Origin of the sequence: Clostridium sp. (assembly GCF_022482905.1) — a bacterium.
GTDB lineage: Bacteria > Bacillota > Clostridia > Clostridiales > Clostridiaceae > Clostridium_B.
Window position 1 is genome coordinate 3,460,290 of record NZ_JAKVOI010000001.1, and the last position, 57,671, is coordinate 3,517,960.

The 57,671-nt window shown below is 35.8% G+C and carries 55 protein-coding genes, 3 pseudogenes and 1 other annotated feature (2 of these 59 cut by a window edge); of the genes and pseudogenes, 44 read left to right on the plus strand and 14 right to left on the minus strand.

The window, feature by feature from the left end:
* The 4 genes from LKE46_RS17130 to LKE46_RS17145 form a co-directional block, all read right to left on the minus strand.
* Nucleotides 1-783, minus strand: the 5' portion of a protein-coding gene (locus LKE46_RS17130) for a ComEC/Rec2 family competence protein (protein WP_291725273.1). It extends 72 nt beyond the left edge of the window; only the first 783 of its 855 coding nucleotides appear in the window; it begins with the start codon at nucleotides 781-783; its stop codon lies off the left edge, out of view.
* Between the two features lie 33 nt (nucleotides 784-816).
* The gene (locus LKE46_RS17135; protein WP_291725276.1) at nucleotides 817-1,668 is read right to left on the minus strand and encodes a CvfB family protein; all 852 of its coding nucleotides are present in this window, start codon (nucleotides 1,666-1,668) and stop codon (nucleotides 817-819) included.
* 76 nt (nucleotides 1,669-1,744) lie between these two features.
* On the minus strand, nucleotides 1,745-2,860 hold the full coding sequence (locus tag LKE46_RS17140) for a Ger(x)C family spore germination protein (RefSeq protein WP_291725278.1): 1,116 nt from the start codon (nucleotides 2,858-2,860) through the stop codon (nucleotides 1,745-1,747).
* Entirely contained in the window at nucleotides 2,857-4,257 is a 1,401-nt protein-coding gene (locus LKE46_RS17145) for a spore germination protein (protein ID WP_291725280.1), read from the minus strand. The genes LKE46_RS17140 and LKE46_RS17145 overlap by 4 nt, the downstream gene beginning before the upstream one ends.
* 106 nt (nucleotides 4,258-4,363) lie before the next feature.
* Between LKE46_RS17145 and LKE46_RS17150 the strand changes: the two genes are divergently transcribed.
* Nucleotides 4,364-5,449, plus strand: a complete 1,086-nt coding sequence (locus LKE46_RS17150) for an endospore germination permease (protein WP_291725283.1) — start codon at nucleotides 4,364-4,366, stop codon at nucleotides 5,447-5,449.
* On the opposite strand, the gene modD is transcribed toward LKE46_RS17150, so the two are convergent.
* Complete coding sequence (gene modD / locus LKE46_RS17155; protein ID WP_291725285.1) at nucleotides 5,439-6,287, minus strand: ModD protein; 849 nt, start codon at nucleotides 6,285-6,287, stop codon at nucleotides 5,439-5,441. The two genes, LKE46_RS17150 and modD, sit on opposite strands and share 11 nt — an antisense overlap.
* 110 nt (nucleotides 6,288-6,397) lie before the next feature.
* Between modD and LKE46_RS17160 the strand changes: the two genes are divergently transcribed.
* From LKE46_RS17160 to LKE46_RS17180, 5 genes are all read left to right on the plus strand, one after another.
* Nucleotides 6,398-8,134 (plus strand): spore germination protein, encoded by a 1,737-nt coding sequence (locus LKE46_RS17160; protein WP_291725286.1) that lies wholly within the window; start codon nucleotides 6,398-6,400, stop codon nucleotides 8,132-8,134.
* The gene (locus tag LKE46_RS17165) at nucleotides 8,131-9,240 is read left to right on the plus strand and encodes a GerAB/ArcD/ProY family transporter (protein WP_291725288.1); all 1,110 of its coding nucleotides are present in this window, start codon (nucleotides 8,131-8,133) and stop codon (nucleotides 9,238-9,240) included. The genes LKE46_RS17160 and LKE46_RS17165 overlap by 4 nt, the downstream gene beginning before the upstream one ends.
* The gene (locus tag LKE46_RS17170; RefSeq protein ID WP_291725290.1) at nucleotides 9,224-10,498 is read left to right on the plus strand and encodes a Ger(x)C family spore germination protein; all 1,275 of its coding nucleotides are present in this window, start codon (nucleotides 9,224-9,226) and stop codon (nucleotides 10,496-10,498) included. The genes LKE46_RS17165 and LKE46_RS17170 overlap by 17 nt, the downstream gene beginning before the upstream one ends.
* The gene (locus tag LKE46_RS17175; protein WP_291725292.1) at nucleotides 10,495-10,662 is read left to right on the plus strand and encodes a hypothetical protein; all 168 of its coding nucleotides are present in this window, start codon (nucleotides 10,495-10,497) and stop codon (nucleotides 10,660-10,662) included. The genes LKE46_RS17170 and LKE46_RS17175 overlap by 4 nt, the downstream gene beginning before the upstream one ends.
* Nucleotides 10,663-10,749: 87 nt before the next feature.
* Nucleotides 10,750-12,675 (plus strand): NAD(+) synthase, encoded by a 1,926-nt coding sequence (locus LKE46_RS17180; RefSeq protein ID WP_291725294.1) that lies wholly within the window; start codon nucleotides 10,750-10,752, stop codon nucleotides 12,673-12,675.
* Nucleotides 12,676-12,720: 45 nt separating this feature from the next.
* Here the strand turns inward: LKE46_RS17180 and LKE46_RS17185 are convergent, their stop codons facing one another.
* Nucleotides 12,721-14,034 (minus strand): chloride channel protein, encoded by a 1,314-nt coding sequence (locus LKE46_RS17185; RefSeq protein WP_291725297.1) that lies wholly within the window; start codon nucleotides 14,032-14,034, stop codon nucleotides 12,721-12,723.
* A gap of 79 nt (nucleotides 14,035-14,113) precedes the next feature.
* On the opposite strand from LKE46_RS17185, the gene LKE46_RS17190 reads away from it, so the two are divergent.
* From LKE46_RS17190 to LKE46_RS17210, 5 genes are all read left to right on the plus strand, one after another.
* On the plus strand, nucleotides 14,114-14,584 hold the full coding sequence (locus tag LKE46_RS17190; protein WP_291725299.1) for an NfeD family protein: 471 nt from the start codon (nucleotides 14,114-14,116) through the stop codon (nucleotides 14,582-14,584).
* A complete protein-coding gene (locus tag LKE46_RS17195; protein ID WP_291725301.1) occupies nucleotides 14,581-15,543 on the plus strand; it encodes an SPFH domain-containing protein in 963 nt (320 codons plus the stop codon). Before LKE46_RS17190 ends, LKE46_RS17195 begins: the two co-directional genes overlap by 4 nt.
* Before the next feature lie 138 nt (nucleotides 15,544-15,681).
* Nucleotides 15,682-15,736, plus strand: a sequence feature (sodium ion sensor (DUF1646 type); this cis-regulatory element may regulate processes involved in with the transportation of sodium ions).
* 50 nt (nucleotides 15,737-15,786) lie between these two features.
* Nucleotides 15,787-16,989, plus strand: a complete 1,203-nt coding sequence (locus LKE46_RS17200) for a cation:proton antiporter (RefSeq protein ID WP_291725303.1) — start codon at nucleotides 15,787-15,789, stop codon at nucleotides 16,987-16,989.
* 24 nt (nucleotides 16,990-17,013) lie between these two features.
* Nucleotides 17,014-18,198, plus strand: coding sequence for a Na+/H+ antiporter NhaA (gene nhaA / locus LKE46_RS17205; protein WP_291725305.1), 1,185 nt, complete (start codon nucleotides 17,014-17,016; stop codon nucleotides 18,196-18,198).
* Nucleotides 18,199-18,308: 110 nt separating this feature from the next.
* The gene (locus LKE46_RS17210; RefSeq protein ID WP_291725307.1) at nucleotides 18,309-19,673 is read left to right on the plus strand and encodes an alanine/glycine:cation symporter family protein; all 1,365 of its coding nucleotides are present in this window, start codon (nucleotides 18,309-18,311) and stop codon (nucleotides 19,671-19,673) included.
* Between the two features lie 57 nt (nucleotides 19,674-19,730).
* Here LKE46_RS17210 and LKE46_RS17215 read toward each other — a convergent pair.
* Both LKE46_RS17215 and LKE46_RS17220 read right to left on the minus strand, forming a co-directional pair.
* Nucleotides 19,731-22,165, minus strand: a pseudogene (locus tag LKE46_RS17215) (CoA-disulfide reductase).
* A gap of 13 nt (nucleotides 22,166-22,178) precedes the next feature.
* The gene (locus LKE46_RS17220) at nucleotides 22,179-22,454 is read right to left on the minus strand and encodes an ArsR/SmtB family transcription factor (protein WP_291725309.1); all 276 of its coding nucleotides are present in this window, start codon (nucleotides 22,452-22,454) and stop codon (nucleotides 22,179-22,181) included.
* 154 nt (nucleotides 22,455-22,608) lie between these two features.
* On the opposite strand from LKE46_RS17220, the gene LKE46_RS17225 reads away from it, so the two are divergent.
* From LKE46_RS17225 to LKE46_RS17325, 20 genes and pseudogenes are all read left to right on the plus strand, one after another.
* Complete coding sequence (locus LKE46_RS17225) at nucleotides 22,609-23,745, plus strand: ROK family protein (protein WP_291725311.1); 1,137 nt, start codon at nucleotides 22,609-22,611, stop codon at nucleotides 23,743-23,745.
* Nucleotides 23,746-23,886: 141 nt separating this feature from the next.
* Nucleotides 23,887-24,408 (plus strand): annotated as a pseudogene (locus LKE46_RS17810) (nitrogenase component 1); the annotation flags it as partial.
* A 154-nt stretch (nucleotides 24,409-24,562) separates the two neighbouring features.
* Nucleotides 24,563-24,736, plus strand: a complete 174-nt coding sequence (locus LKE46_RS17815) for an IS66 family transposase (protein ID WP_434735202.1) — start codon at nucleotides 24,563-24,565, stop codon at nucleotides 24,734-24,736.
* A 439-nt stretch (nucleotides 24,737-25,175) separates the two neighbouring features.
* A complete protein-coding gene (locus LKE46_RS17245) occupies nucleotides 25,176-27,125 on the plus strand; it encodes a BglG family transcription antiterminator (protein WP_291725318.1) in 1,950 nt (649 codons plus the stop codon).
* An 18-nt stretch (nucleotides 27,126-27,143) separates the two neighbouring features.
* Nucleotides 27,144-27,605 carry a PTS sugar transporter subunit IIA gene (locus tag LKE46_RS17250; protein ID WP_291725320.1) on the plus strand — a complete coding sequence of 154 codons (462 nt, stop codon included), beginning with the start codon at nucleotides 27,144-27,146 and terminating at the stop codon, nucleotides 27,603-27,605.
* Nucleotides 27,606-27,639: 34 nt separating this feature from the next.
* Nucleotides 27,640-27,918: a PTS galactitol transporter subunit IIB gene (gene gatB / locus LKE46_RS17255; protein WP_363316061.1), complete on the plus strand. Its 279-nt coding sequence runs from the start codon at nucleotides 27,640-27,642 to the stop codon at nucleotides 27,916-27,918.
* Nucleotides 27,919-27,955: 37 nt separating this feature from the next.
* Nucleotides 27,956-29,326, plus strand: a complete 1,371-nt coding sequence (locus LKE46_RS17260; protein WP_291725323.1) for a PTS galactitol transporter subunit IIC — start codon at nucleotides 27,956-27,958, stop codon at nucleotides 29,324-29,326.
* Nucleotides 29,326-30,366: a galactitol-1-phosphate 5-dehydrogenase gene (locus LKE46_RS17265; RefSeq protein ID WP_291725324.1), complete on the plus strand. Its 1,041-nt coding sequence runs from the start codon at nucleotides 29,326-29,328 to the stop codon at nucleotides 30,364-30,366. The genes LKE46_RS17260 and LKE46_RS17265 overlap by 1 nt, the downstream gene beginning before the upstream one ends.
* A 16-nt stretch (nucleotides 30,367-30,382) precedes the next feature.
* Nucleotides 30,383-31,240 (plus strand): tagatose bisphosphate family class II aldolase, encoded by an 858-nt coding sequence (locus LKE46_RS17270; protein ID WP_291725326.1) that lies wholly within the window; start codon nucleotides 30,383-30,385, stop codon nucleotides 31,238-31,240.
* A 146-nt stretch (nucleotides 31,241-31,386) separates the two neighbouring features.
* The gene (pfkB, locus tag LKE46_RS17275; RefSeq protein WP_291725328.1) at nucleotides 31,387-32,316 is read left to right on the plus strand and encodes a 1-phosphofructokinase; all 930 of its coding nucleotides are present in this window, start codon (nucleotides 31,387-31,389) and stop codon (nucleotides 32,314-32,316) included.
* Nucleotides 32,317-32,327: 11 nt separating this feature from the next.
* The gene (locus LKE46_RS17280) at nucleotides 32,328-32,915 is read left to right on the plus strand and encodes a hypothetical protein (protein ID WP_291725330.1); all 588 of its coding nucleotides are present in this window, start codon (nucleotides 32,328-32,330) and stop codon (nucleotides 32,913-32,915) included.
* A gap of 175 nt (nucleotides 32,916-33,090) precedes the next feature.
* A pseudogene (locus tag LKE46_RS17285) lies at nucleotides 33,091-33,327 on the plus strand (HAD hydrolase family protein); the annotation flags it as partial.
* A 420-nt stretch (nucleotides 33,328-33,747) separates the two neighbouring features.
* Nucleotides 33,748-34,623 (plus strand): Mrp/NBP35 family ATP-binding protein, encoded by an 876-nt coding sequence (locus tag LKE46_RS17290; protein ID WP_291725744.1) that lies wholly within the window; start codon nucleotides 33,748-33,750, stop codon nucleotides 34,621-34,623.
* On the plus strand, nucleotides 34,586-34,945 hold the full coding sequence (locus LKE46_RS17295; RefSeq protein ID WP_291725332.1) for a C-GCAxxG-C-C family (seleno)protein: 360 nt from the start codon (nucleotides 34,586-34,588) through the stop codon (nucleotides 34,943-34,945). Before LKE46_RS17290 ends, LKE46_RS17295 begins: the two co-directional genes overlap by 38 nt.
* A gap of 47 nt (nucleotides 34,946-34,992) precedes the next feature.
* Nucleotides 34,993-35,349 (plus strand): NifB/NifX family molybdenum-iron cluster-binding protein, encoded by a 357-nt coding sequence (locus tag LKE46_RS17300; protein WP_291725334.1) that lies wholly within the window; start codon nucleotides 34,993-34,995, stop codon nucleotides 35,347-35,349.
* A 37-nt stretch (nucleotides 35,350-35,386) separates the two neighbouring features.
* The gene (locus LKE46_RS17305; protein ID WP_291725335.1) at nucleotides 35,387-35,563 is read left to right on the plus strand and encodes a hypothetical protein; all 177 of its coding nucleotides are present in this window, start codon (nucleotides 35,387-35,389) and stop codon (nucleotides 35,561-35,563) included.
* Entirely contained in the window at nucleotides 35,533-35,967 is a 435-nt protein-coding gene (locus tag LKE46_RS17310; RefSeq protein ID WP_291725337.1) for a DUF134 domain-containing protein, read from the plus strand. Before LKE46_RS17305 ends, LKE46_RS17310 begins: the two co-directional genes overlap by 31 nt.
* 146 nt (nucleotides 35,968-36,113) lie before the next feature.
* Nucleotides 36,114-36,557, plus strand: coding sequence for a MarR family winged helix-turn-helix transcriptional regulator (locus LKE46_RS17315; RefSeq protein ID WP_291725339.1), 444 nt, complete (start codon nucleotides 36,114-36,116; stop codon nucleotides 36,555-36,557).
* 15 nt (nucleotides 36,558-36,572) lie between these two features.
* Nucleotides 36,573-38,666: an ABC transporter ATP-binding protein gene (locus LKE46_RS17320; protein ID WP_291725341.1), complete on the plus strand. Its 2,094-nt coding sequence runs from the start codon at nucleotides 36,573-36,575 to the stop codon at nucleotides 38,664-38,666.
* On the plus strand, nucleotides 38,663-40,477 hold the full coding sequence (locus LKE46_RS17325; protein WP_291725343.1) for an ABC transporter ATP-binding protein: 1,815 nt from the start codon (nucleotides 38,663-38,665) through the stop codon (nucleotides 40,475-40,477). The genes LKE46_RS17320 and LKE46_RS17325 overlap by 4 nt, the downstream gene beginning before the upstream one ends.
* On the opposite strand, the gene aspD is transcribed toward LKE46_RS17325, so the two are convergent.
* The gene (gene aspD / locus LKE46_RS17330) at nucleotides 40,474-42,132 is read right to left on the minus strand and encodes an aspartate 4-decarboxylase (protein WP_291725345.1); all 1,659 of its coding nucleotides are present in this window, start codon (nucleotides 42,130-42,132) and stop codon (nucleotides 40,474-40,476) included. The two genes, LKE46_RS17325 and aspD, sit on opposite strands and share 4 nt — an antisense overlap.
* Nucleotides 42,133-42,360: 228 nt before the next feature.
* On the opposite strand from aspD, the gene LKE46_RS17335 reads away from it, so the two are divergent.
* From LKE46_RS17335 to surE, 6 genes are all read left to right on the plus strand, one after another.
* Nucleotides 42,361-43,584 carry an ammonium transporter gene (locus tag LKE46_RS17335; RefSeq protein WP_291725347.1) on the plus strand — a complete coding sequence of 408 codons (1,224 nt, stop codon included), beginning with the start codon at nucleotides 42,361-42,363 and terminating at the stop codon, nucleotides 43,582-43,584.
* Nucleotides 43,585-43,683: 99 nt separating this feature from the next.
* Nucleotides 43,684-44,052 (plus strand): P-II family nitrogen regulator, encoded by a 369-nt coding sequence (locus LKE46_RS17340; protein WP_291725349.1) that lies wholly within the window; start codon nucleotides 43,684-43,686, stop codon nucleotides 44,050-44,052.
* Between the two features lie 109 nt (nucleotides 44,053-44,161).
* Nucleotides 44,162-45,115 carry a 2-hydroxyacid dehydrogenase gene (locus LKE46_RS17345; RefSeq protein ID WP_291725351.1) on the plus strand — a complete coding sequence of 318 codons (954 nt, stop codon included), beginning with the start codon at nucleotides 44,162-44,164 and terminating at the stop codon, nucleotides 45,113-45,115.
* A gap of 81 nt (nucleotides 45,116-45,196) precedes the next feature.
* Nucleotides 45,197-48,631 (plus strand): helicase-exonuclease AddAB subunit AddB, encoded by a 3,435-nt coding sequence (addB, locus tag LKE46_RS17350; protein ID WP_291725353.1) that lies wholly within the window; start codon nucleotides 45,197-45,199, stop codon nucleotides 48,629-48,631.
* 14 nt (nucleotides 48,632-48,645) lie between these two features.
* Nucleotides 48,646-49,308, plus strand: a complete 663-nt coding sequence (locus LKE46_RS17355; RefSeq protein ID WP_291725355.1) for an MgtC/SapB family protein — start codon at nucleotides 48,646-48,648, stop codon at nucleotides 49,306-49,308.
* A gap of 27 nt (nucleotides 49,309-49,335) precedes the next feature.
* Entirely contained in the window at nucleotides 49,336-50,109 is a 774-nt protein-coding gene (surE, locus tag LKE46_RS17360) for a 5'/3'-nucleotidase SurE (protein WP_291725357.1), read from the plus strand.
* 25 nt (nucleotides 50,110-50,134) lie between these two features.
* On the opposite strand, the gene LKE46_RS17365 is transcribed toward surE, so the two are convergent.
* From LKE46_RS17365 to LKE46_RS17375, 3 genes are read right to left on the minus strand one after another with little or no spacing between them, the layout of a single operon-like run.
* Entirely contained in the window at nucleotides 50,135-50,737 is a 603-nt protein-coding gene (locus LKE46_RS17365) for a manganese catalase family protein (protein WP_291725360.1), read from the minus strand.
* 11 nt (nucleotides 50,738-50,748) lie between these two features.
* Entirely contained in the window at nucleotides 50,749-51,054 is a 306-nt protein-coding gene (locus tag LKE46_RS17370; protein WP_291725361.1) for a spore coat protein CotJB, read from the minus strand.
* Nucleotides 51,055-51,069: 15 nt separating this feature from the next.
* Nucleotides 51,070-51,282, minus strand: coding sequence for a spore coat associated protein CotJA (locus tag LKE46_RS17375; RefSeq protein ID WP_291725386.1), 213 nt, complete (start codon nucleotides 51,280-51,282; stop codon nucleotides 51,070-51,072).
* Between the two features lie 425 nt (nucleotides 51,283-51,707).
* Between LKE46_RS17375 and LKE46_RS17380 the strand changes: the two genes are divergently transcribed.
* Nucleotides 51,708-52,199 (plus strand): spore coat protein, encoded by a 492-nt coding sequence (locus LKE46_RS17380; protein WP_291725388.1) that lies wholly within the window; start codon nucleotides 51,708-51,710, stop codon nucleotides 52,197-52,199.
* 77 nt (nucleotides 52,200-52,276) lie between these two features.
* Here LKE46_RS17380 and LKE46_RS17385 read toward each other — a convergent pair whose 3' ends face one another.
* Nucleotides 52,277-53,089, minus strand: coding sequence for a lecithin retinol acyltransferase family protein (locus LKE46_RS17385; protein ID WP_291725390.1), 813 nt, complete (start codon nucleotides 53,087-53,089; stop codon nucleotides 52,277-52,279).
* A gap of 10 nt (nucleotides 53,090-53,099) precedes the next feature.
* On the minus strand, nucleotides 53,100-53,384 hold the full coding sequence (locus LKE46_RS17390) for a DUF4491 family protein (RefSeq protein ID WP_291725392.1): 285 nt from the start codon (nucleotides 53,382-53,384) through the stop codon (nucleotides 53,100-53,102).
* Nucleotides 53,385-53,459: 75 nt separating this feature from the next.
* Here LKE46_RS17390 and LKE46_RS17395 point away from each other — a divergent pair, with 75 nt between their 5' ends.
* The 6 genes from LKE46_RS17395 to LKE46_RS17420 all read left to right on the plus strand — a co-directional run.
* The gene (locus LKE46_RS17395) at nucleotides 53,460-54,089 is read left to right on the plus strand and encodes a DUF2953 domain-containing protein (RefSeq protein ID WP_291725394.1); all 630 of its coding nucleotides are present in this window, start codon (nucleotides 53,460-53,462) and stop codon (nucleotides 54,087-54,089) included.
* Complete coding sequence (locus LKE46_RS17400; RefSeq protein WP_291725396.1) at nucleotides 54,017-54,394, plus strand: GerW family sporulation protein; 378 nt, start codon at nucleotides 54,017-54,019, stop codon at nucleotides 54,392-54,394. The genes LKE46_RS17395 and LKE46_RS17400 overlap by 73 nt, the downstream gene beginning before the upstream one ends.
* A 307-nt stretch (nucleotides 54,395-54,701) precedes the next feature.
* Nucleotides 54,702-55,583: a 4-hydroxy-tetrahydrodipicolinate synthase gene (gene dapA, locus LKE46_RS17405; protein WP_291725398.1), complete on the plus strand. Its 882-nt coding sequence runs from the start codon at nucleotides 54,702-54,704 to the stop codon at nucleotides 55,581-55,583.
* A gap of 5 nt (nucleotides 55,584-55,588) precedes the next feature.
* Nucleotides 55,589-56,566 (plus strand): 2-keto-3-deoxygluconate permease, encoded by a 978-nt coding sequence (locus LKE46_RS17410; RefSeq protein ID WP_291725400.1) that lies wholly within the window; start codon nucleotides 55,589-55,591, stop codon nucleotides 56,564-56,566.
* Between the two features lie 69 nt (nucleotides 56,567-56,635).
* Nucleotides 56,636-56,935, plus strand: a complete 300-nt coding sequence (locus tag LKE46_RS17415; RefSeq protein WP_291725402.1) for a UxaA family hydrolase — start codon at nucleotides 56,636-56,638, stop codon at nucleotides 56,933-56,935.
* A gap of 30 nt (nucleotides 56,936-56,965) precedes the next feature.
* On the plus strand, nucleotides 56,966-57,671 hold the 5' portion of the coding sequence (locus LKE46_RS17420) for a UxaA family hydrolase (protein ID WP_291725404.1). The gene runs 458 nt beyond the window's last position; 706 of the gene's 1,164 nt are visible here — the first part of the coding sequence; the start codon lies at nucleotides 56,966-56,968; the stop codon falls past the right edge of the window.

Sequence of the window (57,671 nt, forward strand, 5' to 3'; positions counted from 1 at the left end):
GTGATCTGTTCTCAAAACTATTACATTGTTTTTCAGCAGCCTTTTTATAACGGATGCATTTGGAGTTCTTCCATTGCTCGTTATAACGGCTGCTTTTGGTTTTATCATGCCTAGAAGCGTGCTGTCCGTGCTTGTATTGATGCCATGGTGTGGAACTTTCAAAATATCACATTCCTTTAATAAACCTGATTCAATCATGTCATTTTCTTCTCTCTTTTCACAGTCCCCTGCAAACAGATAGGATATACCGCCTATTTTGCCCTGAAGAACTATTGAATTGTTATTTTCATCTGAATTGGAATTTGATGTTTTTTTGTTCTTGATTACGGGTGCGATGGCTTTGAGATGCAATTTTGGAGAGTTTATACTCCAGCCCTTGTCTATATATTCCACAGGAATATTCAATTTTGAAAGTGATCTGGATAGAACATGTTTAATATCATTTTTATTGTTCGGAAGGTATATTCTGGATACTTCTACTGATTTGGCAATTTTAATCAGTCCACCATAATGATCATCATGGTAGTGAGTGATTATTATTCCATTTAATCTACCCACCTTGTTTAGATTTAGATACCGCAATATCCTTTTGGTATAATAAGCCTGACCGGTATCTATCAGATAGTTTTTATTACCTGTCTTTACGAGTATGCAGTCACTTTGACCCGTGTACAGGAAATGTACCTCCGGACCTCCAAGATTTGCATATGTTATGTTCCAGTTAAACATACTAATACACATAATTAATATAAAAGTGAATATAAATATTAGTCTGTTTTTCATTTGAAATGCCTCCAGTAATAAAAACTACTATTTTTATTTTATTAGTTTTGTACCTGATTTATCCTGAACTATGAGCTTTCTCTTCATGAGACCTCCGAGGGCATTTTTAAAATAATTTTTACTTTCATGAAATACTTCTTTTATTTCATCAGGTGAACTTTTGTCATTGTATTTCATAAATCCGCCGTTATCCTTCAAATATTTGAGTATAGTATCTTCAAGTGAAAGTCTTTCCCTTGAAGGTCTCTGTCTTGTAGAAAGCACAGGTTTCCCATCATCATAAAACTTCTTGATTCTGAGATTTATTTTTTGTCCTGGAACTAGTTCCGTAAAATATTCATTTTTTAAAATGATTCCCCTGTATTTATTGTCTATTGCAATCATGGCATTTCCATTTTTCTGGAACCCATATATTATACCGGAGATTTCATCGCCAATTTTATAACCACTTTCTGCATCCATGTTGATCAGATATTTGTCAATATTGGTTGTAGCTGCCAGTCTGCCAGTCTTGTCAACATATATATAGAAAAGATAATGAGCCTCAGGAATCAATTTGTATTTCTGTTCTGCCATAGGTACAAATACATCTCTTTCAAGACCTATATCTATAAAACTTCCGAAACTGGCATTGGAAACTACTTTCAAATAGGCTATATCCTCTACTTTTGCAAGCGGAGTTTTCATTGTAGCTATCAATCTGTCCTTTGAATCCCTGTATATAAATGAATGAATTTCATCTCCAATTTTAATTTCATCTTTTAATATACTTCCATTTGGAAGAAGTATATCATCGTCTGTATTTCCTGTATTGGCATCAAGGTAATAGCCAAAGGATGCTTTTCTGACTATCGTTAAATCGTTAAATTCTCCTAATCTTATCAATGTTATTTCTCCTTCAAATTGTATTTTATAATTGTTCTAAAACAATTATATAGCAATAATCAAGGGAATCATATATTTATTTTTCAAAATTGGTCTTTCTAGAGGAACCTTCTATGCTTATATTGACTTCCACCTCGAGGGAACTTTGTTCGAGGGGATTCTGAATTTTGATTCTTGGATATTTTCTTTCAAAGCACTGTTGTATGTGGAATATATCCATTTTCTTCAGCTTGTATTTTTCAAATACATTGTGGCAGCTGTCTCTGATATTTTTTTCAGCTTCCTGCTTCAATTTTGTTACAGTTGCGTCGTCCATGAGAAACTGGTTTTCAGCTTCTGCTACGGATGTTTTGATGTTTATTATCTTTTTTACCAATATGTTTTTATTATTATTGTAGTAAATCTTGGTATGAGTTTTGCTCCTTAGTATTTCAAGGGTTATATAATTGTCAGGTATAGTTGGATTGGTTACTTCCAATGACCCTCCATTTATATCGTCTACAAGAAAATTGTATCCCAGACCATCCTGCTTTTTTAGAATATCTACAAGCTTGCAATCTTTTATTATTGCTCCTCCGTTAAGTGCCAATTTGGGTTCGGGCTGGTCTGATTTCAACTCTATCATGGTCAATACGGAAGTATGCTGTTGTGTGTATATACTGTTTAGAAAATCATTTAATGTAGCTGTTACAGACCTTGAAGATGCAGGTATATTTCTTATTACATCATTTATAAAGACACCTATGTATTCCTGTTCCTTCAACTTTGTATTTATGAATTTTTCGGGATCTCCTTTCAAAATAGCTATATAACTTCTCAGTACAAATTCCTGATCCCTTGAAAATATATCTATAAAATCACACATGTTTTTTTGGGCGGCATTTTCAGTAAATATTATTGCCCTTGTCTGGGTATAGTTCAATTTATAGCTTGATGACAGATCTATATCCCTCAGGGTTTCAAATATTGTCTTTCTCGATCCCCTGAACAATATTCTCTGTCCGCCGCCCACAGTTCCTGAAGGCGTCTTTTCAGGTTTGAAACTTTCTACGTAGACCACTGGATTTCCACAATGGTCTGTGTCGATTACAACGGCAGTCGCAAATAATTGTTTGTCAAGATCATTATAGTTGAAGCATCCAACCAGGAATATATTGCAAACTATGAAAAATAAACAGAGCATTTTTTTCATGTTTTATCATCTCCGTTTAGGTTGTTGTTGGAAATAGTATTCAAATCGTTTCTGTATAAAATATCATTGTACTTTAGCTGCTTGCCTGTTCCAAGAGGAAGAAGGAAAGGATATCCGCAGCTGTCCAGAGAGGCCAGGTGGGATATCAGCATAAACAGACCCATAAAAAATCCCATTATTCCTATAAGTGAAGATGAAAATAGTATGATTACACACCATACGAGCATTCCGCCATACAATTTGGGAACCAGGAATGAGCATATTGAAGCCAGGGCTATTATTATTACTGTAGACTGGGAGGTAAGGCCTGCACTTACAGCTGATTGGCCAAGTATCAATGCTCCGACTATGCTCATGGATTGACCTATTGGCTGAGGCAGACGTATTCCGGCTTCCCTTAGAAGTTGAAAGAAAAACAGCATTATGAATACTTCCAATATTGTGGGAAATGGTACATAAGCTCTGGAAACAGCAAGCCTGAATGTGAATTCTATTGGTATGAGTGAAAAATGATAAGTCGTGAGAGCAACATACAATCCCGGCAGAAGTATACTGATTCCAAAGGCAATAAACCGTATTATCCTTATTATATTGGCATATATTTTATTCAGATAATAGTCATCGGGAACTTGAAAGTTCTCTATGAAAAAATAGGGTGCGGTTATGCAGAAAGGAGTACCGTCTACAAGTATGGCTGCTCTTCCCTGAAGTATCTTTGATGATGTGACGTCGGCCTTTTCACTGTAGTCAACAGTATCAAAAGGTGTTTTTTTGCTTTTTAGTTGCTCTTCTATATAATTTGAATCAAGTACGAAGTTTACATCCATATTCTTAATCGTGGCCTCCAGTCTGGATATAAGACTTTCAGGGGCTTTGTTTTCCATGTATATGAGAGCTGTGATTGTGTTGCTGTCCTTTCCTATATTAAAGAATTTTACTTTGAGTTCCGGGTTCTTTATCCTTCGCCTTATAAGTGAAATATTGTCCATGATGGACTCGTTGAATCCTTCCTTTGGTCCTTTTAATACAGCTTCTGTTATAGGTATCTCTATACCTCGTTTTGAGAATCCCTTTGCTTCACAAAAGAGTGCATTTTCCATATTATCAAATATTATTACCACATCTCCGGACAAAATATGTATGATGGCATCATCCTTTGATTTTACATCTCCTATTGAATTTCCGTATAGAACCTTTTCCTTTATTATATTTGAATTTATGGTTTTTTTATCCATCCTCATAAGGGGAGCAATCAAGTATTCACTTATGAATTTGGAATTGCATAAATTGTCTATGAACAGCAGATATATATTCCCGCATATGGAATTTATGGTACGTTTCTTGAAATCTGAGCTGTTTTTTAATTTGTCGCAGATATAGTTTAAATAATCATTCATAAATAATCACCCATAGTTAGTGTTTCTATTTAATTTGGATAACATTCATCTTTTGGTCAATAATATTATTGTAAACATTAGATATGATTTGGAATGGAGAAATTTTATGGATAAGTTGAATTTTAAGCATATATTCTTTTTGATATGTGCAGTTTCCATAGCCTCCCAGAAGACTTATCCTGAAATATTCATTAATCTTTCAGGAAGGGACAGCTGGGTGGCTGATATAGCAGCCTGTGTAATAATGATCCTATATTTTGATTATATAGTAAATATATGGGTCAAAAACAAATGTAAAAGTATAATTGATGTATTTGACGGGGCATTTGGAAAACTTCTGGGAAGATGTTTGCTGGCAATATTTGTATTGGGAATGTTCCTGTCACTGGTGGAATCGGCATCGGTAGAATCCAGTGTCATGCATACCAACATGTTTATAGAAAGCCCAGTATGGTACATAGCACTATTTGTAGTGCTTCCGGGCCTATATATTGTAAAAAATGGAAAACAGTCTGTAATGATTGTAATAATAATTTCCATGGTGATATCCGTATTTAACGGAATCAATTTATCAATACTCACACAACAGTATAAAGATTACAGGAGGCTGTTTCCAATTTTCCAAAATGGATTGAATATTAACTTTTTTACATCCATAGTAAAGACTGTAGGAATGTATTCATCAATTTCCATTGTTATTCCACTTTTATCCCAGTTAAAAACAGATAAAAAACTGAGAAAGTATGCATTCCTTTCAAATTTATTTATAGCACAGATGGTTATAGTGTCTACAATTGGGCTGCTTGCGACTTTTAATTCCGAAAGAGCCAGTACACTTGTATATGGAAAATTGATTCAGACACAGCTTGTAACCTATTTTGGATTTATTGCCAGCGGAGAATTTTATGTAATATTTCAGACTATAGCCTCCTGGTTTGCAAAATATATAGCATCATTTTTTTCAATCATGGTTATATTGAAGGAACTGAGGCCGGGATATAAACTTCCGTCACTTAAAATTCAAATTGTATTGACTCTCATAGTGTACATAATTTCGTATTTTTCAGCCAGAAAGCTCCTGGTTCTATTTAAACTTCTGAACATATATATTTATATATGCATTGTTCTATTCTTCATACTTCCAATCGCAGCCTTCACCATCTTTAATTTTAAGAACAAAGTCAGGAATTGAAAGGTTCTATTTTACAGCCGATGTCAATGGGTTTTGAATAGTAGACAGAAGTAGTTACAATGGCATCAGCTCCTGATTCAGCATAATCTTCAATGTTGGTTTCATTTATTCCGCCGGCAGCCAGTATGATTACGGATGGATTTATGCTTTTAAGTGCGGCTACATATGTTTTCAAAATTTCTGAAGGAATCTTGTCGAATTGGATTCCATCAATGCCGTTTTTACAGAGTGTAATTGCATTATCAAGCGTTTCAACTTCTGCAAGTATCTTTTTTTCACAGGCTTTGTGCTTTATTTCAGGAAGAAGTTTGATCAGCCCATCTATACCGCTTAGAAAGTTCATATGCTGTTTGAAAATCAGTATGGTTTCCGACAATCCCAGCCTGTGTGGAAATCCTCCCCCTGATATAACTGCCTTTATGGACAGCTCTTTTGTTCCGGGTATATTTTTCCTCGTTGTCAATATGGATATATCAGGATTTACTTTCGAAGCCCTTTGGAGCAGCCTGTTTGTCTTTGTAGCTATTCCGGAGCTGTAGTCGATAATATTCTGACATATCTTCCAGGCTGTATGCAGGTTTTCAGCGCTTCCCCTGCCTTCGAGAAATATTTCATCCTTTTTTATAGGGCTTCCGGAAGGTTTTGCTGCTATTACCTCTATGTTTAACCTGTCGAATATTCGTGTGCATTCTTCAGTACCGCATAATACGGCATCTTCTCTGGAAAAAAACCGTATGGAACCAGTTATATTTCCGATTCCAAGAATCAAGGTAGTCAGGTCCATATAAGGTGAATCTTCTTTAATTAATTTTTCTATTAGTTCATCTGAAATATACATTTTTACATACCTCCATTAAAGCTATTATATTAGATTTATCTGAATTTGATAATGGTAATATTCATAAAAAATATATTTTTTGCAGATAATATGCCAAAGGGGTGGATAATATGAAAAAACGTAAAAATGCATTTGAAAAACTTATGTCACTTATTACATATAAAGAAAAAAAGAAAGTCAGGGAGTTTGTCATACCTGAGGTAAATGAAAAGGATGAAAAGACTGCAGAGAACAATTGCAGTGGTCCGGATTCCGATGTAAATATGAACAGATTTGATGATGAGAATTATGTAAAATTAAGTGATGGAGATAAAATACCGGATGGTATTGAGAAAAATGTGCAGCTTATGGAAAAGATATTATATTGTCCTAAAAACAAGGGCATAAATATAAAAAGAATTAGAATTGGAGATAAATACAATGGAATTATGGTATATCTGAGAGGAATGGTAGACAATACTATGATAGATACCTTTATAATGAGGCCGCTTTTGAGTTATAGAATTGACGATAAAAAAAATTGTCATATTCACAATAATGGCAGTGACAATGAGATAGATTTCATATTTGATCAGGTAATACAAACCAGCAGAAATAAAAAATGCAACAATGTAAAAAATATCGTGGATGAAATCCTGGAGGGAAATACAGCTCTTTACATAGATGGGGCAAGCAATTACCTGATATGTTATACCAAAGGATTTGAAAAGAGAAATGTGGATAAACCTCAGATTGAAGGAGCTGTAAAAGCCTCCCAGGAAGCATTCAATGAAGATCTGGATACCAACATAACCCTAATAAGAAGAATTATAAAGAACAGGAATTTGATAAGTGAAAAATTGAGAATTGGCAAGAACAATAATATTGACTGTGCAGTAATGTATATGGAAGGAATAGTGAATCCTGCCATAGTAGATGAAGTGAAAAGGAGGATCAACAGCATAGACACAGATGCCATACTTGGAAGCGGTATGCTGGAGCAGTATATTGAGGACAACAGCTGGTCTATTGTACCAACTGTACTCTCTACGGAAAGACCGGACAGAACAGCACACTATATTATGGAGGGCAAGGTGGCAATTATAAGTTTTGCCACTCCTTTTGCAATAATTGTACCAAGTACATTTTCACTGATGTTTCATACCGCAGAAGATGATTTTTTGAAATGGCAGTATACCCTGTTCTTGAGAATTATAAGGATAATGGGAATGTTTGTAGCTGTAATGTTTCCAGGGCTTTATATATCCATTGTGAATTTTCATCAGGAAATGATACCTACCTCTATTCTCATTGCCATTGCAACTGCAAGAGAGGACGTACCATTCCCGACTATTCTGGAGATATTTTTTATGGAAGCGGCTTTTGGGCTGATAACGGAAGCAGGGGTCAGAATACCAGGTATCATAGGAAATACAATTGGAATAGTAGGTGCTCTCATACTTGGCCAGGCAGCTGTTGAAGCAAGTATAATAAGTCCCGTGCTCATAATAGTTGTTGCATTTACAATACTGGGCAATTATTCCATACCGGATTTCAGTCTCAGCTATGGAGTCAGGATATTCAGGGTTATTTTTATAGTACTTGGGGCCATGCTTGGTTTTTTGGGTATATCAATTGGAATAGTAGTGACTGCTACAATGCTTGTAAGCCTGAAGTCATTCGGAGTGCCATTTTTATCGATTATGGCACCTAAAACCAGAAAAGCCAGTGATACTGTTTTGAGCAAACCATTGTGGAGGCAGGAAATGAGGCCGGATCCTATAAATCCTTTGAACTTGAGAAAACAACCTAAAATATCTAAAAAATGGACCAAGGAAGATGCAGATTATAATGAGGATAAATTATGATTAGGGAAGGCAATATAGGATTATATGAAACTGTATGTATTGTCATGATTTTTCTTTTGGATAAAATATTCTACACGAGTACGGCTGTAATAGTCTATAAGTTTGGTACAGCTGCATGGTACTGTACGGTTATGTCCTGTATTTTAAGTATTCTGTTTTTCCTGATCATATGTATTCTCATGAGAAAATTTCCCGGGCATAATATTATAGAAATATTTGAGCTGGTATTGGGAAAATTTATCGGGAAAATCACAGGAATTGCATTTTGTATATACTTTACTTTCTATACAAGTGCCAACTTGAGGGAGTTTGTAGACATGATAAAGAGCTATAACCTTCCGCGGACGCCAGCAAGTCTTATAATAATAATTATTCTGATTCTGACAGCTGTAATTGTATGTCTTGGATTTGAAACAATAGGAAGATTATGTGCAGTTGTATTTTTACCGGTAATATTTGGAATTGTAATTATATTCTTGATGGCTTCACCAAATTATAATATGAGCAATCTTGCACCCTATCTGGGATATGGAATATTGAATACATTAAAGGGCGCAGTGGTGAGAAGTTCTGCATACAGTGAAGTAGTAATATTGTTTTTTATTGTAAATTCCATACATGGAATTGATATTGTAAAAAGGGCGGGAATTATAAGTCTTGTCCTGGCTGGAACAATATTTGGGCTTACAACCCTATGTTATTTGATGACATTTACCTATGGTGCGGGGAGTGAAAACATATCGGGATTGTTTGAACTCAGCAGGGTAATTTATTTCAGCCGTTTTATTGAAAGGGTGGAATCCTTATTTCTTGTAACCTGGATTGTTCCAACTATACTGAATACAGCAGTAGGTTTTTACATGGCTGTTAGTATATATTGCCAGGTGTTTGATATAAAGAATCACATACCGCCTACAGTATCATTTCTCATTTTGCTCTTTGTAGGGGCTGTACTCCCTGAAAATTTCTCACAGCTTCTTGAGTTGGAACTTGTGTTTATAAGAGAGTACAGTTTTATATTGAATTATTTGATACCGGTATTTGTCCTAATAGTATCCATTGTCATGAAAAAGGGAGGTAGGAAGTCAGATGTACAGAAAAATTAGTATCTTTACAGTGCTTGTTTTTATGACGGCCTTTTTTTTGACAGGATGCTATGACTCCATGGAAATTGACCATAAAGTATATCCAATATTAATTGGAATAGACAAAGGAGTGAATAATAAACTATTTATAACTTTTCAGTACCCCGGCTATGGAAGGGGAGTGCAAAATGCTGGCCCCAGTCAGGAAAATTCAAGAGGAAATGTGAGTTCAATAGAGGCGCCCAGTATTATAGAAGCTTGTGATTTATTGAATACGGAGGTTTCAAGGGAGGTAACACTACAGCATGTCAAGGCCTTCGTGTTTTCAGAAGATATTGCGGAACAGGGAATAGGTGAATATATTGCCGCTATACAGAGGTACAGGGAGATAAGAAGCACTGTAAGCATAATGGTTACAAGGGGAAAAGCGGAAGATTTTATAAAAGTCAATAGATCCAGCATAGGGCCAAGTATTTCAAAAATGATGGAATTGATATTGTCCCAGTCCCGAAATACCAGCTATTTCCCGGAGGAAAGATTTTTTGAATTCTATAGAAATGCCATTTCAACTTATGAGCAGCCTATAGCAGCTTATGCAGGGGTAAATGATTTTCACCAGGTTCAGGATAGAGGACCCGGGAAAGGTGGTTCTTCAGTGGTACCAGCCAAGGGATTCAAGGCTGGAGATGTACCTATAAAAAATACAAATGGGAGGCAGATTGCGGGTACTGCAGTATTTGACGGTGACAAAATGGTAGGATATCTGGATACTTATGAAACAAGATATTACCTTATGGTAACAGGAAGATTCAAGTCAGGCATTATTACAGTTGATGATCCCAGAAAAAAAAATCATCCAATAGTAACATATGTTGTGATGAACAAGAGACCTGTAGTGAAGGCGGAATTTCAAAATGGTAAACCTGTAATAAATGTGAACTTGGAAATTGAAGCGGATATTGAGTCGATACACAGCAGAATCAACTATGAAAGAATCAATATGGTAGGAGACCTGAACAATTATATAAGTCAGTTTATTCTGGATGGAATCTGCAATACCATAAAGAAAACGCAGATAAAATACAATACGGATATATTTGGATTCGGCCATGCAGTCTCGAAAAATTTTAAAACCATACAGGAGTGGGAGGATTACAATTGGCTTAGTCACTATAAGGAAGCCAAAATAAATGTGAATCTCGACTTCAAAATCAGAAAGATGGGAACCAAGATAGGTTCCAAGGAGATCTGGGATTCGAAGGGAAGGACTACAAAGTGAGATATATAATTTCATTGTTGATTATAGCTGCAAATTACTATACCTTCAGCTATGGTGTATTTATGTACAAAAATGAAGGCAACAGACTTGGAGCCTTTGGGGCATATGCAATTTCCATAATTGTATCAATTATATCAATCATAATTTTATTTGTAAGATGGTAGAAATTTATGAGTTGTTATTCTCATACAATTCTCTATAATGATAATATACGGATGAATTTAATGAAAAAACTTTAGGGAGGAAATTTTATGTCATCAATGGGTTTAATAAGAGTATCGTCTGCATGTCCTGTAACCAATGTTGGAGATGTGGATTTTAATCTGAAAAATATAAAATTTTGTATAGATAAAGCAGTATCTAAAAATGCAAAGCTTGTGGTTTTTCCCGAGTTGTGTGTAACTTCATATACATGTGCGGACCTTTTCCTGCAGAAAATACTTATTGACAAATCAAGAGGTGCATTGAAAAACATATGCAGTTATTCCATGAACAAGGATATATTGATTGCTGTAGGTGCACCTCTCGAGTATAATTACAGCCTGTATAATTGTGCTTTTGTAATATTCAATGGCAGTATACTTGGAGTTGTACCAAAAAGTTATATCCCGAATTATGAAGAATTTTATGAGAGAAGATGGTTCAGCTCTGGAAGGGATATAGTGGATGAAAAGATAGACCTATATTTTCAAGAGGAAATACCCTTCGGGGTGAACATGATCTTTTCCTGCGGGGATTTCAGATTCGGATTTGAAATCTGTGAAGATCTATGGAGTGTGGTTCCTCCAAGCAGTTATCTTTGCCTTATGGGTGCAAATATAATAGGTAATTTGTCTGCCTCAAATGATATAGTAAGTAAATCCGACTACAGGAAGGAACTGGTAAAATCCCAGAGTGCAAGATGTATGTGTTCATACATATATGCATCCTCGGGGGTATTTGAATCCTCTACGGATCTTGTCTTCGGAGGAGAATTGCTGATAGCTGAAAACGGCAGCATGAACAGTTGCAACAACAGGTTTCAGAGAAAAAATGAAATTATAACTTCCATTGTGGACATAGAAAGGCTGAATATGCAGAGATTGAAAAATATAAGCTTCAGGGATGCTGCAAATACTGTACCATGGAAGGTGAGAAATATAAAATTTGAGTTTGAAGACACCTCCTATGGAAAATGTGACAAGATTATTTCCAGATATCCTTTCGTACCTTCTGACAGAATGCAGATGGAGGATAGGTGCAGGGAGATATTCAACATACAGATTTCCGGACTTGGAAAGAGGGTTGAGCATACAGGACTCGAAAAAGCCGTTATAGGTATTTCCGGAGGACTGGACTCTACACTGGCACTTCTAGTTGTAGTAAAAACCTTTGACATGCTCCATATATCCAGAAAAAACATAATAACCGTTACCCTGCCAGGGTTTGGGACTACTGACAGAACTTATAATAATGCAGTTGAACTCTGCAGAAATCTTCACACTGATTTAAGGGAGATAAATATAGTTGATGCCTGCCTTCAGCATTTCAAGGATATAGGCCATGACAGGGAAATACATGATGTAACTTATGAAAATGTACAGGCAAGGGAGAGAACACAGATATTGATGGATATTGCAAACAAGGAGGGTGGACTTGCCATAGGCACCGGGGATCTGTCGGAACTTGCACTTGGATGGTGCACATATAATGGGGATCATATGTCCATGTATGGTGTAAACTGTTCAGTGCCTAAAACACTTGTGAGATATCTTGTAGGGTATGTGGCGCAAAGAGAAGTATCTGATGAAATATCACGTATTTTAACAGATATACTTGAAACTCCTGTAAGTCCGGAACTTCTGCCGAAAGACATCAGTGGAAAGATATCCCAGAAAACAGAAGATATAATTGGTCCCTATGAGCTTCATGATTTCTTTCTCTATTACTTTGTAAGAAATAATTTTGAACCGGATAAGATATTCTTTCTTGCAAAGGAGGCCTTCAGGGAATGTTATTCCGAGGATACCATAAAAAAATGGCTCAAGGTTTTCGTAAGAAGATTTTTTACGCAGCAGTTCAAACGATCTGCCATTCCTGACGGGCCGAAGGTTGGTACAGTAAGCCTGTCACCACGGGGAGACTGGAGAATGCCCTCAGATGCAAGTGTTGAATTGTGGCTCAGAGATATAGAGTAGATGATAAAGTCTATCGGGGTTAATCCTTCGATAGACTTTCTGTACCTAATTCCCGGTGAAAAATCTTCTCACTATATGTTCTTTGATATCACTTATTTCTATATCCTTGTCAACTGATACAGATGGTGTCTTGGAATATATAACGAGTTGAGTTGGATAAATACTTTTATGTCCGACTATTATATAGCTTATTCCTATTGCTATGGCTGAATATATTCCGACCTGGTTCCCAAAAAGTTCCATGGCGATTATAATGGAGGAAATAGGAATATTGGAACAGGCAGCTAAAAATGATGTCATGCCCAATGCAGAATAAAAGGCTGCATTTGAACCAGTAATCTGTGCCCAGGCATTCCCAAAGGAGGACCCAATAAAAAGCATGGGAGTCAGAATTCCGCCACTTCCGCCGGATCCTAATGTTAAAGCAGTTACCAGTGACTTGTTTATAAATAGAGAATTGCTGAATTTTTCACCTGAAACAATTCTGGTTATAATTCCATCACCTATTCCAAGGGACTGAAAGGAATTAAACATATAAGTTATTCCTATTATTAAAATACCCCCTATAATTCCTTTTAATGGAACATATATATTGATTTGTTTAAAGAACTTTTCAACATATTTAACTAAGTTTATAAAAAGTATGGCTAAAAATCCAATTATAATACCAAAGACAAATACTTCTAAAAATGCAGTTATCTGGTTATTGGGCAGATATTTTATAGTAAAAATCAGAGGCTTGTTTCCCATGTATAGTCCAATATAGTAACTTACAAAAGAAGATATGAGGGAAGGAACAAGAGCTATGTAAGAAATTTTCCCTATGTATAAGACTTCGCAGGCAAATATTGCAGCACCTACAGGAGCATTGAATATGGATACAAACCCAGCGCTTATTCCGCATACAACAAGGCGACGTCTGTCTATTATATTCATTTTAGTTATCTGTCCTATGAAAGATGAAATTGCACCGCCTATCTGTGTTGCCGGTCCTTCAAGTCCAACTGAGCCTCCGAAAATTATAGTTATAAATGTAGTTAAAAGTTTTACAGGAACTACATTTATATTCATATTTCCATTATTTTTATTTACACTTTCAATGACTTTTTCTGTACCATGACCCTTTGCATCAGGGGCAAGTTTAAGTATTATAAAACTACTCAAGAATAATGCTAATGGAAGAAATAAGTAATAAAATTTAAACTTTGAGGTAAAATCAACACCGATTACTATAATTTTTATGAACAATGTCATGAAGGACCCTACCAATAAACCTATTATTACAGATAAAAAAGTCCATTTTAATGTACTTGCAATGAAAATTGATTCATTAATGAAAAGTTTTCTGGAAGATTTCATATAAAGTCACCTCTTAATTATATTATATCATTTTCAAATATGATCACATATTTAGTTTAAGTTTAATATGTATGTTATAATGTTTATAGAACAATGGTGGGATGGAGGTGATTTTGTGGCGGTTCTTGTAATGTGGATTGCAATAGGAGTTATAGCCTTGGTAGTAGATATGTTGACAAGTGCCTTCCTATTTGTCTGGTTTACAATAGGTGCGATTTGTGCAATTATAGCCAATGCACTGGGTTATTCTATAGTAATTCAGTTTACGGTATTTATAGTTGTAAGTATAATATTGGTAGCAGTATGTTATCCTATCATCAGAAAAAATATAAAGAAAAGTGTAAAACCGACTCCACTCAGGGAGAAGACCTACAGGGGAAGAAAGATAGTTATAGATGAAGAAATGGAAAAAAACAATGCGGTAAAGCTGGATGGAGTATTGTGGAATATTGAAAATCAAGACATGAAACTGAAAAAAGGTGACATAATAGAAATATTGGGCATGAATGGAACCAGAGTATTAATAAAAAAGGGAGATGATTCCAAATGATCACAGGTATTATTTTATTGGTGATACTCATACTTGTATTGATTGCTGTTGTATCCTCCGTTAAGGTTGTAAATACCGGATATGTAAGTATAATAGAGAGATTCGGACAGTATCACAGAACACTGCAGCCGGGATGGCATTTTATAATTCCATTTGCCGACTATATGAGGAGAAAGGTATCTACAAAACAGCAGATACTTGATATTGAACCACAGGCAGTTATAACAAAGGACAATGTAAAGATATCAATAGACAATGTAATTTTCTTTAGAATATTGAATCCAAAAGATGCCATATACAATATAGAGGATTATAGAGCAGGTATAATATTTTCAACTATAACCAATATGAGAAATATAGTGGGAGATATGACTCTTGATGAAGTGCTGTCGGGAAGAGACAAGATAAATGCGGAGCTTCTCAAAGTGGTGGACGATATAACAGATGCCTACGGAATAAAAATTCTCTCTGTCGAAATAAAAAATATAATACCACCTGCGGAAATACAGCAGGCCATGGAAAAACAGATGAGGGCTGAAAGAGACAAGAGAGCTGTAATACTTCAGGCAGAAGGACAGAAACAGAGTGAAATAGCAAGGGCTGAAGGTGAAAAGCAGGCAAAGATACTTCAGGCGGAAGCCGAAAAAGAGGCAAATATAAGAAGGGCAGAAGGATCAAGGCAGTCCCAGATACTTGAGGCAGAGGGTAAGTCCAATGCTATAAAACAGGTTGCCGAAGCGGAATCCAAGGCTATTGGTCTGGTCAATAGGGCAATAATAGATTCGGGTACGGATGAAAAGGTAATAGCATTGAAGCAGATAGAAGCACTTAAAGAAATGGCAAAGAATCCTGCGAACAAGCTTATATTGCCAAATGAATCCATATCATCTCTTGGTAATATGGCGGCAATTGCAGACATACTCCAGAAAGATTCCCCGGGTAAAGTTGCTGAAAAGTAAGGTTTAATTTTAATGATATTGAATTGTTATAGATTATCGATTTCTTAAGCATAAAAATTGATAAATATTTAAAAATATGCTATAATAATAGTCAATAATTTAATATTGTGCCTAAGTAATTTAAATTATTTAGTTTTCGGTTGAACAAATGATTTTATTTGATTCGAGATTTTGACTTTTAGGGTGGAAAGTCCGACAGGGACTTTCCACCCTTTTTAGTGTTTGTAATTGAGGAGGTTTGGTATGGAAAAAACTTTGCTTGATATAGTGTTGATTCTTGTATTTACAAAAATAGGGGGAATAATCAGCAGAAAGCTGAAGATGCCGGAGGTTTTGGGTGCTTTGATAGCTGGTGTGGTACTGGGGCCAATGCTGTTAAATCTTGTTCAGTATGATGATAATATAAAGCTGCTTTCAAATCTTGGAGTGATTATGCTAATGTTTCTTGCCGGACTTGAAACCAATGTGGAGGAGCTGAAAAAGGCCGGTCTGTCTTCATTTGTTATTGCAGTGTCAGGAATAATAGTTCCTCTTGTTCTTGGAACGCTGAGTGCATATATGTTTTTCAATAATTTCTGGGAAAACATTTTTGTTGGAGTTATTCTTACGGCTACAAGTGTAAGCATTACAGTGGAGACTCTCAAGGAACTGGGTAAACTCAATACAAGATCCGGTATAAATATTCTTGGAGCGGCTGTAATAGATGATATTCTGGGACTTATACTTATATCATTAATTCTTGCAATGGCCCAGACTTCAGATCCTGGAACAGGTGCTGCGGCATCATCTCTTGTATTTGTTTTTATAAAGGTAATCCTGTTTTGTGTATGCTCCATAATTGGAATAGTATATCTGCCAAAGCATATAAATAAATTCACAAGACATGTTAAACCGGGGAGAGAACTCCTTGTATTTTCAATTGCATTTGCGCTGCTGATTGCATTTGCTGCTGAAAGTCTGGGGATAGCTGCTATTACCGGTGCATATATAGGTGGACTTATACTTTCATCACTCGCCTACAGAGAGTATCTGGAGAGAAATGTCAAGGCAATTTCTTCTGGATTTTTATCACTTGTATTTTTCGCAAGTGTCGGTATTGAGGCAAATTTAAAGGGCTTGAATTTGGAAGTGGTACTGATTACCATAGTAATGTTTGTTGTTGCACTGGTAGGAAAGGTACTTGGATGTGGAGGTGCTGCAAGGCTTCTGAAAATGAGCAGGGGTGAATCTCTTCAGATCGGTACAGGTATGATTTCAAGAGGTGAGGTAGCTATAATCACGGCCAATATAGGACTGCAGAAGGGTATAATATCCGGGGAAATATTTGTTCCCACCCTGATTGTTGTCATACTGACTACAATTGTAACGCCTGTACTGCTTAAGATGGCATTTTCACATAAAAATGAAAAACGTATGAAAATGGATAAAATCCGTCGGCTTGTATAAATTAGAATAGAAGGAGGAGTTAATATGAAGAATAAAATTCATAATGGTATCTTTGCTCCTTTTTATAGTTTTTTCAAGAGAGAGTCCGCTGGCGGACTCGTACTGCTAATGTGTTCCATTGTTGCAATTATTTTTGTGAACTGTGGTTTCTCCCAAATCTATGATAGTATACTTCATAAAAATATAACTATTGGATATGGTGAATTTTCTCTGTCCATGTCCGTGCTTCATTGGATAAATGACGGCCTGATGACTGTATTTTTCTTCGTAGTCGGTATGGAGATAAAAAGAGAATTGACGATTGGAGAACTCAAATCCATTAAAAGAACAATACTGCCTGTTTCCGGTGCCATAGGAGGTATGATTTTACCGGCGATTATATATGTAGTATTCAATTATGGCAAACCAACTATTACAGGGTGGGCAATCCCAATGGCGACGGATATTGCATTTGCCCTTGGAATACTTTCCATAGCAGCTAAAAAGGTGCCTAAAGCAATTGTGGTTTTCCTTACAGCCCTGGCTATAGTTGATGATTTGGGAGCTATAGTTGTAATCGCCATATTTTATACTGACCGGATTTCATGGATTGCATTTATTACAGGATTAATTGTCCTTTCTATCTTAATATTGGCTAATAAATTTAAAATTAGAGCTTTATCTTTATTTATTATAGGAGGTCTCGTACTTTGGGTCTGTTTTTTAAAGTCAGGAATACATTCGACAATCTCGGGTGTATTACTTGGAATGATAATGCCTGCTGGTAGGGATGTTGAAGAATTTAAAACGTCAATGTTATATAAGTTTGAATATATTTTGACACCATGGTCTTCTTTTTTGGTAATGCCGATGTTTGCACTTGCCAATTCAGGTATAATTATTGATATCAATAATTTTTCGATGATGATGTTATCACCTGTTAGTTTGGGAATTATGTGCGGGCTTTTTATTGGAAAACCTGTTGGCATATTTGGGGTTTCATATATATTGATAAAATTGGGAATTGTGGAACTTTCACCTCAAGTGACTCAAAAACATTTGTATGGTGCAAGTGTTTTTGGAGGCATTGGATTTACTATGTCTTTGTTTATTTCATCGTTAGCATTTTCGGATCAAATTATGCTTTCTACAGCAAAAATGAGCATTATGATTTCTTCGATTATGGCAGGAATATTTGGCACAATGGTTTTCAAACTAACAAAATATTAAAAAATTTAATAAATTATTGATAAATTATAAATAATCTGATATAATGATTAACATATATTTAAATATATATTAATATTTTTTAAAATTTTATAAGAAGGAGATGAATTTTTATGCAAGGAATCGTTAATGCTTTGAACAGTATAGATAGTGCCCTGTGGGGAGTACCTATGATTGTAGTACTTTTTGGAACACACATTTTTTTTACTTTCAGGACAGGATTTATTCAAAGAAAAATTTTTACCGGAATTAAATTGTCTGTTACCAAGGATTCTGATAGTGAAGGGGATGTATCGCAGTTTGGAGCTCTCAGTACTGCATTGGCTGCTACAGTTGGAACAGGAAATATAATCGGTGTTTCAACGGCAATAACACTTGGAGGACCTGGTGCCGTGCTGTGGATGTGGCTGACAGGTGTTTTGGGGATAGCTACAAAATATGCGGAATCTCTTATATCTGTAAAGTACAGAGTAAAAACAGAAAATGGATCTATGCTTGGAGGAGCTATGTATGCTCTTGAAAGAGGACTTAATATGAAATGGCTGGGAATAATTTTTTGTATTTTTACAACTGTTGCTGCTTTTGGAATAGGATGTTCAACACAGACGAATGCCATTTCATCTACCCTGAAGGACAGCTTCGGAATACCTATGTGGGCTTCAGGAATTATAATTACTGTTTTTATTGGTGTCGTTATCATTGGTGGTGTACAGTCTATTACTAAAGTATGTGAGAGATTGGTACCATTTATGGCTATATTTTATTTGATGGGATGTCTTATTATTTTAATAATGAATGTGGACGTTTTAGGACAAGCAATTACTACCATAGTTGCCGCAGCATTTTCCCCAAGTGCAGCAGGAGGCGGATTTATAGGTTCAACTGTTGCTGTTGCCTGCCGTTATGGAGCTGCAAGAGGTTTATTTTCAAATGAAGCAGGCATGGGGTCCGCTCCTATTGTTGCAGCAGCAGCTAAAACAAGGAATCCTGTTAGGCAGGCTCTTGTATCCATGACAGGCCCTTTCTGGGATACAGTTGTAATCTGTCTGATGACAGGTCTTGTAATTGTAAGCAGTATAATTAAGAATCCAGCTATTGATACGAAGACTTCTTCGCTGCTTACAAGTGCAGCCTGGCATCAGATCCCTGTAGTTGGGTCTGTTATAATAGCAATTGCCCTTACAACATTTGCACTCTCTACAGTACTGGGGTGGTCATACTATGGAGAAAGAGCCGCTGAATATCTTTTTGGCAGGAATATCATCAAGCCTTATAGAGTTTTGTGGGTAATAGTAGCATTTATAGGGACTATTGCAAGTCTGAATCTTGTATGGACAATTGCAGACATATTAAATGCATTGATGGTAATCCCGAATGTCATAGCAATGTTTTTACTTAATGGAGTTATTGTATCTGAAACCAAAAAGTACATTAATAATCTGGATCTGCCTTCTGAGGAGAAGGAAAAAGTTTCCTAAGTTGGGTATTAAAAAGGTACTGTACATTTTGTCTTTAGAAAATGTACAGTACCTTTTTTAGATAAATAAATTTACATTTGAATCTTCAGCTTCTCCTAAATAGTAGCCAACACCGCCTATTTTAACACCATCGATAAGTTCTTCTTTTCTGATTCCCATGACATCCATGGACATCTGGCAGGCGACTATCTGTATTCCACTGTCTACAGCTGATTTTATTAGTTCTTCAAGTGAAGTTATATTTTTATTTTTCATGACTTTCCGTATCATTTTGGCACCAACTCCAAGCATGTTCATATTTGAAAGCTTCAATTTTTTACTGCCCCTTGGCATCATGAAGCCGAACATGGAGTCCATGAAGCCTTTTTTTACCGGTACCTTTTCTGGCTTCCTCAGAATATTCAAACCCCAGAATGTAAAGAACATTGTAACTTTTTTGCCCATTGAGGCAGCTCCATTTGCTATGATGAAAGAAGCTATTGCTTTGTCCAGATCACCGCTGAACACTACGATGGTTTTATCATCTCTATATGGATTTTTTAATTTATTCACTGAGTTTTTTTTTATGAGTGCCGATATAGTTGTACCATTTTTGCTTAAATCAACAAGTCCATTGTTTGTTTTATTGCACCATGATTTTATGTCTTCGTAAAAACCTGGATCTGAGGCTGTTACTTTAAGAATCTGACCATCATCTAATTCATCAATGGATTTTTTAACCTGCATAAGTGGTCCTGGACAGCAAAGTCCGCATGCATCCAGAGCCTTATCGTAAGTTTTATCGCAGGAAGTTGAACCAAGGGCTACTTCCGATTTAATATTTTTACTGTCTGTATAAAATTTATCAGGTTTAAAATTTAAATTCAATATACTTTTGTATCCACCAGTTATGTTCTTTACCTTGTATCCATGCTGTGAAAGTATTCTGGAAGCAATGTATCCTCTTAGACCGACCTGGCAGTATGCAATAATTTCCCTGCTTTTATCCAGTTCGTTCAATCTTTTGCGCAGATCATCTACAGAAATATTTATAGAGCCTTCAATGTGACCATTGTTATATTCCATATCTGAACGGACATCAAGGATTATGGAATCCTTTTTATCATAGTTTACAAATTCTTCAGGGGTAATGATGTCCATTTTACCGGAAATAACATTTTCAGCAACAAAACCTGCCATATTCACGGGATCTTTTGCTGATGAAAATGGTGGTGCATAGGAGAGTTCAAGTTCTGTCAGGTCAGATACTGTACCTCCGAGTCTCATAGTTGAAGCGATGACATCAATTCTCTTGTCAACGCCATTGTAGCCTGTAGCCTGGGCACCTAAAATTTTACCGCTGTTGTTGAATATTAATTTTAAAGACAACGGCGACGATTCTGGATAATAAGATGCTGTGAGGCAGGGTGAATATAGATGACTTTATATGGTATGTTGTATTTTTTTAGAGTTCTCTCATTATTTCCAGTGCTTGCGGCGGTTAGATCAAATACTTTGATTATTGCAGTACCCTGTGTACCTTTGTACTCTGAATCCAGTCCAGCTATGTTGTCGGCAGCTATTCTTCCCTGCTTGTTTGCAGGACCGGCAAGGGCAATTGCAGTATTTTGCTTGTTAACAAAATCCGTTACTTCGATGGCGTCACCTACAGCATATATATTTGGTATATTTGTTTGCAACCTATTATTTACCAGTATGTGGCCTTTAGCTCCAAGTTTTATTCCGCTGTCCTTTATAAAATTGGTGTTAGGTGTTACACCTATTGATAATACAACTAAATCTGCTATAATTTTTGTATCGCTGTTTAGAGTGATTTCGACGGCATTATCAATATCTCTAAAAGATTTTACACCATCACCTAGAATCAGGCCAACACCATTTTGTTCCAGTCCTTTTTCTACTGCAGTTACCATACCGGAGTCAAAGGAAGAAAGAATATGAGGAGCGGTGTCCACTAAAGTAACCTTGAGACCCCTTTGTTTTAAATTTTCAGCCATCTCAACACCTACGTAGCCGCCTCCAATGATTACAGCACTGTTTATATCTTTTCTATCAACCAATGATTTTATATTGTCTGTATCTGGAATATTTCTTAAAGTCAAAATTCTATTGCTGTTTATACCTTCAATTTTTGGACTGACAGCTTTTGCACCGGGTGATAATATTAAATAGTCATAACTTTCTTCATAGGTACCTTTATTTTTACTTTTTACTTTAACTGTTTTTTTATTGGTGTCAATATCTATAACTTCACTGTCAATTCTTACATCTATGTTGAATCTGCTATGCATGCTTTCAGGTGTTTGTACCAGCAGGCGTCCTCTGTCCTTGATTGTCTCACCTATATAATAAGGCAAGCCGCAATTTGCAAAAGAGATGTAGTCATCTTTTTCAAATAACACTATTTCCGAATTTTCATCCAATCTTCTGAGCCTTGCTGCAGCAGATGCACCTCCTGCAACTCCACCGACAATCAATATTTTTTTACTCATAAAAAATCCTCCTTTAAAATAAAACTTCAAGCAGCTTTATAACTACTGGATTGCAAATTCTGTAGTTGATTTCAAGACCATTTCTTGTACCTTCTATAATCCCTGCGGTTCTTAATTTCTGTATGTGTTGGGATAATGTAGACTGAGGTATTTCAAGGCAATGCTGCATATTGCTTACATTGCATGTCCCTTTTTCCAGCAATCCCTTGACAATGCAGAGCCTGACTGGATGTGCCAGTACTTTGAGAATTTCGGCCTTTTCATTGTATTTCATAAAATCCTTATTCATAATTTTACCTCTTTTATAATATAAATATATTGCTATATTTGTATATTACGATATAACGATAAAATAGTCAATAGAAATTAAGAATATTGAACTTATTGTCAGAATAAATAAAAGAGTATATCATATAGATAAATGATGATTAGGAGATAGGACAATGCCAAATACTATAAATAAGATAAGTACACTTAGTAATAGGGATAAAAACCTATTTGATATCATACAAAAAAATGGTCCTGTTACTAAAAATAAATTATTAGATATTACCAAAATGAAATCAAGTACATTAAATCGCAGTATTAAATTTTTACTTAGTGAAAAAATTATTGTTGAGACTGCAATTGGTGAGTCTACTGGTGGTAGAAGACCTATTTTATATGATATAAATCCAGATGATTTTTATGTTATAGGTCTGGATATATCAAGGACATATATTCAAGTTGTTATAACTAACTTGAAAATTCGGGTGGCAAGCGAAAGAACTTTTAATGGTTTTTATAATTCAAGTGATTTAATTGAAATTATTTCTAATTGTATAGAAAATTTAATGCTGAAATTAAAAATTGATAAATCTATGATTTTGGGAATTGGAATTGGAGTAGTTGAAAATAAAGATGTTTACAAGAATATGCTGAAAAAAGAAATTGATGTACCTGTATTTGTGGATAATGGTGCTAATACAGCTGTAATTGGTGAATACTATTTTGGATTGGGAAAACGTAAAAGTAATATCTCATATATCAACTGCGGTGTAGGGATAAGAACAGGTGTGATATCCTCTGGAGTACTCATACGTAAAATAAATAATTCAGAAGATGCTCTGGGTCATATGATTGTGGACATAGATGGAGAACTGTGCTGGTGCGGTAACTATGGTTGTGTGGAAAGTTATGCATCAATAAAAAAAATAACACAAAAATTTATATCTAAAGTAAAGAAGGGAAGGGGAATACATATAGATAAGAATTTGGAAGACATAAATTATATTGATGTATGCAATTTGGCGGAAGATAAAAATGAAATTGCAATGAACATAATATTAGATGCTGCAATTCATTTTGGAACCGGCCTGGCCAATTATATAAAATTATTTAATCCTCAATTGATAATTTTAAGTGGTCCGCTTATTAAACATTCACCTTTATTTTATAAGATTTGCGCAGGAATAGCATTAAAAAAGTGTCATATTGACAAAAATGAAAAAATTGGATTCAGTCGGGGAGGCTATTTTGGAGATAAATCTATGGCTGTGGGAGCAGCGGTAATGGTTGTACAAGAAATGATAAAATTATAAACTTACATGTTAATTTACAAGCAGGAATATTGATGTGTATATTTTTAATTATTGGTTCAATTTTTGGTGCAAAAATAGCTCATATTATACCATTGGCAATTTTAAAGAAGAGTTTTGGACTACTTATGGGGGTCAGTTCAGTTTGAGACACCTTTTTTTAATACAAATTGGCGTGGAGACTATTTGGAAATTGTAAGGATTTTAAAGAATATAGGTTTTGAAGTAAATGTACTCTTTGGATCACAAAGTGGTGGAGCAAAAGAATGGAAGGAAATTCCCAAAGCACAATTTAATCTTGTAATATCACCCTGGGTAGGAGTAAATATTGTGAAACACCTGGGAAAAAATATAATCAGCCTTATTTCATATTCCTGTAATACCTGTTGGTGAGGAAGCTACTACAGCTTTTATAAGACAATTAGTTGAATATACAGGAATCGATGCTGGAAAAGCAGAAGCGTTTATTGCAGAAGCTGATTTCGGTTCAGGAGTTCCATTGATATTGGGTTCAACATGGGAATCCGATGTAGCACGACAAAAAAATGCATTGCTAATAGAAATAAATTCACCTTCTTCCGAGACGGTAGTGCTGAACAGATGTCATATAGAGGTGCTCTGCAGTTGATAGAGAGAATTTATACATCAACTATAGGCGGAAAGTAAGAAATAAATTTTACAAATAATAGATAGATCTTGTTAGGACATATCTATTATTTTGGGGAATTATTATGGAATACTACTGGCAATGAATAATGAAAGCCATATGAGTTAAGAGGTTCATGTACAATTTTGAGAGAGACTTAGAGGCAGATTTCCTTTGTCTACTCACTTTGTAGTTGTATGTAAAAAAGAAGACGAACCTGGAAAAACAATAAATTATGCAGTGGGCAATAAAAGAGGATTTATGAATTATCTTTTAGATGACAGTACTATTTCCAAAAACCTATCGGAAAAGAGCATAAGAGCATTTATAATAGGAAGGAAAAATTGAATCTTCAGTGGAAACCCCAGGAGCTGAATCTAGTGCCGCGGTTTATAGCATAATTGAAACGGTTCAGGCTAATAGATTGGAACCTTATAGATACCTTGAATTTTTGTTTAAAAATCTATCTGGTATTCAGTTTCAGGCACATCTTGAATTCTTAGAAAGATATCCACTTTGGGATCCATGGGTACAATCCTCCTGTAAAAAAGGCAAATAAAAAGTTATGATCATTCTAACGAATGTCCATAACTTTTTTTATTTTTCCAAATGTATACAGTGTAATTCACCGCTTATGTTTAAATAGTTAGGATAAGAAAAAATCGTTGTTAAAAATATAGTTAATAAATTATTATATGGTCAATCTATTTCCTATCAGATAGGAAATAGATTGACTATGTTAAACCATGAAGTGATGATAAAATTTAATCATACCGGAGGGATTCAAATGGTAAACATACAAAATAAAAGACTTGTTAAAATTTTAAAGCTATTACTAAATAGTAAGAGTTTTTTAACCGGAGAGGAAATATCAGGATTGACAGGGGTATCTTCAAGGACAATAAGAACAGATATAAAAAATTTAAATCATCTATTAAAAGAAAATGGAGGGATAATAAATTCAGATAAGTCAAAAGGATATAGTTTAGAAATTAAAGATAAAAAAGCATTTAACAAGTTTGTAATAAACGAGAAGGAAGTCAACTATCTCCTTGAAGTAAAGGTTTCCGCACCAGAAGAACGTATTTCTTATATAATGACAAAATTATTATTTAATGCATTAAATGATGAACAAATAACACAGATGGATTTGGCTGATGAAATGTTTATAAGTTTATCTACATTAAAAAATGATCTTAAAAAGGTTGAAAATAAATTAGCTAAATACGATTTAAAAATAATTAGTTACAAAACAAAAGGAATGATGGTTTACGGTAATGAATCTCAGATAAGGTATTGCATCTCTGAATATATTTTTAATAATACAGAAGATTATAAAATAGAAGATAATAAGTTTTACAGAGATATATTTAAGGAAATAGACTTAAATAAAATTAGAAAAGTTATGCTAAAAATTATCTCTAAGTATTCTATTAAATTGACGGATGCTGCTTTTAAAAATATGTTGATTCACATTGCTATAATGATTGAAAGGTCAAATAATAAAAATTTAATAGTGTATACAATAGATCAAATGAGTGTAATTGAGAAAACAAAAGAATATAGAATAGTAAACGAATTAATGAAAGAAATTTATAAAGAACTAAATATGGATATGATCGAAACAGAAGTATACTACATTACACAACATCTAATAGCAAGTAAGAAATATTCAGAAATAGACCATAATGAAACTGATGAGGAATATAAACACATAATTAAGTTGATTATTAATAAAGTAGATGAAGTCACGAACATTGATTTTAATAATGATAAACAACTCATAGACGGATTAAAAATACATTTAAAAACAGCAATAAATAGAATGAAATTTGGTATGAACATTAGAAATGAAATGTTAGAAGTTATAAAAAACAATTATCAATTAGCGTTTCAAATAGCTGTTATAGCAAGTAAGGTAATAGAGGAAAAAGAGAAGATAGCTATAAATGAAAATGAAATTGGATTTATTGCAATACATTTCGGAGCAGCATTAAGCAGAAAAGGAATAAACAATGAAATTAATTTTAAGACAGCAATCATAGTTTGCTCTACTGGAATTGGAACTGCAATTTTAATTAGAGAAAAAATAAAAGAATATTTCAAAAATAAAATAAAGGTGGTTAGAACAATTTCATTGTATGAGATGGATAAGAAAATTGTAGATAATGTGGATATGATATTAACCACAATTCCTATTAAAAATATAAAGTCAGAAAAGATAATAGAAGTTAGTAATCTATTGAATGCTAATGAAGTAAAAAAAATTGAAAACCTAATAATGGGAAAAGAAGGTAGTAATGAACTAAAATATGAAGCATTTTTTAGAAAAGACTGCTTTTATAAAGAAAAGAGTTTAAAAACTAAAGAAGAAGTAATACAATTTTTGACTAATGAAATGATTAGAAAAGGATTTATGACTGAAGTAACAAAAGATTCAGTTATAGAAAGAGAAAATATGTCATCAACAGAACTCGGACATTTGGTAGCAGTACCTCATCCTATAGTCAATGACATGAATGTATCCTCAATAGCAATTTTAGTTTTGGACAAGGCGATAATGTGGGATGAACATCATGTGCAAGTTGTATTTTTAATAAGCATATCTAAGGATAAATTTAAATTATGGGAAACTATATTTGTGAAATTATTCAAGTATCTGGTAGAGGAGGGGGGAGTAAAAGAATTAATAAAACACAGCGATTATGATAAGTTCATGAATAGTTTTATAGGATAACTTTAAAGGAGTGTAAACATGGATATAAATGATTTAATACAAGATAAATTAATAAATATAGCAAAAAAAGATTTAGATTATAAAGAAGTTATTAAATACTTGGGAAAAACACTTTTAAATAATGAGTATATTAAGAAACAATATATAAATGATGTATTGACTAGAGAAGAAAGTTTCCCAACAGGATTAGAGTTAAAAAATATGGGTATTGCGATACCGCATGCAAATCCTGATAACGTTTTAAAAAATGGTATATCGATTTTAAAGCTCAAAAATCCAGTTAGATTTTCAAATATGGAAACAGGAGATCATGTATATGTAAGTATAGCATTTATGTTAGCATTAAAGGATCCTAACGATCATTTGAAAATGCTCCAAAGCCTGTTCATAATGTTTCAAAAAGAAAAGGTAATGGATGAATTAATAAATGCATCAAATAAAGATGAAATAAAGAGAATTATGTTAAATAATTTAATGTGAAATTAAAAATATTAACTTTTAGGAGGAATAAATTATGAAAAAAGTAATAGTAGCGTGTGGTGGGGCTGTAGCAACTTCAACAGTAGCAGCAAATGCAATAAAAGATCTTTGCGAAAAAAATGGTGTCAAAATAGAAATAATACAAATCAGAATGTCAGAAATAGAAAGTAGATGTGACGGGGTAGACCTAATTGTTACAACAGCTAGAATGAAAAAGAAATTTGATGGAATTCCATATGTAAATGGCATGGCATTTTTGACTGGAATAAATAGAGAAGCTGTAGAAGAAAAGATTTTAAGTTATTTAAAATAACCTAAGATATAAATTTTGAGTAGGGGGAATAATTATTATGCAAACGGTATTAAATGTTATTCAGTTCTTTGTAAACTTAGGACCATCAGTAATGCTTCCAATAGTAATTTTTGTAGTGGCTTTATGTTTAGGGCAAAAACCAGGAAAGGCACTAAAGTCCGGAATTTCAATAGGTATAGGTTTTGTTGGCATAGGTTTAGTTATCGGACTTATGTTAGATAATTTAGCACCAGCAGCTTCAGCTATGGCAAAAAACTTTGGACTTAGCATGAGTGTAATTGATGTAGGTTGGCCAGGTTCATCACCAATGACTTGGGCAAGTAAGATAGCTTTATTTGCAATACCGATAGCTATAGTTACTAATCTAATTATGTTGGTGCTTAGACTTACTAGAGTTGTAAATATTGATATATGGAATATATGGCACTATGCATTTACAGGCGCTTTGTTAAACATAGCAACAGGAAGTTTTTGGATTGGTGTAGTAGGTATTATTATACATGCAGCATTAAGTTACAAATTTGGAGATTGGTTCTCACCTGTTACAGAAGATTATTTTGGTCTTGAAGGTATTGCAATACCTCATGGTTCCTCTGCATGGTTTGGACCAGTGGCAGTTCCAATAGACTGCTTGTTAAATAAAATACCTGGAATAAAAGATATAAACATAAGTACAGATAAAATAGCAAGTAAATTTGGTGCTGTTGGAGACCCGGCAATAATGGGTGGAATTTTAGGAGTATTAATTGGAGCATTAGCAGGATATGATGTTAAAGGAGTTTTAACATTAGGTATACAAATGGCAGCTGTTATAATTCTTATGCCGCAAGTTGTAAAGCATATTATGACAGGTTTACTTCCAATTTCAGAATCAGCTAAGAAAATGTTACAAAAAAGATTTAGTGGAGGAAATTTCTATATTGGATTGGATCCGGCAGTGTTATTAGGAGACTCTACAGTTGTTACAGCATCGCTAATATTTATACCGCTGACTATATTAATAGCTATGATTGTACCAGGAAACCAAGTATTACCATTTGGTGATTTAGCAACTATAGGTTTCTTTGTGGCAATGGCGGTTGGTATTCATAAAGGAAATCTATTTAGAACCTTAATATCAGGAAGTATCATAATGTTTATAGCTATATGGATATCAAATCAAACAATTGGATTCCATACAATATTAGCACAAAATGCAGGTCAACTAAAAAATGGAGTAACTAAAGTAGCATCGTTAGATCAAGGTGGCTCACCAATCACATATATATTAACTCAGGTATTTAATGCAACTAATTTACCAGGATTTATAGTTATTGGGGTAGGGTATGTATTTTGCTTAATATTTACGTACTTCTGGTATAAAGATAAGAAAAAAGAAATGGAAAATAAAGAGGAGATGACAGTATAATGGAATATATGAAAGCACTTGTAATTGAAGATGTAAAAAAGTTAGTATATAAAGATGTAGAAATTCCCAAAGTTGAAGAATGCAAAGTGCTTATTCGCGTTAGAGCATGTGGAATATGTGGTTCAGATATACCTCGTGCGAGAGATGGAGGAGTTCATAGTTTCCCGCAAATAGTAGGACATGAGTTTGCAGGAGATATTGTAAAAATTGGAGAAAAAGTTGGAAACTATAAAGTTGGAGATAGAGTTACAGCAGCACCTTTAGTACCTTGCGGAAAATGTAAAAACTGTCAAAAGGGTCATCCGGCCATGTGCACAAGTTATTCTTTCATAGGTTCAAGAGAACCAGGAGCTATGGCAGAATATGTTGCAGTACCTGGTAAGAATCTTATAAAATTAGCTGATAGTGTAACTTACGAGCAAGGAGCATGTATAGAACCAATAACAGTAGCGCTTCATGGAGTTGAAAGAGTAAATATAACTTCAGGAAAAAAAGCTATAGTTTATGGTTGCGGTACAATAGGGATTTTATTAATGCAATGTTTGAAAGCTAAAGGGTTAGAAAAAGTATATGTAGTAGATATAGACGATTTTAAATTATCTATGGCAAAAGAATTGGGAGCGTATGAAGTAATTAATTCTCTTAAAACAGATGTTATAGAATATTTTAATGAACATGGAAAAGTTGACTATGTTTTTGAAACTGCAGGTGTAAACTTTATACAAAGTCAGGTATTAAATTTAGTGGATAAATTAGGAAGCGTAGTTTATGTTGGAACAGCTAATAAGGATGTAACAATAAATCATAAAACTTTTGAGAATATTTTGAGAGGAGAATTAAATGTAACAGGTTCATGGATGTCATACTCAGCACCATTTCCGGGCAACGAATGGAAAGCTGCAGTGGAGTATTTAGAATCAGGAAAGATAAATGTAGATAAGATAATAACTCATCGATTTAAATTAAAAGATGGTTATAATGCATTTGAAGCTATGCTTAGCAAAGATGAAAATTCAATAAAAGTGATGTATATATTATAAAATATGGAGGTAGGAAATGAAATTATTATCAACAAGGGAAATGCTTTTAAAAGCTCAAAGAGAAAGATATGCAGTACCAGCATTTAATATACACAATCTTGAAACATTGCAAGTTGTAGCAGAGACGTCAATGGAAATGAGATCACCAGTAATAATTGCGGGAACACCATCAACAATAGAAAAGTACGCTGGCCCAGACTATATTAGGGCTATGGCAGAAGTGGCAGCGGAAAGGTATAATATTCCAATAGCCATACATTTAGATCATTTTGAAGATATACAAGCAATAAAAAAAGATATTGATATAGGCTTTAGGTCATGTATGATTGATGCATCAAAACATGAATTTGAAAAAAATATTGAAATTGTTAAAGAAGTAGTAGAATATGCTCATAGATTTGATACAACAGTTGAAGCAGAACTTGGAAAACTTGGTGGAAGGGAAGATGATGTTGCAGTTAATGAAAAAGATGCCATGTATACAAATCCAGACGATGCAGCAGAATTTGTTAGCAGAACTGATGTGGATTCGTTGGCTATAGCAATAGGTACAGCTCATGGATTATACAAAGGTGAACCAAAGCTTGATTTTGAAAGGTTAGGAGAAATAAGAAACAAGGTTACAGTACCATTAGTATTGCATGGGGCATCAGACGTACCGGACGAATTAGTTAAAAAGGCAATTTCGCTTGGAATATGTAAAGTTAATGTTGCTACAGATTTAAAAATCCCATTTTCAGATGCTGTAAAAGAATTCTTTAATACACACCCAAGGGAAAATGATCCGAGAAAATATATGACTCCAGGGAAAGAAGCTATGAAGAAAATAGTACATCATAAAATTGAAGTTTGTGGTAGTGTGAACAGATACTAAACCTAAGATGGCGTAAAATAAAGTATCTTAAAGACTATATTTAGAAAAAAAAAATTTAAGTATAAACCCAGATAGGAATTTTGAATAATTAATATGCTATATCCTATATGAAGCAAGGATTATTAAAAAATAGGGGGAATTATTTTATGATATTGGTTTTGAACCTTAATGCATCTTTGGATAAAAGATACGAAGTAACAGATATGGTTAAAGGAAAAGTTATAAGGGCAAAGCAAGTTCAAAATACCCCTGGTGGTAAGGGGATACATGTAGCAAATGTAATAACAATATTAAATGAGGAATGTATAGCTACAGGCCTACTGGGAGGTAAAGCAGGAGAATTTATCAATGAAAAATTAAATGAATACAAAATAAAACACGATTTTGTAAATATAAATGGAGAAACAAGATCATGCTTAGCTATCATTTCAGATGATCTTGTGCAAACTGAAATACTTGAGCCAGGACCAGAAGTAAGTAAAAATGAACAACAATATTTTTTAGATAAATATATAGATTTAGTTAAAGATGTCGATATAGTTGTAGCATCTGGAAGCGTACCAAGGAATATTCCAAGTAATTTTTATAGAAAATTAATAGAAATGACTAATTCACAAGGGAAAAGATTTTTATTAGATACTAGTGGAGAACTTTTAAAAGAAGGAATTAAAGGAAAGCCATATTTTATTAAACCAAATAGAGATGAAATAGAAGCTTTGACAGGAAGAAAAATTGATACAATAGAAGATGCAGTAGAGGAAATAAAAAGATTTCAATCTCAAGGTGTAGAATTTGTTGTAATATCACTAGGTGTTGATGGTTCTGTTGCAGGAACTAATGGAAAATTCTATAAAGTAAATATTCCAAAAGTAAAAGCGATTAATCCTGTAGGATCAGGAGATTCTTATGTTGCAGGAGTAGCAATATCTATTCAGAGGGGATATACAATTGAAGAAACTTTAAAATTTGCATCAGCTTGCGGGACTGCTAACGCAATGGAAAAAGAAAGTGGTTTTGTAACAAAATTTGTAGTTGATGAATTAACTACAAAAATAAGAGTAGAGGAAATTCAGTAAATTGAATTATTTTGGAAATATCATGCTCCAATTTTATTTCCTATAAGTTTTCTTTATATATAACATATACTCTCCAAGAAAATTGTGTTAAGATAACTTATACTGTATTAAATTTAGATGATAAACAAATATATTTTTCCATCGGTGCACACCCAGCATTCATGTGTCCTATTGAAAAAAATGATTTATTAGAAGACTGCTATTTGGAATTTAATAAGAATGAAACTATTTCTAAATATGGAGTAAATAAAGATGTATATCTTTCAAGAAAACCAGAAGAATTTTTAAATGATGAAAATATACTGCCGTTATCAAAGGGATTATTTAAGGATGGACTTTTGATGTTTGATGAACTTAAATCAAACAAGATAGCTATAAAATCTAAAAATAATAATAAATCTTTGGGAGTTGGGTTTGATGGATTTCCGTATTTATGCTTATGGGCTCCAGAGAAAGGTGCACCATTTTTATGTATAGAGCCATGGTTTGGACATCCAGAGTATGAAGATTTTGCTGGTAAATTTAAAGATAGGGAAGGTACGGTTTCATTAAAAGCTGGTAATAAATTTAATTGTACTTACAAAATATTTGTTGATTAGTAATACAACAAATTATATAGAATTATAGATAATGTTACTTTATTAGAATTTATTTAAGGCTTGTATATATGAGTTATACAAAGTAAATTGTGGAATCAATCCAAAACAATATCTAATTATATAAACTAGAAAAACTAATATTGGAGGCTATTTTAAACTACACCTAATGTAACTGTTAAGCTTTTCAAAGGCATTTGGGATAGAATATGTAATAAACTACTTAGATATTCCACATGAAGATACCTACGCAAGAGGTGACAGCACCAATGATTTACCAATGCTTGAGTATGTAAAAAACAGTATAGCTATGGGAAATGGCAACCCATTATTATTTGATTTAGTTTCATTTGTAACAAAGGACATTGAAGACGATGGAATAGATTATGCTTTAAAACATTATAAAATAATATAAAAGAAGTAGTGCAATGTAAGCGGTAAATTGGTACTTTGACAATCGACAGATTTTTCGAAAACTCTAAAGGTGAGAGAATATAGATAGATTTTGTCAGGGACCATCTACTATTGTTTTTAGAATTATTTATGTTTACTTTGGTATCTGATGATATATCATCAGATACCAAAGTTATTTTATTTTCTATTTTAGTATCTGACCTTTTATCAGACAACGCCACTATACAAATAGCAATGATTGAAAATATATAAGTGGGCAGTGAAACACCGTATGATGTGACCCCAATAAGTAGTCCTTTTTTATTCCTAATTTTTGTAAATTGGGGGCAGACTATTTAATTATAATTGGCATTTGACAATAACTATAAATAGGAGTAACATGAAAGTGGCAAATGCCAATTATAAAAATGGAGATGATTGTATGTCAAATTGTAATTCATGTCCATCAAACGACGGATGTGAAAAGGATAAAGAAAGCTGTATGATTAAAAACAATCCTATGAATAATGTGAAAAAAGTAATAGGTGTAATGAGTGGAAAGGGAGGGGTGGGCAAATCTACAATTTCGGTATTATTGGCAAAAGAACTCAATAAAAAAGGTTTTAAAGTAGGTATACTTGATGCTGATATTACAGGACCAAGTATTCCAAAATTGCTGAATTTGAAAAATAAAAGAGCAGAATCCATAAAAAGGAATATTGTGCCTGTAACTACTAAAGAAGGTATAAAAGTTATATCACTTAACTTATTGATAGAAAATGAGGAAGAACCTGTAATTTGGAGAGGCCCTATAATAGGCAGCGTTGTTGAACAGTTTTGGACAGATGTGTTGTGGGGAGAACTTGATTATTTGGTAATTGACATGCCTCCCGGAACGGGAGATGTAGCTATTACTGTAATGCAGTCAATACCTATTGATGGAATAATAATGGTATCAGTATCTCAAGATTTAGTATCCATGATAGTTTCAAAAGCTGTAAATATGGTAAAGAAAATGGATATTAAAATTTTAGGCATTATTGAAAATATGAGCTATGTAAAATGTCCAAATTGTAATAAAAAGATCAAAATTTTCAATGGGGAAAATACTTATGAATTTTTAGAAAAAATGAATTTAAAACTTCTCGGGGAATTGCCTGTCGTAGACGGTATATGTAACTCATTGCCTTCCAAGAATAAAAATACAGATAATAGTATAGGTTCAATATTCAGTCAAATAGTTGAAAATATAATTAAAAGCTTAGAGAAGGAGATAAAAGATGAAAAAAGTATTGGAATTTCACAAGGAAGGATATAATTGTGCAGAATCTATTGTAAAAGCCATAAATGAAGAAAAAGAAACAAATATTCCAGTCTCTATAGCTAGTCCTTTTGGATCAGGTATGACTGTTGGAACTACCTGTGGAGCTGTTACTGGAGCATTAATGGCTTTAGGTTCAATAAAGGGAAGAGAGACAAGTAAAGAATCAAATGAAACGAGAGAAATCACCAAAGAAGTAATGAATAGAGTAAAAGAAAAATATGGAACCTTTGAGTGCTCAAAGCTGAAGAAAAAAGGCATATCTTGTGATGAAATAATAGAATATACTTATGAAATTTTGAGAGAATGTCTTAAATAAGTCAATATATTAAAATTATTAAAAATAGAATACAGGGAGGAATAAAAATGAAAATTGCAGTAGCAAGTGAAGGAAAACAAATAAGTGGACATTTTGGACATTGTGGAGGATTTGCGATTTATGAAATAGGAGAGGATAAGTCTTTAAAAAAGGACTTTGTGCAAAATCCGGGACATAAGCAAGGATTTTTACCGATATTTTTGAAGGATAAGGATGTAAATGTAATAATATCAGGTGGGATGGGGGAAACTGCAGTTCAATTATTTAAAGATAATAAAATAGAGGTTGTTACAGGTGTTCAAGGTTTGTGTGACGATGCGGTACAGAAATATATAAATGGAGATTTGAGGTCTACTGGAAGTGTATGTACAGAACATCAACATGAAGGAAATTGCAGTAATTAGTTAAATCCAATTTGTGAGGTGGATATTTGGATATGGAATGAGCTATTATGGATTAAAAATATACAGTAAAAAACCTCTTCATATTCATTTTAAATGTACTAATTGCAATGATATAATAGATATAGATGATAGCAAGAATATTGTTTTATTCGGAATATGCAGCAAATGCAGGGAGGTTTTAAAATGCCAAGGCCGACAAAATTTAGAAGAGTAGAATTTTTCCCGGAGGATACCTACTTTGTCCCATGGGGGAAACCTAGATGCAAGATTGAGGAAATGGTTTTGAAGGTAGAGGAGCTTGAAGCAATGAGACTCAAAGATATTGAGGGACTGAATCAGGAAGAGTGTGCAAAAAAAATGCAGGTGTCCAGGCAGACATTCCAAAATATCATCGACAATGCAAGAAAAAAAGTAGCTGTTGCCCTTACAGAAGGTAATGCAATAAGAATAAATGGAGGAAATTATAAGGCTACATTTTGTAAATTTAAATGTCTTAATTGCGGAAATGTGTATGAGATAAAATATGAGAATGACAAATATGCATGTCCTGTGTGTGGTTCAAATAAAGTAGCTTGTAGTAAAAAGGTCGGCTTTTGTAAAAGATGGTGCAAAGATTAAATTAATTTTAGTGGATAAAACCAAGGTGGTTTATCCACTTTTTTAATATAAAAAAGTGTTGACTTGAGGGTATTATAGTATTAAAATATATTTTGCATACGAAATATATTGATGCGAAATATATTCAAGAAGGGGAAAAATATTACATGAATAATGTTCAAGATGCCATGTACCTGCTTAAAATTATAAAAAGGGTTATGAGAAATGTTCACAAAGACGTGGAAAATCATTTCAAGGAGCTTAATATGACCGCACCGCAGGTGTTTGTGGCTATTACGCTAATTCATAACGGTAAAATAAAAATAAGTGATTTAAGCCGGAAAATTGGTCTGTCAAACAGTACTGTATCCGGAATTGTGGACAGAATGGAAAAACAGGGATGGGTAAGCAGAATCAGGAGCAAGGATGACAGGAGAGTTGTATATGTGGATGTGACTCCTGAATTCATGAAAATTGCCAGATCAAAGCACGATGAAGTTTATGGTACGTTCCAATCCATGGTTGACAGTGCAACCGGCGAGGAAATGAATGTAATAAGCAGAGGGCTCATTACACTGGAGAGGGTTATGGACAGACAGGAAATAAAATAAGGAGTAGGTGAAATAATGCTTAAGTTGTTGAAATATTTGAAGCCGTTTATTGCGTTGGTTGCAGGTGCAATAATTTTACTTTTTGTACAGGCGATGTGCGACCTGTCACTTCCGGATTATATGTCCAATATCGTAAATATTGGGATACAGCAAAATGGAATTGAAAATGCGGTGCCCAAGGCACTTAGAAAATCTGAAATGAATAAACTTAAAGTGTCCATGAATGAAGACGATAGACTGGAGATCGTGAAAAATTACAACCTGATTGACAGATCGAGTCCGGATTATGATAAATATGTAAAGGACTATCCGGGACTGCAAAAGGAGCCGGTATATGTTTTGAAAAATATTGAAAAACCTGAAATAGACAGAATGAATCCAATAATGGGAAGGGCGTTTCTTTCTGCATCAGGGGCTGATAAGAAATTCAATCTGTCCGGCGAAGATATGGTGACGCAGGCTTCAGTTGGTTTTGTAAAGGCCGAATACACCATGCTCGGGATGAATACAGATAAGATACAGAGAAATTATATTATCCATACTGGAGTAATAATGCTGCTTTTTTCTCTTATGAGTGTGGTCTGTACCGTGGCGGTGGGATTTCTGGCTGCAAGAACCGCAGCCGGATTCTGCCGCAATCTGCGAAAGGATTTGTTTGAAAAAGTCGAGAGTTTTTCCAGCAGGGAATTTGACAAATTTTCCACAGCCTCTCTTATAACGAGAACTACAAATGACATTACCCAGATACAGCTTGTTATTTTTCTTGCCATAAGGATGATTATATATGCTCCGATTTTGGGAGTTGGAGGAATCATGAGGGCCGTCAGCAACAGCACATCCATGTCATGGATTATCGCCCTGGCAGTTGTGGTCCTGCTTGGCTTGATCGGGTGCATATTTGCAGTTGCATTTCCTAAATTTAAAAAAGTTCAGAAACTGGTTGACAGGCTGAATCTTGTTACACGTGAAAGTCTATCAGGGATGATGGTAATAAGGGCTTTCAACAACCAGAAGTTTGAAGAGAACAGGTTCGATGAGGCAAACAGGGATCTGACAAATACGAATCTGTTTATAAATCGCATAATGTCCATGATGTTTCCCGCAATGATGCTTATAATGAACGGAATTACCATACTTGTAGTATGGGTGGGAGCTCACCAGATTGCAAATTCAAGCATGCAGGTAGGAGATATGATGGCATTTATGCAGTATGCCATGCAGATAATATTTGCATTTCTCATGATGTCATTTATGTTTATTCTGATACCGAGGGCATCGGTATCCGGTCAGAGAATCAGTGAGGTCCTTGAAGTAAAACCGGCTATTCTGGATCCTGAAAGGCCTCTGCACTTTAAAGGAGGGGTAAAGGGAATGGTGGAATTCAAAGATGTCTTCTTCAAATATGAAGGGGCGGAAGAATATGCACTCAAGAATATAAACTTCAGGGCATTTCCAGGACAGACAACTGCCTTTATCGGTTCTACAGGCTCGGGAAAATCAACTCTTGTCAATCTTATTCCGCGTTTTTATGATGTAACTGAAGGGCACATTACGATTGATGGGACTGATATAAGGGATATTACCCAGAATGAATTGAGGGATTCAATAGGTTATGTTCCTCAGAAAGGTTCACTTTTCAAAGGTACCATTGAATCGAATTTAAAGTATGCCAGGGAAGATGCAACAGAGAAAGATATAAGAAAAGCGGCAGAGATTGCACAGGCAGAGGAATTTATTGATGAAAAGCCGGAAAAATTCAAGAGTGAAATTTCCCAGGGAGGGTTAAATGTGTCGGGAGGACAGAAGCAGAGGCTTTCAATTGCACGTGCTCTGGTGAAAAAACCGGCAATATATATATTTGATGACAGCTTTTCAGCTCTTGATTTCAAAACTGATTCCAGATTGAGAAAGGCACTGGAATCTGAAACAAAATCAAGTACCATTTTGACTGTGGCACAGCGTATTTCTACAATAAAGAACGCTGATCAGATAATAGTTCTTGATAAAGGCAGAATAGTAGGTAAAGGCACTCATGAAGAACTTATGGAGAACTGTACAACATATAGGGAAATTGCACTATCACAATTATCTGAGGAGGAATTGGCATGAGCAGAAGGAAAGGGCCTGCAGCCATGATGAAAGGCAGTGAGAAGTCCCATAATTTCAAACCGACCATGAGAAAACTTATCGGATATTTAAGCGATTATAAAATATCATTGATTATCGTACTTATATTTGCAATTGTAAGTACAATATTTTCAATAGTAGGTCCCAAAATACTTGGGAAGGCTACAACAAAACTGTTTGAAGGTGTCATGAAAAAAATATCCGGCATCGGTGGTATAGATTTTAATTATATAGGAAACATAATCGCTCTTCTTGCAGTGTTGTATGTGATAAGTTCGGTATTTGCCTATATCCAGGGATGGATTATGTCCGGAATATCAATGAAGGTGAGCTATAAATTCAGAAAGGACATTTCAGAAAAAATAAATAGAATGCCGCTGGGGTATTTCGACAGGACAAATCATGGGGAGGTACTGTCGCGTGTTACAAATGATGTAGATACATTGAGCCAGACCCTTAATCAAAGCCTGGGACAGATTATTACATCAGTTACAACCGTCATCGGCGTAATGATAATGATGTTTACCATAAGCTGGCAGATGTCTCTTGTGGCCCTCTGCATAATTCCGGTATCTATGCTGCTCATAGCTGTCATTGTAAAACATTCCCAGAGGTATTTCAAACAGCAGCAGGATTACCTTGGGAACCTGAACGGACACGTTGAGGAGATGTATGGTGGTCATATTGTTGTGAAAGCCTTCAATGGTGAAAAAGAGAGTGTAGATAAGTTCGACGGTATGAACAGAAAGCTTTTTGGAGCTGCATGGAAATCACAGTTTCTGTCCGGAATAATGATGCCGGTTATGAATTTTGTAGGGAATCTGGGGTATGTGGCAATATGTATTCTGGGAGGATGGCTCGCAGCCAAGAGGACCATCGAAGTTGGTGATATACAGGCATTTACCCAGTATGTCCGCTCGTTTACACAGCCTATTTCACAGATTGCCAACATCTCAAATATACTTCAGCAGACAGCAGCTTCGGCGGAACGTATATTTGAATTTCTGGAGGAAGAGGAAGAGACAGCCGAAACATCAGTCCCGGTGAAACCTGACAGCATAGAGGGCAGTGTTGAATTCAGAAATGTCCGCTTCGGCTATGATCCGAAGAAGGTAATAATAAATGATTTTTCCGCCCTTATTAAACCGGGACAGAGAATTGCAATCGTAGGACCTACCGGGGCAGGAAAGACAACCATAATAAAGCTCCTTATGCGTTTTTACGATATAAATAGCGGATCAATACTTGTAGATGGCAATGATATAAAGGATTTTACGCGAAATGATCTTAGATCCATATTCGGAATGGTTCTCCAAGATACCTGGCTTTACAATGGAAGCATAATGGAGAATATAAGATATGGAAGACTTGATGCCTCTGATGATGAGGTAATTGAAGCCTCAAGAGCGGCACATGTTGACGAATTTGTGCATGCTCTTCCCGATGGCTACAATATGATTCTGAACGAGGAAGCCAGCAACGTATCGCAGGGTCAGAAGCAACTGCTTACTATTGCAAGGGCCATACTTGCCGATCCAAGGATACTTATTTTTGATGAAGCTACAAGTTCGGTAGACACCCGTACGGAAGTTCAGATCCAGAGAGCCATGGACAATCTCATGAAAAATCGCACGAGCTTTATAATTGCCCATAGATTGTCAACAATCCGCAATGCTGATTTAATACTTGTCATGGATCATGGAGATATTGTGGAGCAGGGCAGTCACCGGGAACTCCTTGAAAAAGGAGGGACATATGCAAATTTATACAACAGTCAATTTGAAGCAGACTAACTTATACCTGCAGGTTTCTTATTAGACTTTTCCCACTTGCATGCATAGTCTTCCAGTACGTTGTGGAGCACCTCACCTATTTTTTTATAATCTTCATCCTCCAGGTTGGCGAGGGATATTCTTATGGACCATTCAGGTCCCTTGAATCCAGCTCCGCTCAGCAGTACTATTGAAGATTTTTCTGCAAGCGAGAACAATATGTCCACAGGCTTGTAATTGGATTTTAGATATCCTGTAAATTCCTCACCATAAAAATTTTGAGACAGTTCAAGTATATCAAATTCGGTGTAGTAGGAAGCACTGTACGGATCTTCTGTTAAATCCAGTCCCAGACTTTCAAAGAGCTTTCTTTTACGCCTCCTGCAGATATCCTGTATAATCTGCTTGTAACTGTGGTTTCTGTCAATAAGGGAAAATACGGCGAAAAAAGCCATTTGAACCTGCTGGGGTGTGGACAGTCCGGCGGTATGGTTCAAGGCAACCTGTCTGCTGTCTGCAGCTATTCTGTCTATAAATTTTATGTTTTCCGGATTAGTGGACAGTGCTTCATAACGCCTTCTGGCTGATTTTCTTTCGTGTTCCGGCAGTGCTTCAAGCAGATGGTCAAATACATTTTGTCTTGCCAGGGAAATAGTACCGAGACGCCATCCTGTAACTCCGAAATATTTTGAAAAGGAGTATACCCCTATTGTATTGAAGGGGAGGTATGATGCCGCAGACTTAAAATCATCTACAAAAGTGCCATAGACATCATCTGATATTACCATGAGATTCGGATTGTATTTTTTTACTATGGCTGTCAGTTTTTCCATGGATTCGGGTCTTATGGCCACAGAAGGCGGATTACTCGGATTTACCAGAAATAATGCCTTTATGTCATTATTGGCAAGCTTTTCGATTTCCTCATCGGAGTAGTGCCAGCTCTTTTGACCGTTTCGGGAAAATTCAGAGGCCTGAATGTTGATGATCTTGAAACCATAACGGGGTATGAGCGGAATTTCCAGATAAGGAGTGAAAATAGGAGTCATGATTGCAATGGTATCATCTATTTCCAGGAGGTTGTTTGCAATGAGCGAATCGAATATATAGCACATCCCGGCAGTTGCTCCCTCTACTGCAAACATGTCAAACTCAGGGGATGGATCTTCAGAGTATATTTCTTCTTTCAGGTAATCCTGAACCACATCTGCAATATGCGGCAGTATCCTTACAGGCGAAGGATAGTTGTCGCCTATTATTCCATCTGCCAGTTCATAGATCCAATTATCGGGATCAAATCCCTTTTGTTCCGTTCCGTAATTTATTATTTCATTTAGCAGGTTCATTCCAGGCATATAACTGTGTTTCTCCGCATATTTTTTGAATTCCTCCGCTATACCTGTTTTTTTGGGCATGCCTGCCAGTAAATTCTGACAGTCACATGTTTTCCAGGTCTTCCTTGCTGCGTGTACTGCAAATTGGCCGAATGTAAAAAATGCTTCTCTGGGTGGAGCAGCCGTCCAGTTTGGGTTTCCCCTGCCTGCATCTAAAAGCGTATGTGCACTTTTTTTACCTTCATCCCTGGCAAGCTGAATTAGGCTGTTTCTCAATTCAAAAGGGCTTATTATGCCGTAGATTCTTTCTATTTCCATACGTTCAATGTTTTTTGTATTCATAAAAATTCTCCGTTACTAAATTATTGTTTATTGCAATTTCATTTTTTATGGTCTGCAGAATTATACGAAATTATTCTTCATTGAACATATAGATAAAATAACAAATCTAATAAAATCTTAATATTTCTATTGATAATATGCCTAAAAACGAGTAAAATATAAACAAGTTTTTTAAAAGCTTGTTTATATTTTTATTCTTAATTTTTATTTTTTAGAGGAGGTCTTTTTATGATAAGTGGAGTAGATACTACGTTTGTAATTGTATGCGCGGCGTTGGTAATGATAATGACTCCGGGATTGGCTTTATTTTATGCAGGAATGGTAAGAGGAAAGAATAGCTTGAACAGTACTCTTCACAGTTATTCAGCTCTCGCTATAGTATCTGTACAGTGGATACTTATAGGATATACACTTAGTTTTGGTACGGATATTGGAGGATTTTTAGGAGGTTTTAATTTTGCAGGATTAAAGGGAGTTGGTTTCGCAGCAAATCCGGATTATTCTGCTACAATACCTCAGCAGGTATTTATGTTATTTCAAATGATGTTCGCAATAATAACTCCAGCACTTATATCAGGATCAATAGCAGAAAGAATGAAGTTTTTACCATGGGTTGCTTTTCTAATACTTTGGACAACCTTCGTATACGACCCGATTGCCCACTGGGTATGGGGTGCAGGTGGATGGTTAAAGAATCTTGGAGCTCTCGATTTTGCAGGTGGAGATGTAGTCCATATAAGTTCAGGAGTATCGGCACTTGTAGCAGCCATTATGCTTGGCAAGAGGAAAAATGTCGGGAAACCAAGTAACCTGCCTATGACCTGCATGGGAGCTGCAGTGCTCTGGTTTGGATGGTACGGTTTCAACGCAGGAAGTGCACTGGCCGTAAACAGCGTGGCTGTAAATGCTTTTATAACTACAAATACTGCGGCAGCAGCTTCAGCTTTGAGTTGGAGTCTGTGTGAGCTTGCATATAGAAAGAAAGTAACTTCTCTTGGAGTTGCAAGTGGAATAGTTGCAGGTCTTGTAGCAATAACACCCGGTGCAGGTTTTGTAAGTCCTCTTGCTTCAATTCTTATAGGGCTGATAGGAGGAGCAATTTGTTATACATCGGTTACATTTGCAAAATCCAAATTTGGATATGATGATGCACTTGATGCTTTTGGATGCCATGGTGTAGGTGGTATATGGGGCGGAATTGCAACGGGAATATTTGCATGGCAGGCAATAAACTCTGCTGGTGCAAACGGACTTATTCATGGAAATCCCAAATTGGTTCTGATACAGATTATAGGTATTCTGGCAAGTGTGATTTACTCCGCAGTAGTTACATTTATTATAATCAAAATAATTAAGGCTGTAAGCGGCATAAGAGTAAGTGACAAAGCCGAGGAAACTGGATTGGATGTTACAGAACATGGTGAGGAAGCTTATGGTGGATTGAACAGCTGATAAATTTATTTGGGATGTTGACTAAATTAAATAAATTAGCATAGAATTATATTATAGTAATTTGCATTATAAAAATGTATTATAAAAGGAGGTATAATCATGGCTGATAAGCTTACAAAAATAGATATTATTACTTCACAGGGGAAGTTTGAGGAATTGAAAAAGGCTCTTGGTGATATCGGAATTGCCGGGATGACTGTTACCAATGTTCTGGGGTGCGGAATGCAAAAGGGACACAAGGAATATTATCGTGGCTTGACAATGGATATAAATCTTCTTCCAAAAATAAAAGTAGAAGTAATAGTTTCCGAGATACCTGTTGAAACCGTGGTTGAAACTGCAAAGAAGGTTCTCCACACTGGAGAAATAGGCGATGGAAAAATATTTGTATATGATGTACAGAATGTTATACGAATAAGTACCGGAGATGAAGGAAAAGCTGCCCTTCAATATAAGAAGGAAAGCTGAATCATACAGGGACGTACAGGATTAATTTCCATGTATGTCCTTGTTTTTATAGAGATTTTATTCTACAATTATAATTGTATATTAAATAATTGCATATGGAGTGATGATTATGAAGATTTCAGTTATCGAACCGCTTGGACTTTCCGAAGATGAACTCAGAAACATTGCGAAACCGATTACAGACAGAGGACATGAACTTGTAATCTATAACAATAAAGTTACAGACACAGGGATTTTAAAAGAGAGAGTTCGTGATTCAGAAGTAATTGTACTTGCGAATATGCCACTTAAAGGTGAGGTAATAGCCACCGATGATAAACTCAAGATGATTTCCATAGCTTTTACAGGAGTTGACCATGTTGAGCTTAAAGCATGCGGCAAAAATGTGGTTGTTTCAAACGCAGCAGGCTATAGTACGGATTCTGTAGCCGAGCTTGCAATAGGACTCACTCTATCGCTTCTCAGAAACATCGTACCATTGGACAGGTCTACCAGGGAGGGAAAGACAAAAGACGGATACAGCCAGAGAGATCTGAGCGGGAAAACATTTGGCGTAATTGGAACCGGAGCAATTGGATCTGCAGTCTGCAGACTGGCAAAGGCATTCGGGTGCAGTGTTCTTGCATATAATAGAAGCAGAAAGCAAGAACTTGAGAGTATTGGCATAAAATATGTAACGTTGGATGAACTCCTTTCAAAAAGTGATGTTGTTTCAGTCCATCTTCCTCAAAATGATGACACAAAGGGGCTCATAAGCAGTGAAAAAATTGCCTTGATGAAGGAAAGTGCCCTGCTTATAAATGCAGCGAGAGGGCCGATTGTCGACAATGCAGCTCTTGCACAGGCATTGAAAGCTGGAAAGCTTGGAGGGGCAGGGATAGACGTATTTGACAGTGAGCCGCCTCTTGAGGACATATATCCTCTTTTGGATGCACCAAACACGGTACTTACTCCACATATAGGATTTGCAACAAAGGAAGCTATGGTAAGGAGGGCACATATAACCTTCGAGAACATAATCAAATGGCTTGATGGACAGCCTCAGAATCTGGTGAAATTCTAATCTGTATTTAAATAGGCCTTGCAAATGTGCAGGGCTTTATTTAATATATTATACATATAATGTATTAAGGGGGAATATCTATTGAGTATAAAATTTATATACGGAAGGTCCGGAAGTGGAAAAAGCCACTACTGCTTTTGGGATATCGGCAGAAAAATTCAATGTAACGGACCAGATCCCCTTATATTGATTGTACCGGAACAGTTCTCATTTCAAACGGAGAAAAATATAATAGAAAGTATAGGGCATAACGGAATATTGAAGGTTAAGGTTGTAAGCTTCAAAAGGATGGCGGATTATGTAATGGATGAAGTGGGAGGAGAAACAAACAGGCATATCAATGATTCGGGAAAGAGCATACTTCTATATAAAATACTTGAGGAGAACAGGGATAAATTGAAGGTTTTCAAGAAAGGTGCCAGGAAAAGGGGGCTTGTATCCGATATTTCAACAACTATAAAGGAGTTTAAAAGGTATGGTATAAACCCTGATGGATTGAAAGACATCATAAATGGAAATAAGGTGAAAAATCCATCTCTATACAATAAGCTGAGTGACGTAGCAACGGTATTTTCACAGTTCCAGAGCAGGATGAAGCAGAGTTATGTGGATGATGAAGATAAACTTGACATATTGACACAAAAGCTTGATGAATCCTCCATGTTTGATGGTGCACAGGTATGGGTTGATGAGTTCTCTACTTTTACCCCGCAGGAATACAATATACTGGAAAAAATAATGATACGGGCTGATAAAGTGAATTTTACACTCTGCATGGATTCAAATGATGATCTCTTTCTGCCCTGCGGAACTACAGAAAAAAAGTTACTTGAAATGGCAGAACGGAATAACATCTGCTATGAAAAACCCGTTGTTCTGAGCGGCAGACCATGCTATAAGTTCAAATACAGCAGTGAGCTTCAGCATCTGGAAAGCTACATGCTCTCATATCCATACAGACAGTATGAATACAAGCCTAAAAATATAAGTATACTCAGATCTCTGAACAAATACACCGAAGTGGAAAATACGGCAAGAAATATAATTTCATTATGCAGGGACAACAATTTCAGATTCAGGGACATGGCAGTTGTAAGTGGCGATCTAGAAGGCTACGAAAATATAATAAAGGCTGTGTTTACACAATATGGCATACCGTTTTTCATTGATAAAAAGAGAAATATAGACGACAATCCAATAGTAATTTTAATAATTTCCGCAGTAAATATAATTTCCCAAAACTGGTCCTATGAGTCGGTATTCAGATATTTGAAGACCTGGCTTCTTGACTTTGACAATGAAGATATAGATCTGTTGGAAAACTATGTTCTGGAAAATGGGATAAAAGGTTCAAAATGGACAATGGAGAAACCATGGGAATTCAGGATGAGCTACAGTACCAATGAAAACGAGGATGACAACCAGGAGGAGCTCCTGCAGAAGATAAACTCCATAAGGGACAGAGTAAGGGAACCTATTATAAAACTGTCCTCCTCCATCAAGGGAAGAAAAAGCGGCAGGGACAAATGTATCGGACTTTACAATTTCATATGTGATATAAAAATACCTGAGAAGATAGAAAATATAATAGTTGAATTCAAGGAAAGTTCACGTCTTGACAAAGCCAGGGAATACAGTCAGATATGGAACATAGTCATGGATACCCTGGATCAGATAGTAGATACCACAGGTAATGATGTCTTCGGCATGGATACCTTCAGCCATATACTTGAAGCTGGATTCAGCGAGTATAAAATAGGTGTCATACCGCCTTCTCTTGATCAGGTACTCGTAGGAAGTATTAGCAGGATAAGGAGTCATGATATAAAGGCACTTTATATAGTTGGTGCAAATGATGGGATTTTTCCCGCATGCATGGTTTCTGATGGAATCCTTACGGACGGAGACAGGGACGAACTCAGGGAGATGGGTATGGAACTTGTGGAAAACAGCAGGACGAGAGCCTTTGAAGAGAGATTTCTCATATATACAACCTTGACTATAATGAGTAGGTATCTCAGGATCAGTTATGCCATAGGAGATGATGAGGGAAAGTCGAAGAGACCGTCTATTATAATATCCAGGCTGAAAAAAATTTTCCCGGAACTTGTAGAAGAAAGTGATCTTATTGATGAAGGTGTTGAGACAAAAGGCGGAATGGAATCTGTGAGCGTACCCGGGGCCACTTTCAACAAGCTTATTCAGAATATAAGATATGATTCGCTAAAAAAGGCTGCTGATCCAGTCTGGCTTGATGTATACAGATGGTATGAAGGCAGTAAGGACTGGAGTGCTAAGTTGAACAGCATACTTGAAGGATTCAGCTACACCAATGAAATGGAGATAGCAGATACCAGAAAGGTAAGAAATCTCTATGGAAAACATCTCAACATGAGTGTTTCAAGGCTTGAAAAATTTGTACAGTGTCCATTTGCATACTTTGTACAGTACGGTTTGAAGGCAGGGGAGAGGAGAATATACAATCTTACACCTCCTGACATAGGAAGCTTCATGCACAGTGTACTTCAGGTATTTTCCACCAAATTAAAGGAGGAAAAACTTACATGGAGGGACATAGACAAAGAATGGTGCAGCCAAAATGTCTCCCTTGTAATTGAAAATATGCTTGAGGAAAGGCCAAATTCAATATTGAACAGTTCAAACAGATACAGACATATTACAACAAGACTGAGAAGGGTTGTTACAAGAGCTGTCTGGCTTGTGACGGAGCACATAAAAAAGAGCCGATTTGATCCGGAGGGATATGAGGTTTCCTTTGGAAAGTCCGGAGATTTTCCGCCTATTTCAGTGAAGCTCCATTCAGGTGAGGAAATAAGCCTCTCGGGAAGGGTTGACAGAATAGATATAATGAGACAAGATGGGGCAGACTATCTGAGGGTGATAGATTACAAATCCGGAGTAAAGGAATTTGATATTTCAGATCTATATTACGGACTTCAGATACAGCTTCTCGTATATCTGGATGTGATACTTTCTGAAATTGAAAAGCAGACGGAAAAAGCTGCCATTCCGGGAGGAATGCTGTACTTCAAGCTGGATGATCCCATAATCAGCGGCAAGGAAGGCATGACGTACGAAGAAATAGAAAGAAAAATAGTAAAAAGCCTCAGGATGAACGGGCTACTGCTGGATGATCCTGATATAATAAGGGATATGGATGACAGCATTGATGGAGCTTCGGATATAATACCGGCATCCATAAAAAAGGACGGCAATATTTCATACGGCAGATCATCTGTTGCTACACTGGACCAGTTCAACATGCTTAGAAAGTATGTGAGAATTACCATGGCAGATGTATGCGAGAGGATACTTGAAGGTGATATAGAAATTTCACCCTGCAGGGAAAATCTGAAAAGCGGCTGTGATTTTTGTATTTATTCTGCCATATGCCAGTTTGATGTTATGGTAAGGGGAAACAGATACAATGTACTTCAGAAAAAGAGCGTAGATGAGATATGGAGGGATATAGAAAGACAAGTAAATGATAGATAAGGGGGATATTTATAATGAATGAATGGGAGATGATATTGAGACTGCTTCTGGCAGGTGTGCTCGGAGCATTTATAGGATTTGAGAGAAGAAGCCATTTCAAGGATGCGGGACTCAGGACACATTTTGTAGTTTCACTTGGAAGTGCTCTTATAATGCTCGTATCAAAATATGGCTTTTTTGATCTTGCAGGAATTGATTCTGTAGGACTTGATCCAAGCAGGGTGGCTGCACAGGTTGTAAGCGGGATTGGATTTCTCGGGGCGGGAACTATAATAGTGGAGCACCAGTATGTAAGAGGTCTTACTACTGCCGCTGGATTATGGGCTACGGCAGGCATCGGCCTTGCTATTGGAGCTGGAATGTATATACCGGGGGCAAGTGCCACCCTTCTCATACTTGTAGGACTTGAGATATTCAACAAACTTCAGAGAAGTGCCCTGTATTCCATTGTAAAGGCAGATATGTCCATAGAAGGTGTAAATCCCTCGTTGGATGTGTTGAAGGATTCAAAAATGAGAATATCGAATATACGTGTAGACAGGCATCACAATAAAAAAGACAGGGATTTTGAAGTAAGAATTACATTCAGGCTGTACAGTAAAAGTCCGGATGATACCAGACAGATTATGATAAGTCTTCTTAAAGTAGAATATGTAAAAAATGTGAATGTAGATTGATGATAATATTGATTTGGAGGTAAATATATGAAATTGTTGTTGACCAATGATGATGGAATAAATGCACAGGGACTTTACACCCTGGCAAAACACCTTGAAGAGGATAATGAAATTATAATCGCCGCACCATCGCAGCAGAGAAGTGCCAGCAGTCATTCCATAACTGTGGCAAGGGGGATAGCGGTGAGACAGAAAAAAATTCAGGGAATAAGAGCCGAGGCATACAGTGTAGACGGTACTCCGGCGGACTGTGTCAGGGTTGCAGTGGATAAAATAGCAGGAGATGTGGACATGGTAATATCGGGAATAAATGAAGGGTATAATGTAGGAATCGATGTAGTGTATTCTGGAACAGTTTCTGCTGCAATTGAAGCTGCTCTCTGCAAAATACCTTCCATGGCAGTATCCATGGGTGTGGGTCAGCCCGGATATGACTATAATATAGCTGCGGACTATGCAAGACAGGTTCTGAATACTGCAAAACAAAAAAGATACCTCAAGGATGATATAGTGCTGAGCCTCAATGTACCGCCTTTGAAGCAGGAGGATATAAAGGGCATAAAGGTATGCAGAACAGGCTTTAAAATGTATGATGATTTTTACGTAGAAAAAGAGGATGAAAACAAAAATAAAGATTTTCATCGTCAGGGGAAATTGACGGGATACGATGTGGAAGGAACGGATCTCTACTATATAAGGAGAGGTTATGCCACACTTACGCCACTTCACTATGATTTGACAAACCATGATATATTGAACAATGTCAAGAATATATTTGAGCAGAGAAAAAATGGACAGTGAAGCATTTCACTGTCCATTTTTTCTACTAGCAGTTACAGCCTTTTTCAGGCTTCATATAAAAATTCTTTTTCATACCTACGCCGCCCTGTACATCCATGAGAGCTTCTCCAAAACGCTGAAAGTGGACTACTTCCCTCTGTCTTAGAAACCTCAGTACATCTCTCAGATCAGGGTCATCTGTCAGGTCTGACAGATGCTCATAGGTCATTCTTGCCTTTTCCTCTGCAGCCAGATCTTCATGCAGGTCGGCAATGTGGTCACCGGTAGATGCAAAGTAGGCGGCTGTCCAGGGTACACCGTTTGCATCCACCAAAAATGGGGAATGATCGTGCTGGACATAATTTGCTCCAAGACCGGCAGCCTCCAGTTCTTTCGGCGTCACACCTTCAACAAGCTGATGGAACATTGCACCTATTATCTCTACATGTGCGAGTTCCTCCGTACCTATGTCTGTAAGTAAACCTTTTGTTTTGCCTGTGGGCATTGTGTAACGCTGGGTTAAATATCTCATGGAAGCACTCAGCTCACCGTCAGGTCCTCCAAACTGGGTTATGAGATATTTGGCCATCCGGACGTCTTTTTTCTTTATATTTACAGGATACTGCAACTTTTTTTCATAATTCCACATAATCTATCCTCCTATTTCTCAGATTCCCAAGGCCATGGATCGTTTATCCAGCTCCAGGGATACTTGCTTGTGCTTGATCCAAAATTGGTCAGCATACCATAATTGTCCTCATACTCCTTTTTCAATGAAAGAAGCTGTGTGGTATATTTGTTATATGCTGACAGTGCATCCCGGTTGTTTGGAAAGTTGTCGAGGTATAGATTGAGATCTACTGCAGCAAATTCAAGTTCTCTTATTTTGTTCAAGAGGCTTTTCCTGCTCAGTTTACTGCCCTTATTGTTTTTACTGCCAATATTGGCGTTGTTATTATCCTTCATGGTTCTCCTCCTATATTATTTTTTTTTCGGATTGTAGGGCTTGACAAGATTGGGAAATACTGTTCCTTCCCTCAGTGCTTCCTTGAGTGGCAGCAGCCCAATAAAAGGCTGGGGCATTATATAAACCCTAGCAAGCTGCATCTGCGGCATCATATTTGGAGGAGGCATGAAATTGGGCCTCACGTTTGGTCCCATATTGGGTCCCATGTTCGGAGCCATATAAGGCATGAAATTTGGATACAATGTTTTCACCTCTAATAGTTGTTTACAATGTCAATATATTCATTTTCAATTAAAATGTTAATGATATATGTAGAGTATTCGTTATAGATTTAATTATATAAATTTATGATAAAATTTTTAAATATAGGTTTAATACATACTCATTTAATGGTATAATCATATTAATTAGTGAATTTTAGTATTTATGCAGTTAAATTTATGTAAACCTCCATGGATCATATATATGTGTACCCTCCAGTTATATGCTCTTATATATGTCGGAAGTTTACATAAATCTTTCTTCTATATTATTATACGATTGGAATTGTCAAAATGCTTCAAATTTATTTTTATATAATTTGAAGCATTTTGTATTTTAATTTTGAATAAATAAGAACACCAAGGCAAATAATAAAATCGGAGGTGTTTTTATGTCAATTACTTTAAGCAACAAGGAAAGAACTTTGCTGGAAGATCAAAAAACCCACGAACAAATATGCATAGAAAAGTATACCAATTATTCAAATCAGACACAGGATCCCCAGCTAAAAAAAATATTTACGGACAATGCCAATGCTGAAAGGGAACACCTGAACAGTATAAATTCTCTTTTGAGCGGGCAGATACCAAATGTGAGTGGAGGTTCCAGCACAGCACAACAGCCAGCACAGCTGCCTCTGGCAGGTACTGCATCTGCAGGCCTTCAGCCCCAGCCGGGTGCTGCAGGGCCAAATGATGCGGATTTCTGCAAGGATATGCTTATGACGGAAAAATACGTATCGGGAGCTTATGATACCACAATATTTGAATTCAGGGATAAAAATGCAAGGGATGTTCTGAATCACATACAGAAGGAAGAACAGCAGCACGGTGAATCCATATACAACTATATGGCCAGCAAGGGATTGTATAAAGTGCAGTAAAAGTCTGAACTCAAAATTGACTGTCGCATTAGCATATTTTTTATGCTAATGCGACAGCATTTTGTATATTGGTGTATTTATTGAAGATTTATTCCCATGGACATAAACAGCCTGATCTGGGCTATTTCGCTGCTTGAGAGTCTGTCTAGCTGATAGGATCTGGCATTTCCTGTCTTTGTCCATACAGCAAAGTGTTCGCAGTTATTTTGAAGAAGATTGTAGCTTTTTTCACCAAGTCTTGATTTTGCCCTTCTTACTGTCTCATAGGAATTGAATTTAGCTCCATTTCCAAGGTCCAGTACAAAATACTTTCCCTTTTTGAAATATGGATATAGGCTGGTTTCCTGTATTTCAGTATCAGACACCTTTCCGTTGCTGCTGCAGTAGTGAATAATCCTGTTGTTTCCAACATAAACTCCATAGTGGTCGTATTTGTAGCCCATATAAACATCGGATGTGCCTACTATATCCCCATATCGGGGTGTTCTTTTTACCTTCTTTGGCAGAGGTGCATCCTCGTTCTTGACTTTGAATTTCACTATTTTATCTTTGTCCATACTGCCATTTTTGAAGTGGAGGTTGTGTGAAATGGTGATGTAATACAGGTTGTCATGTGTAAAGCCATTTACAGGTGGATTTATCAATATGTCTTTTTTGCCGGTATCCAAAAATGCATATACCTTGATGGGCTGTCCATTACTGTTTTTTACGGATATACTTTTCCTCGAGGTAGAATCCCAGACTATTTCCCCGTGCATTGAAATCTTGATCTGGCTGTATCGGTCCTCGACACTGAAGTTGTTTCTAGCGAAATATATCCTGTAGCTGGAATATGCTGCTATAATTACAGCAATCAGTATCAGTATTTTTAAAAGTTTATTCTTTTTCATAAAAGCACCCTTACAATGTATTATTTTTTCTAGGGAACCATCCTCTGGCGACTCTTTTTTTCTGTTTGAATACCTCGGATATACTCCATAGTGATGTAAAACCAAGTATTCCAAGAAAACCAGACAACAATATATTTTTTACCATAAAGGAGACTATTATACCTGCTGTTCCTACCACAAAGAACAGTACCCATATTTTCACTCCGAAATGGTATTCACCTTTTATTACGGCTATATGACCTATTGCTGTTAGCACAAGAACTGACAGACCCATCAGAATTCCATAATTATTCATATTTTTGTAGCTCCTTGTATTGATTATATTATTATTATATCATTTAATTGAATTAATGTATCGGGGGTGTGGAATATGACAATATTATACATAATGCTGGATATGATTTTGGTCATAATAGCAGCTGCTGTAATTTTTTTAATGCTTCCCGTAAAATATTCTGTGGATGTTTTAATGGAGGACAGACATGTGAGCTTCAATTTCAAAGTTGCGCTTATCTTCAATATGATTTTACTGGAAGGCGGTGGCTGCGGTAAAGACATTGAAATAAACATCAAAATATTCTTTTTCAAAAAGAAGTTGAACCTCAAGACTAAAAAAACTAGAAATACCAATAGAAAATTCAACTTCACCATACATGATCTGCTTACAAATATAAAGGAATATAAAAATCATTTTCACAAGATATTGGACAAGCTTAGGCCGGAATACTTTAAATTGGAGGGAAAGTATGGCTTCAGCGATCCGTCATGTACCGGAATGCTTGCAGGGCTTATTTATATGGTCAGGCCATTTTTCAAATTTTCCTGTATTGATATTAAGCCGGATTTTTTGGAGGAAGAACTGTATATAAGTATGGGCATTTGTGGTAAAATAAGACCTGTAGTCATTATTAATTTTGGAGGTGTGTCATGGATATTAAAGAAAATGCAGAGGCGCTTTTTTCAAAGCTTGAAAACTTCTTTAAAACAGAAACCGTCGTAGGAAAACCTATAAAGATAGATGATGAAATAACACTTGTTCCATTTATAACTGTAACCTTTGGATGTGGTACGGGTACGGGAGAAGGAACCGATCCCGGCAAGAAACAGTCAGGAGAAGGGGGAGGTCTGGGTGCAGGTGCCAGAATAACTCCAGATGCGGTACTTGTAATAAAAGGTGAAATGGTGCAGATGATTCCCATAAGAAACAAGGGTAATCTTGACAAGCTCGTGGAACTTGTTCCCGGAATAATTGAAAAGCTTGACAAGGGAATAAAGGAACATAAGGCAAAAAAAGAGGCGAAATAAGTTTTGTGAACCTATTTCAGCTTTGTATAATGTGTAAGGTGCTTTCAACTTTGGAAAGCACCTTTTGTTTTGTGGGCTATGTTGAAAAGTTATTAAAGGTTTTCATTAATGAAATCAAAAATAGTGTATTTATTTTATTAGTGAAATATAATCGATTAACTGTAGTTTTATTTTATATGTCTATATTCAATTTATATAGCTACTTTTAGGAGCTTGATTCAAAATCCAGCTGTAATATTATTTTTTGGCATGATACTTGCTCATAAAATATAAACGTTAACACGATTTTGAAATTGGAGGTATAAAAATGTTAAAAGGTATAATTACACCAATGATTACTATTCTTAACAAGGAGAGGAGGATTGATTTTGAAGGAAATAAAAAAATGATTGAAACTCTGATAGAAGGAGGAGTAAACGGAATTCTATTTATGGGCAGTATAGGTGAATTCTTTGCCATGAAAATGGAGGAAAGAAAGGAATTCATCAGTTTTGCAGTAAAAACCGTAAATAAAAGGATCCCTGTCCTTATAGGGACTGGAGGAACTTCAGTAGATGAAGTTATTGAACTTACAAAGTTTGCCGAAACAGAAAAAGCTGATGCAGCTGTCATAATTTCTCCCTATTATTTTAAACTTAATGACGAGACTATTTACAACTACTACAGTGATATTGCTAAAAATACAAAATTACCTGTTTTTATATACAACTTCCCGGAAAGGACAGCTGTAAATATAAATCCTAAACTTGTTCTAAAATTAGCTAGTGAATTTTCCAATATAGTTGGTATAAAGGATACGGTAGATGGCATGAGCCATACCAGGGAACTTATCGATATAGTAAAAGGTGAAATCCCGGATTTTGCTGTATTTTCCGGATTTGATGAATATCTAATACCTAATTTGCTGTCAGGGGGAAATGGACTTATAGCAGGGCTTACAAACGTTTTCCCAAAATTGTTTACAGATGCGTATAAAGCGTTTACTAGAGGAGATTTTCAGGAAATAAATAAATTTCAGAAGAAAGTAAACAGACTTATGTCTGTATATTCCGCAGCACCGCATTTTATTACTACTATAAAGACTATAAAAGCTCTGCAGGGTCTTGATATAGTTCCTATGCCTAAAAAGCCATATGGTCTTTTGGATAATGACAGTATAGAAAAAGTCAAGAAAATTATTGAGGAGTGAGTAATATGAAAATAATGAAAACTGTTCAAAAAGTTCCTGGTGGAATGATGGTAGTTCCACTGCTCATAGGTGCATTAATAAATACTTTTGCACCAAATGCCCTTAAAATAGGATCTTTTACTACGGCACTCTTTTCTAATGCTGCTGTTGCTACAGTAGTTGGCATGCAGATATTTTTTATAGGTACCAATTTAAAAATCAAGGAAGTGCCTGAAGCTATGAGGAGAGGGGCAATCTTATTGATAGCCAAGTATGCTGCCGGTGCGCTTCTTGGTATAGCAGTGAGTAAAATATTTGGGAGGGCTGGTTTTATGGGAGTGTCGGCTCTTGCAATAATCAGTTCCGTTACGGGGGCCAATGGAAGCCTGTACCTTTCTTTGATGGGTGAATATGGGGACTCCAAAGATGCAGCAGCTATGGGAATTATGAACATACATGATGGACCTTTTCTTGCACTGCTTACATTGGGAGCCTCCGGGCTTGCCAATATTCCACTGATATCGCTTTTTGCTGCTGTAGTACCTCTGATAGTAGGTTTTATTTTAGGAAATCTTGATGTTGATGTTAGGAAGTTCTTTTCTGCAGGTGTTGGCATGGTAATACCATTTATAGGTTTTTCAATTGGTGCAGGTATAAATTTTGGAAATATAGTAAAAGCTGGCTTAAGTGGTATTTTGCTGGCTGCAATGGTATTTTTCATTGGAGGCGGAGTAGCATTATTTGCCGATAAGTTTATAGCAAAAAGACCTGGATATGCAGGGGCGGCTATAGCAAGTGCGGCAGGTAATACAATAGCGACACCGGCTGCAGTAGCATTGATTGATCCTACATGGAAGCCATTTGTTGCATCTGCCACTACACAAATTGCAGCTGCAGTTGTAATAACAGCTATAGTAGTTCCGCCATTTGTTGACTTTATAGCAAAAAAATATGGCTGTCCTAAATTTGACAGGGAAAATGCGGAAGAGCTGAAAACGACATAATAAGTAGTATTTAGAATAATTTTAATAAATTGAATATTTTAAATTTATAAAAGAAAGAGGGAGATTTAAATGGCAAAAGTAAAGGCAATTGTAATTAAGGCTATTGACAATGTAGCTACAGCAACTAGCGAAATTCTGCCTGGAACAGATATAGTTTTAAAGATCAACAATGATGATTTGAAGTTACATGTACTGGAAAAGATACCTTTCGGACATAAACTTGCAATTAGGAATATTGATGAAGATGAAAAAATAATCAAATATGGAGAGGCCATTGGAGTAGCTTCAGAAAATATTAAACAAGGAGAGCATGTTCATGTTCACAATCTCAAGCCTATTCGCGGCCGTGGAGATTTGAATCAAAAATAAAAAAATTTATATTTATTGGAGGATATAATTATGGAATTTATGGGATATCGCCGACCTGATGGATCAGCCGGCATTCGTAATCATGTTTTGATTTTGCCTACAGTAGTTTGTGCTAATCGTGTGGCAAGAGGAATTGCAGATAATGTTTCAGGAACAGTATGGATTGAACATCAGCATGGATGTTCTGAACTTGCACCAGATGCAGAACAGACAGGAAGAGTATTTATAGGACATGGGATAAACCCTAATGTCTATGGTGTAGTTGTGGTTGGTCTTGGATGTGAAGTTGTGAGAGCACAGGACATAGCCAAGGAAATAAAAAAACAATGTCCATATAAGCCGGTACACTGTGTTATAATTCAGGATGCAGGTGGCTCATACAAGGCAATAGCAGATGGTTCAAGTGCAGCAAACAAGATGATGGAGGCTGCAACAAAGTTAAAACGTGAGCCAATTGATATGTCTGAGCTTATTCTTGGAACAGAATGTGGTGGTTCGGATGCATGCTCGGGAATTTCAGGTAATCCAGCTTTAGGAGAAGCCAGTGATATACTGATAGATGCTGGAGGAACTTCAATTCTGGCTGAGACTCCAGAATTAATTGGAGCCGAACATATAATTGCGGCAAGAGCTGTAAATGAAGAAGTTTCCAGGAAATGTTTTGAAAAGGTTAAAATGTGTGAAGATTCTGCTAAAGCTTTAAATGTTGATATGAGAGGTGGAAACCCGTCGCCGG

Excerpts from the sequence above, each read along its gene's own strand:
- LKE46_RS17250 (WP_291725320.1), top strand. The coding sequence starts at position 27,144 with ATGGATATAAATGATTTAATACAAGATAAATTAATAAATATAGCAAAA.
- LKE46_RS17325 (WP_291725343.1), top strand. The coding sequence starts at position 38,663 with ATGAGCAGAAGGAAAGGGCCTGCAGCCATGATGAAAGGCAGTGAGAAG.
- pfkB (WP_291725328.1), top strand. The coding sequence starts at position 31,387 with ATGATATTGGTTTTGAACCTTAATGCATCTTTGGATAAAAGATACGAA.
- LKE46_RS17245 (WP_291725318.1), top strand. The coding sequence starts at position 25,176 with ATGGTAAACATACAAAATAAAAGACTTGTTAAAATTTTAAAGCTATTA.
- LKE46_RS17340 (WP_291725349.1), top strand. The coding sequence starts at position 43,684 with ATGGCTGATAAGCTTACAAAAATAGATATTATTACTTCACAGGGGAAG.
- LKE46_RS17370 (WP_291725361.1), bottom strand. The coding sequence starts at position 51,054 with ATGAAGGATAATAACAACGCCAATATTGGCAGTAAAAACAATAAGGGC.
- LKE46_RS17415 (WP_291725402.1), top strand. The coding sequence starts at position 56,636 with ATGGCAAAAGTAAAGGCAATTGTAATTAAGGCTATTGACAATGTAGCT.
- LKE46_RS17195 (WP_291725301.1), top strand. The coding sequence starts at position 14,581 with ATGATCACAGGTATTATTTTATTGGTGATACTCATACTTGTATTGATT.
- LKE46_RS17310 (WP_291725337.1), top strand. The coding sequence starts at position 35,533 with ATGCCAAGGCCGACAAAATTTAGAAGAGTAGAATTTTTCCCGGAGGAT.
- LKE46_RS17390 (WP_291725392.1), bottom strand. The coding sequence starts at position 53,384 with ATGAATAATTATGGAATTCTGATGGGTCTGTCAGTTCTTGTGCTAACA.
- LKE46_RS17140 (WP_291725278.1), bottom strand. The coding sequence starts at position 2,860 with ATGAAAAAAATGCTCTGTTTATTTTTCATAGTTTGCAATATATTCCTG.
- LKE46_RS17290 (WP_291725744.1), top strand. The coding sequence starts at position 33,748 with ATGTCAAATTGTAATTCATGTCCATCAAACGACGGATGTGAAAAGGAT.
- LKE46_RS17345 (WP_291725351.1), top strand. The coding sequence starts at position 44,162 with ATGAAGATTTCAGTTATCGAACCGCTTGGACTTTCCGAAGATGAACTC.
- LKE46_RS17300 (WP_291725334.1), top strand. The coding sequence starts at position 34,993 with ATGAAAATTGCAGTAGCAAGTGAAGGAAAACAAATAAGTGGACATTTT.
- LKE46_RS17200 (WP_291725303.1), top strand. The coding sequence starts at position 15,787 with ATGGAAAAAACTTTGCTTGATATAGTGTTGATTCTTGTATTTACAAAA.
- LKE46_RS17150 (WP_291725283.1), top strand. The coding sequence starts at position 4,364 with ATGGATAAGTTGAATTTTAAGCATATATTCTTTTTGATATGTGCAGTT.
- LKE46_RS17225 (WP_291725311.1), top strand. The coding sequence starts at position 22,609 with ATGCCAAATACTATAAATAAGATAAGTACACTTAGTAATAGGGATAAA.
- LKE46_RS17270 (WP_291725326.1), top strand. The coding sequence starts at position 30,383 with ATGAAATTATTATCAACAAGGGAAATGCTTTTAAAAGCTCAAAGAGAA.
- LKE46_RS17355 (WP_291725355.1), top strand. The coding sequence starts at position 48,646 with ATGAATGAATGGGAGATGATATTGAGACTGCTTCTGGCAGGTGTGCTC.
- LKE46_RS17160 (WP_291725286.1), top strand. The coding sequence starts at position 6,398 with ATGAAAAAACGTAAAAATGCATTTGAAAAACTTATGTCACTTATTACA.
- LKE46_RS17395 (WP_291725394.1), top strand. The coding sequence starts at position 53,460 with ATGACAATATTATACATAATGCTGGATATGATTTTGGTCATAATAGCA.
- LKE46_RS17165 (WP_291725288.1), top strand. The coding sequence starts at position 8,131 with ATGATTAGGGAAGGCAATATAGGATTATATGAAACTGTATGTATTGTC.
- dapA (WP_291725398.1), top strand. The coding sequence starts at position 54,702 with ATGTTAAAAGGTATAATTACACCAATGATTACTATTCTTAACAAGGAG.
- LKE46_RS17380 (WP_291725388.1), top strand. The coding sequence starts at position 51,708 with ATGTCAATTACTTTAAGCAACAAGGAAAGAACTTTGCTGGAAGATCAA.
- LKE46_RS17190 (WP_291725299.1), top strand. The coding sequence starts at position 14,114 with ATGTTTATAGAACAATGGTGGGATGGAGGTGATTTTGTGGCGGTTCTT.
- LKE46_RS17305 (WP_291725335.1), top strand. The coding sequence starts at position 35,387 with ATGAGCTATTATGGATTAAAAATATACAGTAAAAAACCTCTTCATATT.
- surE (WP_291725357.1), top strand. The coding sequence starts at position 49,336 with ATGAAATTGTTGTTGACCAATGATGATGGAATAAATGCACAGGGACTT.
- gatB (WP_363316061.1), top strand. The coding sequence starts at position 27,640 with ATGAAAAAAGTAATAGTAGCGTGTGGTGGGGCTGTAGCAACTTCAACA.
- LKE46_RS17335 (WP_291725347.1), top strand. The coding sequence starts at position 42,361 with ATGATAAGTGGAGTAGATACTACGTTTGTAATTGTATGCGCGGCGTTG.
- modD (WP_291725285.1), bottom strand. The coding sequence starts at position 6,287 with ATGTATATTTCAGATGAACTAATAGAAAAATTAATTAAAGAAGATTCA.
- nhaA (WP_291725305.1), top strand. The coding sequence starts at position 17,014 with ATGAAGAATAAAATTCATAATGGTATCTTTGCTCCTTTTTATAGTTTT.
- LKE46_RS17320 (WP_291725341.1), top strand. The coding sequence starts at position 36,573 with ATGCTTAAGTTGTTGAAATATTTGAAGCCGTTTATTGCGTTGGTTGCA.
- LKE46_RS17400 (WP_291725396.1), top strand. The coding sequence starts at position 54,017 with ATGGATATTAAAGAAAATGCAGAGGCGCTTTTTTCAAAGCTTGAAAAC.
- LKE46_RS17375 (WP_291725386.1), bottom strand. The coding sequence starts at position 51,282 with ATGCCTTATATGGCTCCGAACATGGGACCCAATATGGGACCAAACGTG.
- LKE46_RS17365 (WP_291725360.1), bottom strand. The coding sequence starts at position 50,737 with ATGTGGAATTATGAAAAAAAGTTGCAGTATCCTGTAAATATAAAGAAA.
- LKE46_RS17385 (WP_291725390.1), bottom strand. The coding sequence starts at position 53,089 with ATGAAAAAGAATAAACTTTTAAAAATACTGATACTGATTGCTGTAATT.
- LKE46_RS17410 (WP_291725400.1), top strand. The coding sequence starts at position 55,589 with ATGAAAATAATGAAAACTGTTCAAAAAGTTCCTGGTGGAATGATGGTA.
- LKE46_RS17180 (WP_291725294.1), top strand. The coding sequence starts at position 10,750 with ATGTCATCAATGGGTTTAATAAGAGTATCGTCTGCATGTCCTGTAACC.
- LKE46_RS17315 (WP_291725339.1), top strand. The coding sequence starts at position 36,114 with ATGAATAATGTTCAAGATGCCATGTACCTGCTTAAAATTATAAAAAGG.
- LKE46_RS17170 (WP_291725290.1), top strand. The coding sequence starts at position 9,224 with ATGTACAGAAAAATTAGTATCTTTACAGTGCTTGTTTTTATGACGGCC.
- LKE46_RS17265 (WP_291725324.1), top strand. The coding sequence starts at position 29,326 with ATGGAATATATGAAAGCACTTGTAATTGAAGATGTAAAAAAGTTAGTA.
- LKE46_RS17260 (WP_291725323.1), top strand. The coding sequence starts at position 27,956 with ATGCAAACGGTATTAAATGTTATTCAGTTCTTTGTAAACTTAGGACCA.
- LKE46_RS17185 (WP_291725297.1), bottom strand. The coding sequence starts at position 14,034 with ATGAAATCTTCCAGAAAACTTTTCATTAATGAATCAATTTTCATTGCA.
- LKE46_RS17210 (WP_291725307.1), top strand. The coding sequence starts at position 18,309 with ATGCAAGGAATCGTTAATGCTTTGAACAGTATAGATAGTGCCCTGTGG.
- LKE46_RS17220 (WP_291725309.1), bottom strand. The coding sequence starts at position 22,454 with ATGAATAAGGATTTTATGAAATACAATGAAAAGGCCGAAATTCTCAAA.
- aspD (WP_291725345.1), bottom strand. The coding sequence starts at position 42,132 with ATGAATACAAAAAACATTGAACGTATGGAAATAGAAAGAATCTACGGC.
- LKE46_RS17145 (WP_291725280.1), bottom strand. The coding sequence starts at position 4,257 with ATGAATGATTATTTAAACTATATCTGCGACAAATTAAAAAACAGCTCA.
- LKE46_RS17295 (WP_291725332.1), top strand. The coding sequence starts at position 34,586 with ATGAAAAAAGTATTGGAATTTCACAAGGAAGGATATAATTGTGCAGAA.